We start from the raw sequence: 56610 nt of genomic DNA on the forward strand, positions 1-56610 counted from the left end.
GTTGTGGGCCGGCGGGGCCTTGGTGTCCAACATCGGCACCTGGATGCAACGGGTGGCCCAGGACTGGCTGGTGCTGACGGTGTTGACCGACCACTCCGGTACCGCCGTCGGCATCACGACGGGACTACAGTTCCTTCCGATGCTTCTCCTTGGACCGTACGCGGGCGTTCTTGCGGACCGGTACCGCAAACTGGCGATCCTAAAGTGGACGCAGACGGCCATGGGCCTGTGCGGACTGCTGGTGGGGCTCCTGGTCCTAACGGGTTCAGCGCAGTTGTGGCAGGTCTATGTGGCGGCTCTATGCCTTGGGGTGGCCAGCGCTATTGACGGACCAGCGCGCCAGGCCTTTGTCTCCGAACTGGTGGGTCAGGACAACATTTCAAATGCAGTGGCGCTCAACTCCGCTTCCTTTAACACGGCCCGGCTCACCGGGCCCGCCATCGCCGGTGTGCTCATTGCCTGGGTCGGCACGGGACCCGTGTTCCTGCTCAACGCAGCCAGCTTCGCCGCGGTCATCATCTCCCTGTGGCGCATACATGAGTCCGGGCTGTTCCCTACAGTGCCGGCCCGCAACGGCAAACACCCGGTTGCCGAGGGCTTGGCGTACGTAAAACGGCGCCGGGACCTGGTGCTCATCCTTGTCATGGTCGGGATCCTGGGAGCATTCGGCATGAATTTCGCCATTACCAACGCGCTGATGGCCACCGCGGAATTCGGCATGGGGCCGGGGGAGTTCGGGCTTCTGGGCTCCATCATGGCCGTGGGGACTTTGGCCGGTGCGCTGCTGGCCGCCCGCAGGTCCGGTCCGAGGCTGCGCTTCGTGCTCGGCGGTGCCCTGGGCTTGGGATTCTTCACGCTCGTGGGCAGCGTGGCCCCTTCGTTTTGGCTCTACGCAGCCCTCCTGATTCCGGTGGGCCTTGCATCAATGACTTTCCTGAACAGCTGCAATACGAGCATCCAGCTCTCGGTGGAGCCGCAATTCCGGGGGCGGGTGCTGGCGCTGTATCTGGCGGTCCTGCAGGGCGGGACCGCCCTCGGGGCGCCTTTGATGGGTTGGATCGGTACTGAATTCGGCGGGCGCTGGTCGGTAGCCGCCGGGGGCTCCATCGTGCTGCTCACCGGCCTGTGCTCGGCGATCGTGGTCAGCCGGAGCAGCAGCTTGACCCTGCGGGATCAACTTCGGACTGTGGTCGTCAGCAAGCGCTCACGTAACAGGCGGACTCAGGACCGCGAGGCTGCCGGCCAACCTGGAGGCGCCTGACGCCGCCAATTACTGGCACCGGGGACGAACATGTCCAGGCCAGCCTCGGTCGGGCATGTCCATTCTTCGGCGCGGTGGGTGGGCATCAGGGCCATATGTGCACTGGCTGCGGCCACGGGAGGGCATGCCCATTTTTCGAACCTTGGGGGCAGTGCTTCCGCCGGCAACTTGATTGGGACATGTCCACTCTTCGGCGCGGGGAGTGGGCATCAGGGCCATATGTGCACTGGATGCGGCCACAGGAGGGCATGTCCAATGGCCAACCCGGCGCGGTAGCCAGCGGGGGTACGTGGCGGCCACTCTGGCCACCCGAGGGCGCGGCGCTAGTCCTCGGGGTCCTCAGGCTCGCCCAGTCCACGGGCGGCGAGGGCTTCACCGGTCTGCCGGGCGAAGGCCACCGTGCTGATGAACACGGGCAGCACAAGAGCCCGCGGGTTGCGCTCGAGCCCGCGGGCCCGAGCAGAGTCGCGCACGTCCATATACGCCCCGGCCACAAACGGGATGCTGCGGAGCATGATGGCAATGGTCAGGGCGAAGCGTTCGGGATCCGCACCGAAGCGCCGGAACGGCCGGGCCAAAGACACCACGCCGTCGAGCAGGACCTGCACCGGGGTGGTGGCGGTCAGGATTGAGGCCGCCACAACGCAGACCAAGACGTTCAGCACGATCCTGGCGGCCGTGGGTGGCCCCAGCTGCCACCACTGGAAGACACCGATCGCCGAGAGGACCGGCAGGACCGGGCGCACGGCGCGAAACAGCCGGGCCGGACCTGCCCCGCTGAGCAGGAACAGCGCGCAGAGCAGTGCCAATACGGCAGCCGACACGGCCCAATCGGCGATCAGGAACGACGCCATTCCGCAGCCAACGACCAGCAGGAACTTCAGCCACAGCGGCACCCGGTGGATCAGGGACGAGCCCGGCACATACGCTGCCAGGAGGAAGCCGTGGCTGCTCATGACTGCTCCTGGCGGGTCCGCTCAGGTCCGCCGCCATCGAGCCCGCCGCCGGCCAGCCCGCCAGGCCCGTCCAGCCCGCCGCCGGCCAGCCCGCCAGGCCCGTCCAGCCCGCCGCCGGCCAAGCCGCCACCAGCTGCAGGCGGACCGGCAGCGCTGAGGGCGCGGTAGTGCGCGACGGCGGCCGCCGGTCCGCCGTCGAACACCACCTTCCCGTCGTCCACCACCAGGACGCGGTCCATATCCAGGGCAAGGTCGAGGTCGTGGGTGGACAGGATGACCTGCTGGCGGAGTCCGGCCAGCGTGCGCCGAAGGAGTTCGCGGTTGCGGAGGTCCAGCAGGGTGGAGGGCTCGTCGAGAACCAGCACATCCGGATCGACGGCCAGGACCGCGGCCAGCGCCAGGAGTTGCCGCTCACCGCCGGAGAGCTCGTAGATGCTCTGGTCCGCCAGCGGCAGGAGGCCGAAGCGTTCCAGGACTGATTCGGCGCGGGCCCGGCGCTCTGTACCGTTGCGGATGGAGCGCCGCAAGGACAGTTCCACATCCTCGCGGCCGGTGGGCATGACGAGCTGGGAGAGCGGATCCGTGAAGACAAACCCCACGCGCCGGCGGACCTCCCGGACCGAGCGGACGGTATCGGCGCCGTCGACCCGCACCGTGCCGTCGCTGGGTGCCACGAGCCCGTTGAGGAGCCGCAAGAGGGTGGACTTCCCCGAGCCGTTGGCCCCGATGACACCGATCCGCCGCTCCGTGAGGTCCAACGACAGCTCGTGGAGCAGCGTCTTGGGTGCGGGCCGGCCGTCAACCGGCACCCGCACCGTCACGCGGTCCAGAACGATGCCGCTCACGGGCGGGTGTCAGCCGTCCGGACGCGACGGAGCAGCAGATCCGGGAAGGCCTTGTGCAGGGCCAGGGCGATGCTGACGGCCAGGATGTTCTTGATGATGTCGCCTGGGTAGAACGCGAGATCGGCAAGGAAGGCCTTGGAGAAGTCCAGCTTTGCGTTGACCATCATGCCCAGGATGCCTAGGCCGTGGATGAAGACGATGCTGCTCACCATGGCGGCGGCGAAGAGGAGGATGGGGCGCAGTTTGCCGGTGCGCTTGGCGGTGCGGGCCAGCACGACGGCGGCCAGCCAGCCCACGGCTGTGGCGGCAAACAGGAATCCGATGATGTAGCCGGCGGAGGGGCCGGCGAGGACGCCCAGCCCGCTGCGGCCGCCGCTGAAGATCGGCAGGCCCGCGAAGCCCAGGAGCAGGTAGAGGCCGACGGCGGCGAAGGCCCGGGCCGGGCCGAGGGCCAGCCCCGTGAGCATGACGGCAAGGGTCTGCAGCGTGATGGGCACGCCGAGCCCGCCGACCGGAATGGCGGCGATCAGCGCGGATGCGGCCACCAGGGCGGCGAAGACGGCGATGAGCCCAAGGTCGGTGGCATTCCAGCGGCTCCGGCGGCGCGGGGTCCTGGCGGTGGCGGGATGGTCGGTTTGCGTCATGGTGTTCCTGTCGGGTGCTGCTGCGGATATCGGACTAGTGATTCGACTGTACGGCCGCGGCCGGTCGGGTTTTTTGTAGGCGCCCCACTAACCGGCGGCCCGGAAGCTGGAGGGCGCCGCCAATGACGACCGGCCAGGGGATCGCGCCGGCCGCCGGCTGCTGCCATCTGGGCCCATGTCAGGGAGAAGGGGCGGTGCCGGTAGACTTGTAAAGGCCGTGCTCTCGCACCGCCCTGCCCGGCCCCGCCCAGACTCCACCCGTTGCGCCGCGGCATTCCCTGTTGTGAAAGGCCTTAGCTGCATTGATTACCGTCCAGGATCTCGAACTGCGCGCCGGCGCCCGCCTCCTCATGGACCAGGTGAGCTTCCGGATCGACAAGGGAGACAAGATCGGTCTGGTCGGCCGTAACGGTGCAGGCAAGACAACGCTGACCCGCGTGCTCGCGGGCGAGGGCATGCCTGCCGCGGGCAAGGTAACCCGCACCGGCGAAATCGGCTACCTGCCGCAGGATCCGCGCACCCCGGACATGGAGCAGCTCGCGCGGGACCGGATCCTGTCCGTTCGCGGCCTGGACATCGCCGTCGGCAAGCTCCGCGTGGCCCACGAAGAGATGGCCAGCGAGGACGCCGCGGTCCAGCGTAAGGCGATGAACCGCTATGACCGGCTGGAATCCGAGTTCCTGGCCGCCGGCGGCTATGCGGCCGAAGCCGAGGCGGCAGCGATCTGCTCGAACCTCGCCCTGCCGGACCGCCTGCTGAACCAGCCGCTCAAGACGCTGTCCGGTGGGCAGCGGCGCCGCGTGGAGCTCGCGCGCATCCTGTACTCGGATGCCGAAACCATGCTCCTTGACGAGCCGACTAACCACCTCGACGCCGACTCCATCTCTTGGCTCCGTGAGTTCCTCAAGAACCACCAGGGCGGGCTGATCGTGATCAGCCACGACACCGAACTGCTGGAAGCGACTGTCAACAAGGTCTTCCTCCTCGATCCCAACCGCGCCCAGATCGACTTCTACAACATGGACTGGAAGCGCTACCTCACCCAGCGCGAAACGGACGAGCGTGCCCGCAAGCGTGAGCGCGCCAACGCGGAGAAGAAGGCCCAGGTCCTCTTCGACCAGGCCAACAAGATGCGTGCCAAGGCCACCAAGGCCGTCGCCGCGCAGAACATGGCCAAGCGTGCCGAGCGTCTGCTGGGCGGCCTCGAAGCCGTGCGCGCAACCGACCGCGTGGCAGCCCTCCGCTTCCCGGATCCGTCACCCTGTGGCAAGACCCCGCTCACCGCGGACGGCCTCAGCAAGTCCTACGGCTCGCTGGAGATCTTTACCGACGTCGACCTCGCGATCGACCGCGGCTCCAAGGTGGTCATCCTGGGTCTCAACGGTGCCGGCAAGACCACCCTGCTGCGCATGCTCGCCGGCGTCGACAAGCCAGACACCGGCGAAGTCGTGGCGGGACACGGCCTGAAAGTGGGCTACTACGCCCAGGAGCACGAGACGCTTGACGTGGACCGCACGGTCTTGCAGAACATGCGCTCGTCCGCCCCGGACATGAACGACGCCGAGGTACGCAACATTCTGGGGTCGTTCCTGTTCTCCGGCGACGACGTCGACAAGCCCGCCGGTGTGCTCTCCGGCGGCGAGAAGACCCGACTGGCGCTGGCCACCATCGTGGCCTCGAGCGCGAACGTGCTGCTCCTCGATGAGCCGACGAACAACCTCGACCCTGCCAGCCGGGCCGAAATCCTCGGGGCCCTGGCCAACTACACCGGCGCCGTCGTCCTCGTGAGCCACGATGAGGGCGCCGTCGAGGCGCTCAACCCGGAGCGCGTCGTCCTGCTGCCCGACGGCATCGAGGACCACTGGAACGAAGACTACCTGGACCTGATCACGCTGGCGTAAGGCCGCCCAGTTGCGTTAACGGACCGGCATCTCTTCCGCGCCCGTGATCCTGTGCAGGTCCTCGTAGCTGATGGAGAACATCGAGTTGTGATCGCCTGCCCCTGCCCACAGGACACGGTGGGCTGCCAGGGACTCGTCCAACAGGGTCCGGATCTTCTCCGGGTGGCCGACGGGGGCCACGCCGCCTACTTCCTGGCCGGTGTGTTCCAGGACGAACTCGGGGGAGGCACGGCGGATTCTGCCCGTGCCCAGCTGCTCGGCGACCTTGTGGACGTCGACTTTAGCTCCGCCGCTGGCGAGTATCAGCAGGGGAGTGCCCTCAAGGTCGAACACCAGGCTGTTGGTGATCGCGGCGACGTCGCAGCCCAGCGTGGCGGCTGCGGCCGCCGCCGTCGGGACTTTTGAATCGAATACGGTCACCGTGTCCTTCGCGCCCAGGGCGGTCAGGGCGCGCTTGACGTTCGCCACCGGTCCGGGAACGGCATCAGGGCTCATCGCTTAGAACCCTTGGGCATCGAGGATGGCGTCTTCCTCTTCTTCCGCCGTCGCGTTCTTGCGCTTACGCGGAGCGGGACGGCGCCGCACGGCCGGGCCGCTGGAGTGCAGGAACACGCCCTCGGCTGCCTCGGCCTCGGCGTCCTCCGCGTCAATCGCGGCGTTGCGGGCCTGCTGCCGGGCCGCGTAGCCGAACCCGACGAACATCAGCACGCCGAACGCGAACCACTGCAGGGAGTAGGAAAGGTGCGTGCCTTCATCGGTGGACGGCTTGGGGAACGGGAACGGCATGTCCTGCACCGCGGGCGACTCCGATGCCAGCTGCCCGTAGGCGCCCGTGAGCAGCGGATAGCCCAGCTGCGCGGAATAGGCGGCCAGGTCGATCGAGGCCAGCTGGCCGTCCGGGGCGCCGCGCTGCAGCGCGGGCTCGGCCGGCTTGAGTCGGGCAACCACTGTTGCCGGACCCTGGGGCGGCGCTGGCACTGAGTCGGGCCGGCCCGGGGTGTTGTTGCCGATGGGCAGCCAGCCACGGTCAATCACCACGGTTTCGCCGGACTGGAGCTTGAACGGCACCACGACCTCGTAGCCGGGCTGGCCGTTGAGCGGGCGGTTGCGGACGATGCGCTGGCCGGCGACGTCGTAGCTGCCCTTGAGTTCCACCTGGGTCCACTCCCGCTCCGGGTTCAGCCGGCTGAACTGGTCCCTGACATCAGCGAACGGCACGGGGTCGGCTGAGTAGTTGGAGACCACCCGGTTGATTTCCGCCAGGGTTTCGGCGCGACGGTCCATCTGCCACCGGCCCAGTCCGACGCAGCCCGCAGCGAAGATCGCGGCCAGCAACAAGTACCCCAGCCATTTACTGGAGAAGAGAAAGCGGTACATTCAGCCCATCCTGCCTGACGGGTCGAGGGGCGCGGTCTCTGCGGAGAGATCGATGGGCTCGGCGCCGAGGGTCACAGTCTCTTTCCACAGTCCGCGCGTCTGGAGGTAGTCCTCAAGCCAGGCGCGGTGTTCACCGCACGCCAGCCAGATCTTGCGCCGCTCCGGGGCATGGATTTTGGGATTGTTCCACAGCAGCTGGCACTCCGCTGCCGTGCGGCAGGCCTTCCGGGAGCAGACGGTGCCGGGGGACGCGGCGGGGTCGCCGCCAGTCCCGGCCAGGTCAAAGAGGTTCATGAAGCTGCCCGTCCGTGGTCGTCGTCGTCGTTCTCATTATCGATCAGCTCGCCCTGCAGCAGCGTCCCGGAGCCGTCATCGCCGTCGCCGCCGTCCGCCGGGTACTGCCCGGCCGGGTCCGCGGGTGCGGCGTCCAGCTCTGCGAGCGGAGCATAGTCCAGGAGGGAGTCGCTATGGATTTCCGCCTTGTCGCTGCCGTTGGCGATCACCACCGCAACCCAGGGCAGGAAAACGGCGCCAAGCACCGGGATGAGCTTGAACCAGCCATCCACGACAAAGATCAGGATCAGGCAAACCATGCGGATGCCCATGGCGACGGCGTATTTGATCATCCGTTCGCGTATCTCGTCTGAGTGCGCGGCGGCGGCGTCTGTGATGCTGTGCACCTCGGTACCACCGGACTCGGCGTCCGGCTTCCCGGGCACATGCGCACCGGGTCGGTTTTTGAGTGTCACGGCTGTCAGATCACGCTCCCAAGGCTTACTTCGATTCTCTCACCATCGGCGGAGCCGCCCAAACGGATGCGAACCGGGCGCTAAGATCGGAGGCAGGAAAAATCCAGCCCCCAGCGCGGCCCTCCCTGCCGCAGAACCCGGAGCCCCATATGTCTGACACACCCACCACCGGCCGCAGCGTTCTCATCACCGGCGGAAACCGGGGGATCGGCCTGGCCATCGCCGAGTCGTTCCTGGCCAACGGCGACAAGGTGGCGGTGACCTTCCGCAGCGAATCGTCGCTGCCCGAGGGCATCCTCGGCGTCAAGGCGGACGTCACCGACGAAGCTTCGGTCGACGCTGCGTTCGCGGAAGTCGAGGCCGCCCACGGTCCCGTGGAAGTACTCGTAGCCAACGCCGGCATCACCAAGGACACCCTGCTGATGCGCATGAGCGAGGATGACTTCACCTCGGTGATCGACACGAACCTCACAGGCGCCTTCCGGGTAATCAAACGCGCGTCCAAGGGCATGATCCGGGCGCGCAAGGGCCGCGTGGTGCTCATTTCCTCCGTCTCTGGCCTGTACGGCGCGCCAGGCCAGATCAACTACTCTGCCTCGAAGGCGGGCCTGGTGGGCATCGCCCGGTCGCTCACCCGCGAGCTCGGCGCGCGCGGGATCACTGCGAACGTAGTCGCACCCGGCTTCATCAACACGGACATGACGGCCGAGCTGCCCGAGGCAACGCAGAAGGACTACCTGACCAAGGTCCCCGCCGGCCGCTTCGCCGAGGCCTCCGAGGTCGCCAACGTTGTCCGCTGGATCGCCAGCGACGAGGCGTCTTACATTTCGGGTGCGGTCATTCCGGTCGACGGCGGACTCGGAATGGGCCACTAGTCCCGCGCGACCCCGCGCGACGCCTGACGCAGACGCGGCGGACGACGGCGGTGTCCGCCGTCGTCCGCAGTCCGCTTGCGGCGGGCCTTTTTGCCCTTGGCACTCGGGCGCCGAAAGCGTGTAATGAGCTCACAGCCCCCGACCATGCCACGGCAGGGGCGTGGACCCAGGAGGAAAATCATGAGTGATCTCAGCAAGTGGACGCCCTCGGACATGCTGGAACCGGTCCGCCGCTTCCTAGATGGTGATCTGTCCATAGCGCCAGGGATCAAGATCGAACAGTTCCAAGAGGGCAGCACCCTGGTGGTTCGGGCGGAAGTGCCCGGGATCGACCCCGACCAAGATGTCGACGTCTCGGTCAGCGAGGGGATGCTCCATATCGCGGTGGAGCGGCAGGAAACGTCCGAGCACAAGAGCAAAGCCGGATACCGCTCGGAGTTTCGCTATGGCCGGTCCGCCCGCAGCATTGCCCTGCCCGCGGGGGCGAAGGAAGAAGATATCACCGCCACGTACAAGGACGGCGTCCTGGAAGTCCGCGCACCGGCTCCCGAGGTAGTGACGGGGGAAACGTCGAAGAAGATCCGCATTGACCGCAGCTGACCCGGCCGCGGGCGGGTTCCGGGTGTGACCCGTCGGAACTACGCCGCCGGGGCTTCTTTGTGGATGCTGAACAACTGTAAAGGCACGATCCGCTGGCATGATGGATTGCAGACCCACAGTATTTGGACGTTTGGAACAAAGGAGCTCGTATGGGACTGCTGGACAAGAAGACTGCGATTGTGACCGGTTCGTCGCGCGGAATCGGCGCCGACATCGCCAAGATCCTCGCCAGCGAAGGCGCGGCCGTCGTCGTGAACTACCGCCAGAAGGCGCCGCGCGCCAACAAGGTCGTCGCGGAGATCGAAGCCGACGGCGGCCGTGCGGCTGCCGTCGGGGCGGACCTGACCACCCAGGAAGGCGTCCAGGCCCTCGCCAGCGCCGCCATGGAGAACTTCGGCTCGCTCGACCTTCTGATCCTCAACGCCTCCGGCGGCATGGAGACCGGGATGGAAGAGGGCTACGCGCTGAAGCTGAACCGTGACGCCCAGGTGAACATGCTCAACGCCGCCGTGGCGCTCATGCCCGAAGGCTCGCGCGTGGTCTTCGTGACCAGCCACCAGGCCCACTTCATCGACACGGTGCCCACCATGCCCGACTATGAGCCCGTGGCCCGCAGCAAGCGTGCCGGCGAGGACGCACTCCGCGCACTCGTCCCGGCCCTGGCTGACAAGGGGATCTCGCTCGTGGTTGTCTCCGGCGACATGATCGAGGGCACCGTCACGGCCACCCTGCTTGACCGGTCCAACCCCGGCGCCATCGAGGCCCGCCGTGCCGAAGCGGGCAAGCTGTACTCGGTCAAGGAGTTTGCCGCGGAGGTCGCCAAGATGGCCACGGCCGACGTCGAGACCGGCCACACCGAATACGTCGGCGGCGCCGACTACTTCTCCAAGACTGCCGACAAGAGCTCCAGCTAGGAGCTCTCGCCACCGGAAACGCCGAGAAGGCACGTCGCAGCAATGTTTTGACTCAACATTGCCACGACGTGCCTTCTCGCGGTTAACGCATCAGACCCCCGCGATGTACCGCACGGCGTCGAGATAGGGAAGGTTGACGGCGGCGTCCGCGGCAGCACGGACGGCCGGCTTGGCATTGAAGGCGATGCCGATCCCGGCGGCGCCCAGCATGTCGAGGTCGTTGGCGCCGTCTCCCACGGCGATGGTGTGCTCCATGGGGATGCCCTCGGCTGCGGCCCACTCGCGCAGGTACTTCTCCTTGGCGGCCCTGTCGATGACGTCGCCGAGGACTTTGCCGGTCAGTGCGCCGTCGACGATTTCCAGTTCATTGGCGATCCAGTAGTGCAGCCCCAGGTCTTCGGCGATCGGCTGGAGGATCTGGTTGAACCCGCCGGACACCACGGCCACAGCATGGCCGGCAGCCTGGAATGCCGCCACGAGTTCGGCGGCGCCCTCGGTCAGCCTGACCTCGGCCCGGACCCGCTCAACCACGTCCGCCGGCAACCCGGCGAGCACCGCCACCCGGGCGTGCAGGCTCTGGGCGAAGTCCAGCTCGCCACGCATGGCGGCCTCGGTCACCGCTGTCACTTCCTCGCGCTTGCCGGCGTAGGCGGCCAGGAGTTCGATCACTTCCTGCTGGATGAGCGTGGAGTCCACGTCCATGATCAGGAACTTTCGCGGCGCGCCGCGCAGCGCCGCGGGAACCAGTGCCGTGTCCACGCCCTCGACGCCGGCGGCCGCCAGCGCGCGGCGCAGCCCGTCCAGCCGGGCACCTGTCACGGCGTCGGGCCCGCCGCCTTCCGGGGCCTCCAGCGCGCAGTCCGCCGCATACACCTCGAAGCGCCCGTCGCCGGCGCGGGTTTCGGCACCGACGCTGAGCCCAGCGGCCGTCAGGAGCGAACGCAGCCGCTGGATCTCGGGAAGGGACAATTTCAGGCCGTAGCTCACTGCGGTCACGTTCGAACTCATGGCCTCAATCCTAGCGAGCAGGCCTTGGACGGCCCGAATTCGTTGCGCCTGGGCCGGCGCCGCGTGACGCAGCACGGCAGCCCGCGGCGCCGGTTATCAGTCGTCCGCTTTTTTGTCCTAGTGTCTACTCCTATGAGTGATGTTCTTGAAATGGCCGGCGTCAGCGTTGTACGTGGGGCTAAAACCCTCCTGGACAAGGTGGACTGGCAGGTCAAGGAGGGCGAACGCTGGGTGATCCTGGGACCCAACGGTGCCGGCAAGACCACACTCCTCCAGCTGGCCGCGGCCCGGATCCACCCGACGTCCGGTATGGCGGGCATCCTCGAGGAAGTCCTCGGCGCCGTCGACGTCTTCGAGCTCCGGCCCCGGATCGGCCTGTCCTCGGCTGCCCTGGCCAGCCAGATCCCTGAACACGAGAAGGTCCTCAACGTGGTGGTCACCGCCGCCTACGGCGTGACCGGCCGCTGGCGCGAAGGCTACGAGAAGAACGACGAGCGGCGCGCCTTTGGGCTGCTGAACGAGTGGGGGATGGGCCCGCTGCTCAACCGCCCCTTCGCCTCGCTCTCCGAAGGGGAGCGCAAGCGCGTCCAGATCGCCCGCGCCCTCATGACCGATCCCGAACTCCTGCTCCTGGACGAACCGGCCGCCGGGCTCGACCTCGGCGGGCGCGAGGACCTGGTCCAGCGCCTGAGCGAACTCGCCCGCGACGACACCGCCCCGGCGATCGTCCTGGTCACCCACCACCTCGAAGAAGTGCCGCCGGGCTTCACGCACGCGATGCTCATGCGCGACGGCGGCGTGGTGGCCTCCGGTCCGCTGCCTGAGGTCCTTACCGCCGGAAACCTGAGCGAAACGTTCGGCCTGCCGCTGGACGTCACCGTCAACGCCGGCCGGTACACCGCGACCGCCAGCCACTGACGGGTCCGCTGACCCCGCGTGGAGTTCCTCAATAGCGCCTTCATTTTCTTCGCCGGACTGTGGGCGGGCACCATCAACAGCGTCGTCGGGTCCGGCACCCTGGTCACGTTCCCGGTGCTGATCGCCCTGGGCTACGCCCCGGTCACGGCCTCCATCAGCAACGCCATGGGGCTCGTGGCCGGCAACGCCACCGGCGCCTGGGGCTACCGGAAGGAACTCGAAGGCCGCGGCAAGCAGCTGCTCCGGCTCCTTCCGGCCTCGCTGCTGGGCGCCGTCACCGGCGCGTACCTGCTACTCCACCTGCCCGAACAGGTCTTCTACTACGCCGCCCCCGTCCTGATCGTGCTGGCCCTGCTGATGGTGGTCTTCCAGCCGCGGCTCCAGCGGTGGGTGAAGAACCGCGAGGAAAACCCTGAGCACGCCATCCGGGACCGGCGGCACGGTGTCCTGCTGATGGTGCTTGTCTACCTGGCCGGCGTCTATGGCGGCTACTTCGTCGCGGCCCAGGGCATCCTGTTAGTCGGCATCCTGGGCGTATTCATGACCGGGACCATCCAGAACGCCAACGCGATGAAGAACTTCCTGGTGCTGGGCGTGAACGTGGTCGCGGCCTGCTCCTACCTCCTGTTCGCCTTCGACCGGATCGACTGGGGCGTGGTCGGACTGATCGCCGTGAGCTCCCTGATCGGCGGCGTGATCGGCTCCAAGGTGGGCCGCCGGCTCTCCCCGGCGGTCCTGCGCGGGGTCATCTTCGTCCTGGGCCTGGTGGCACTGGGATTCATGATCGCCAACCTGTTCAAATAACCACGTTGATTCAAAAATCCCCGCTGAAATGAACCAGCTGAAATGACCTGCCCGTGACCTTTCACTATCTCGAATCCGCCGACGACCCGCGGGTCTCCGACTACACGCAGCTCACCGACGTGCACCTGCGCAAAGTCCGGGAACCCGCCGAGGGCCTGTACATCGCCGAATCCTCCCGGGTCCTGCGCCGGGCGCTGGCCGCGGGCCACCGGCCCCGGTCCTTCTTCCTTGCCGAGAAGTGGGCCGAGGACCTGGCGGATGTCTTTGAGCAGTACCCGAACGTCCCGGCGTATATTGGCTCCGCGGCGCTGCTGGAGGAAATTACCGGCTTTCACCTGCACCGCGGCGCCATGGCCGCCATGCACCGGCCCGGCCCCGTGCCGCTGGCGAAACTGCTCGCCGGGGCCCGTCGGGTTGCCGTACTCGAGGACATCGTGGACCACACGAACGTCGGTGCCATCTTCCGCTCGGCCGCGGCCCTGGGCATGGACGCCGTTCTGGTCTCGCCGCGCTGCGGGGATCCGCTCTACCGCCGGAGCGTCCGGGTCAGCATGGGGACCGTGTTCCAGGTGCCGTGGGCCCGGTTGGAGGACTGGGCCGGTGGCCTGGCTGCGCTTCAGGAACAGGGCTTCACCGTGGCTGCCATGGAGCTGACGGAAGACGCTGTGGACCTCGACGTGCTCGCGGCCCGGCGCCCGGAGCGGCTGGCCCTGGTGCTGGGCACGGAAGGCGCGGGCATGAGCGCCGGGACCCTGGCCGCCGTCGACCTCGCCGTGAAGATCCCGATGCGCCCGGGCGTGGACTCGCTTAACGTCGCCGCGGCGTCGGCGGTGGCGTTCTGGGAGCTCCGTCCAAAGGACTAGGGCGAACAAGAGCTTCGCCGCGCTGACGTGCGCCAATGGTGTTCGTCAGTGGTCCGGCTATCGGCTATGATTGATAGCTGGCCGTCCGGTGATATCCGCCGGCCATCCCATTCATACCTGGCAACTGGCAAAATCCAGTTGTGCGAACAAAGGTCCAATTATGAAGTCTAATACTCACCCGAAGTACGAAGCTGTTGTTTTCAACGACCTGGCTTCCGGCGTCAAGTTCCTGACCAAGTCCACCGTGTCTTCCAAGAAGACCATCGAGTGGGAAGACGGAAACACCTACCCGGTCATCGACGTCGAAATCTCCTCTGAGTCGCACCCGTTCTACACGGGCAAGCAGCGCATCATGGACTCCGCAGGCCGCGTCGAGCGCTTCAACGCTCGCTTCAAGGGCTTCGGCGGCAAGAAGTAACTTTCTTCCCCAAGGTCTGATGGAGAGCCCGCACCGGCAACGGTGCGGGCTTTTTGCGTCTCTGCTGGCGTTCCGGATTACCGGGGTGCCGGTTTCATATGGGGTTGCCGGTTTCGCGGGTTCCCGGATGCATGCGGCAGGATGGATGTCATGACATCCCATCCCGTGGCCACCGCCCCCAGCACTGACGACGACGGCGGCCGTCACCACGGCGAGTACAAGGTTCCGGGCGGCAAACTCGTGGTCGCCGATTTCGACGTCGTGGACGGCTTACTGGCCAACGTCTCGCTGAGCGGGGACTTCTTCCTGGAACCGGACGAGGCGCTGCCGGAGATCAACCGGGCCCTCACGGGGCTGCCCGTCGACACCAGCGCCGCCGACATCGCGGACGCGGTGACAGCGGCCCTGCCCGAAGGCACCGTGCTGTTCGGCTTTTCCGCTGACGCCGTCGCGGTCACCGTCCGCCGCGCCTTCGCGAAGGCGACCGGCTGGGCGGACCACCACTGGAACATCATCGCCCCATCGGTCCTGCCCACCCACGTCAACGTCGCCCTGGATGAGGTCCTGACCGAGGAAGTCGGCGCCGGCCGGCGCAACCCCACCCTGCGGTTCTGGGACTGGGAGGAACCGTCCGTGGTAATCGGCAGCTTCCAGTCCTTCCGCAACGAACTCCACCCCGAGGGCGTGGCCCGGCACGGCATCAGCGTGGTCCGGCGGATCAGCGGCGGGGGAGCGATGTTCATGGAGGCCGGAAACTGCATCACCTACTCGCTCTACCTGCCGCAGACCCTCGTGGACGGCATCAGCTTCGCGGACTCCTACCGCTTCCTGGACGCCTGGGTGATGGCGGCCTTGGAAAAGGTCGGCATCAGCGCCTTCTACGTGCCGCTCAATGACATCGCCACGGAGCACGGAAAGATCGGCGGGGCGGCCCAGAAGCGGCTCGCCAACGGAGGAATGCTCCACCACGTCACCATGAGCTACGACATCGACGCCGAGAAAATGGTCGAGGTGCTGCGCATCGGCAAGGAGAAGCTGTCCGACAAGGGCACCATGAGCGCCAAGAAACGCGTGGATCCGCTCCGCCGCCAGACCGGCATGGCCCGGGCCGAGATCGTCGCAGCCATGATGGACGTCTTCGCCGAACGCTACGACGCGACACCGTCCGTCCTCACCGATGCCGAGCTGGAGGCCGCCCGGCGCCGGGTGGAGACCAAGTTCGGCACCACGGAGTGGCTGCACCGGGTTCCTTAACTGCCCAAGTTCCTTTACAACCCGTGTCCTTTACAACCCGGCCCAGGCGGCCGGCGCCGCGTTCCCGGCATCGAGCGCCCAGGCCCCTTATGCGCCGAGGGCCGGCGCCGTCAGCGCCTGCGCCTTCAGGGATCGGTGCAGGTGGCTGCGCTGCTCAATGATGATCCGGCGCAGCGCGCGGGGCGCGTCGGGGTGGTCGGCCAGCCAGTGGTCCGTGCGGACAATCACGGCGTGGGTCTCGGGGGTACCGCCGTGGCCGTCCAGGTCTTGGCCCGCGGGATAGAAGCCGCGGACAATCCGGCTGGCGATCTCGATGCTCCGGTCCGCCCAGACCTGCTCGAGGGATTCGAAGTACGGGTCGATGAATCCGGCCAATAGCGAGGCCGCACCAGTGTTGAACCCGGCGATGGTGGCGCTCAGGAGCTGGTTGGACAGCCCCGTGCCGTGGACGGCTGCCTCCCACGCTGCGGCCTTGACGGATGCCTCCGGGCGGGCGGCCAGGGCCGTGGCATGCCCGGATTTGCCGGCCGCCGTGTTGTCCCGGGCGAGCTCCTGGACCATCTGCTCCGGTGTGGCCTGGCCGTTGGCTGCCAGGCCGTGCCAGAGATTCCAGCGCAGTTCGGCGTCCACCGCCAGGCCCTCGATCACGGTGCTGCCGTCCAGGATGCCCCGGAGCAGGTCCAGGCGGCCGGCGTCATAGCGGCTGGTGGCGGCCAGTGTTCGGGCCCAGGCCAGCTGCTGGTCGGAGCCCGGCGCGGCGGCCTGCAGCTGTTCGGCGGCCGTGGTCAGGAAGCCGCGGCGCACGGCGTCCCGCTGGCCCCGGGGGACATAGCGTTCGACCGCCGTCGAGGCGTTGCCCAGCACGTTGAGCAGGACGCCGATTCCCGTTTCCGCGGGGCCGAAACGCTGGACGGCGTCGACATAGCGGGAAGCCGGGGTGACGGCGTCGCGGGCCGAATCCCATAGTGCAGTCCAGCACAGCGCCCGCGCCATGGGATCGTTCAGCTTGTCCAGGGATCCGCGCACTGTGGCCTCGGAGTGCGGGTCGAGCCGGACCTTGGCGTAGCTGAGGTCGTCGTCGTTGACCAGCAGCAGGGCGGGCCGTGGTTTGCCGGCCAGGCCGGTCACGTCGGTTCGGGCGCCGCTGACATCGGTCTCGACGCTGTCTGTGCGGACCAGTGCGCCGGCGTCGTCAAAGTCGTAGAGGCCTATCCGGAGCCGGTGCGGCCGGGGCTCCTGCCTGCCGGTGGTGGGATCCACGGCGTCCTGCAGGACAGCGACGGCGCCGAGCGCGTCCCCGTGCCCGGTGATCTCACAGGAGAGGGTAGAGATGCCGGAGGTCTGGAGCCATTGGCGGGCCCATTCGCCGAGGTCGCGGCCGGATGCCGCGCTGAGTGCCGCCAAGAGCTCGGCGAGCGTGGTGTTGCCGTAGGCGTGGTCCCGGAAGTACCGGCGGGAACCGGCAATGAAGGCCTCGAACCCGACGTAGGCCACCAGCTGCTTGAGCACCGAGGCGCCCTTGGCGTAGGTGATGCCGTCAAAGTTCTGCTTCGCGGCTTCCAGGTCCGGGATGTCGGCAACGATGGGGTGCGTGGTGGGCAGCTGGTCCTGGACGTAGGCCCATGCCTTGCGGTTGTTGGCGAAGTTCACCCAAGCCGTGTCCCAGTCCGTGGTCCGGTCCACGCCGAGGGTGCCCATGTAGTCGGCGAAGGATTCCTTGAGCCACAAATCATCCCACCACTTCATGGTGACGAGATCGCCAAACCACATGTGCGCCATCTCGTGCAGGAGCGTGTTGGCCCGGGCCTGGTACTGCGAATCGGCGGCCCGGGAGGTGAAGACGTAGCTTTCGGTGAAGGTCACCAAGCCAGGGTTTTCCATGGCGCCGAGGTTGTACTCAGGCACGAAGGCCTGTTCGTATTTGCCCCACGGGTAGGGGTAATCGAAGAGCTCGTTGAAGTAGGCCAGCCCGTTCTTGGTGAGGCTGAACAGCGCTTCGGCGTCGAAGGACGCGGCCATGGAGGCGCGGCAGTAGAGTGCCAGCGGCACGTCCAGGACCGTGCCGTCGACCAGTGTGCCGCTCCAGGCGTCCTCGGCCTTGAAGTACGGTCCGGCCAGGACCGTGGTGATGTAGGTGGACATTGCCTTGGTGGGGGCGAAGTCCCAGCGGCTCGTGGCGGGATCGGACGTCAGCTGGGTGCGCAGCACCTCGACGCCGTTGGAGGACACCTGCCAGTCGGAGGGGGCCAAGACGTGGAACGTGAACTCGGCCTTCAGATCGGGTTGCTCAAAGTTCGCGAACACCCGGCGGGCGTCGGCGGGTTCGTACTGCGTGTAAAGGTAGCACTGCCCGTCCGCGGGATCGACGAAACGGTGCATGCCCTCACCGGATGTGCTGTACAGCGCTGTGCCGGTGATGGTGACCTGGTTCTCCGGCTGCAGGTTCTCGAGCCGGATCCGGGAACCGTCCACGACGTCGGCTACCGGGAGGCCCTTGCCGTTGAGGAAGACGCTGTGCACGCTGTCCGCGATGAAATCCACGAAGGTCGATGCCCCGGGTTCGCTGGCCGAGAAGGAGATGACGCTGCGGCTTGTGTAGCCTGCGATGTTCGGGTCGGCGGCCTGCCGGACGTCGAGGGAGACGTCGTAGCTGTGTGTGGTGATGAGGGCGGCACGGGCCGCGGCCTCGTCGCGGCGCAGATTTTGGTTTGACACCCAGCTATCTAATCACGGGAGCGTGTGCGCCGGATCACGCGGGCGGAAACATCAGGCAGGCGGCCGCCAGGCCCAACAGGGCGATCAGCAGCCAGGACGCCAGCGCGGCCAGCAGCGCGCGAGCACCGGTGTGCAGCAGCTGCCCCACGCGGACGGCGGAACCCAGGCCGAACAACGCCATGCCCAGCAGCGCGTCCTGGAGGGCGGCGGCCGCGTCCAGGATTGTGGGGGAGAGCCACCCGGTGGTGCGCAGGGCCGCCAGCGCCACGAATCCGATGACGAACAGCGGGATCACCGGCGGGCGTTTGGCGCCGTCGGCAGGGGTCCCCATCCGGTGGTGGAACCCTGCGACGGCGACCATTGGCGCCAGCAGGATCACCCGGGTGAGTTTGACGACGACGGCGATGGCCAGGGCCGCGGGGCCCGCGGTCTGGGCGGTGGCGACCACCTGCCCGACGTCGTGCACCGAGGCCCCGGTCCACGCCCCGAAGAGCTCCGGGCCCAGGCCCAGCGGCCGCGCGAGCAGGGGCAGTACCCCGATCGCCAGCGTTCCGCACAGGGTCACGAGCGCCACCGGCAGCACGGTTTCCTCCTGCCGGATTCTGCGCACGGCGGCCATCGCCCCGATCGCGGAGGCGCCGCAGATGGCGAACCCGGTGGCCACCAGCAGCGCCACGCGGGGAGGAAGCCGGAAGAGCCTGCTGATGCCGTACGTGCCGGCGAAGGCGGCCAGCACCACGGCCGTCACGAGCAGCAGCGCCACCCAGCCCAGGCCCAGCACATCGCCGAGGCTGACCTTTAGGCCCAGCACCACGATCCCGGCCCGCATGAGGTGCTTGCCGGCGAAATCGAGCCCGGGACGCGCCGGCCCCGCGGTCCACCCCGCCACTCCGGGCAGGTTTGCGGCGAGGAGCCCGAGGAGCACGGCCAGGGTCATCGCCGGCAGCGCAGGGAGCAACAGATGGACAGCGACGGCGAGGGCAACGGCAACTGCGGCGCCGATCAGGCCGGGTGCGGCCGCGGCCGCGGAATTCTTGGGGGGCACGCCCCTACATTGCCGTACCCGGCCGGAAAACCTTAACCCCGGCCATCCCGGCAGTCGGCCCCGGGCTACACGCCCCTCCCTGTGCGCAGTGCCGCGGGCTGTCGAAATGATTTCGTAACGAAAAGGTGGTTGGCTAGTGACCATGTCTGACCTATTCCAGGATTACTCCGAGGCCGCCGGCCGAAGCGGCGCCTACGACGAGATGTTTGCCCCCGGCCAGCAGGCCCGGAAGTCCTACGGGCAGGTGGCCTTGGCCCTGCGTGAACTCTCGTTGGCTGACGTCAGTGCCCGCGCCGATTCCATGGCGCGGACCTTCCTGGACCGCGGCGTGACGTTCGACTTCGCCGGCGAGGAGCGGCCCTTCCCCCTCGACATCGTTCCCCGGGTGATCCCCGCCGATGAGTGGAGCGTTCTGGAACGCGGTGTGGCCCAGCGCGTCCGTGCCCTGGAAGCCTTCCTCAACGACGTCTACGACAAGATGACGGTGGTGTCCGACGGCGTCATCCCGCGCCAGCTCGTCACGACCAGCGCGCACTTCCACCGCCAGGTGCACGGTTTTGAGCCGGCCGGCGGGGTCCGCGTCCACATATCCGGAATCGACGTCGTCCGCGACGCCGCGGGCACGTTCCGCGTCCTGGAGGACAACGTCCGCGTGCCCTCCGGCGTCAGCTACGTCCTCGAAAACCGCCGGGCTATGGCTAAGGGCCTGCCCGAGGCCTTCGGGCAGCAGCTCATCCGCCCGGTCGAGGAGTACCCCCGCCGGCTCTTGTCAGCCTTGCGGAAGACGGCGCCGTCCGGCGTCGACGATCCCACCGTGGTGGTTCTGACTCCCGGCGTGTTCAACAGCGCCTACTTCGAGCACACGCTGCTCGCCGGCCTGATGGGTGTCGAACTCGTGGAGGGCCGCGACCTCATCTGCCGCGGCAACCGGGTTTACATGCGCACCACGGCCGGTGAACAGCGCGTGGATGTCATCTACAAACGCATTGACGATGAATTCCTGGACCCGCTGCAGTTCCGCGCCGACTCCATGCTTGGCTGCCCCGGCCTGGTCAACGCTGCCCGCGCCGGCGGCGTCACGATCGCAAACGCCGTGGGCAACGGCGTCGCCGATGACAAGCTGGTCTACAGCTACGTGCCCGACCTCATCCGGTACTACCTGAACGAAGAGCCCATGATCGCCAACGTGGACACGTTCCGGCTCGAAGAGAAGGAAGCCCGGGAATACGTCCTGGACAACCTGGCCGAGCTCGTGGTCAAGCCCGTTGACGGTTCCGGCGGCAAGGGCCTGGTGATCGGCCCGGACGCATCCAGGGACGAACTTGAGGCGCTGCGCAAGCGCGTCGTCGCCGACCCCCGCGGCTGGATCGCGCAGCCGGTCCTGCAGCTGTCCACCGTGCCCACACTCAGCGGCGACAAGTTCGGCCCCCGGCACGTGGACCTGCGCCCGTTCGCCGTCAACGACGGTGAGGACGTCTGGGTTCTCCCCGGTGGACTGACTCGCGTGGCGCTCAAAGAGGGCTCGCTGATCGTCAATTCCAGCCAGGGTGGCGGCTCGAAGGACACTTGGGTCCTGGCCGATTCCCCGCAGGTTCCCGTCGAAGTGATCCCGCGGCCCACCATCGCAGTCCGTGAGCGGGTTTCGGTCTGGCCGGTGGAGAGCAACTGGCGCGACAGCCAAAAAGAGCAGCAGCAACAGCAGATTTCTGACGCGCAGGAGGTAACCGCGAATGCTTAGCCGTATTGCCGAGTCACTGTTTTGGATCGGCCGCTACGTGGAACGGGCCGACGGCACCGCCCGGATCCTCGACGTCCACCTCGAGCGGCTCAACCATCTGCCCATGGAGGAACAGCGCAGCGTCGCGCAGGAACTCCTCGCCGTCATGGGTGCCCGTGCGCAGAATGAGGATTTCGGCCTGCCCGAACTGCTCAACGCCCTCGCTTACGACAAGCAGAGCGCCACGTCCATTGCCGGTTCCCTCGGCGCGGCCCGGGAAAACGCCCGCCGCGCCCGCGAGACCGTCTCCTCCGGACTCTGGGAGAGCCTGAACACGACCTACTACGGGCTGAACCAGCACCGCAAGGACGTGGTGGGCACCTACCGGTTCTGCAACTGGGTCCTGGAACGCACCGCCATGGTCAGCGGCCTGGCCGACACCACCGTCAGCCATGATGAGAGCTGGCAGTTCCTGGTCCTGGGCCGGTCCCTGGAGCGGGCCGACATGACCGCGCGCATGCTCTCCACCCGCGATGTCCTCTCGGCCGGCATGTCCTGGGTGAACATGCTCCGCTGCGCCGGCGCGTACGAATCCTTCCTCCGGACCCGGCGGGCGGCGTTCGGGGACCAGCACGCGGCCGAATTCCTGCTCCTGGACCGGCTGTTCCCGCGGTCCATCGTCTACGCCCTGCGCGACGCCGACGAGTGCCTGGCAAAGCTGGACCCCTCGGCCCAGCGCGTCGGCTTCATCAACGACGCCCGCAGGATTGTCGGCCAGGCCCGCACCTTCCTGGAGTTCCACCGCACCGATGACCTCATGTCGGAGCTGCCGGAGCACATGGAGCGTGTGCAAAAGGCGGTATCGCAGGCCTCGGATGCCATTTCCCGTAAGTACTTCAATCAGGCAGACGAGCTGGCCTGGGTGGGAGAAGTTTCATGACCCGGCTAAATATCGTCCACAAGACGGCCTACAAGTACAACAAACGCGTCACCCTGTCCTACAACGAGGCCCGGATGACCCCGCTGACCGACCCGCAGCAGGTGGTCCTGGAGTCCTCCATGAAGGTCTCGCCCTCGCAGGCGGCCATGAGCAGCTACCGCGACTACTGGGGCACCCGCGTAACGGCCTTCGACATGCAGATGCCGCACGAGCACCTCGAAGTCCTGTCCACCACCACCGTTGAGGTGCACCGGGTCGAGAAAATCGCCGCCGAAGCCGACATCGTCGGGTGGGACGTACTGGCGGCCCCGGAGACCCTCAACCAGTTCAGTGACTGGATCCCGCAGTCCCAGCTGACCGGGCCGGGCTCCGAGGTGCTCGCCATCGTTCCCGGGGTAGTGGAGGGAAAAACGCCGCACGAGGCGGCCATGGCAGTGTTTGCCTGGATGCGGGGCGAAATGACCTACATGAGGGGCTCCACTGGCGTCACCACCAACGCCGAGCAAGCCTGGAACCAGCGCCAAGGCGTCTGCCAGGACCTGGCACACCTCGCCATCGGCTCGCTGCGCAGCTGCGGCATCCCGGCCCGCTACGTTTCCGGCTACCTGCACCCCCGTTCGACGGCGGATCTCGGCGAGACAGTTGCCGGCCAATCCCATGCGTGGCTGGAGTGGTGGGACGGCGATTGGCGGAGCTGGGACCCGACCAACCACAAACCGGCGGGGGATTTCCACGTCACTGTGGCCCGGGGCCGCGACTACCGCGACGTGCCGCCGCTCAAGGGCATCCTGTCCGGCGGCGGGGGATCGGCCCTCAGCGTCAGCGTGGAGATCACCCGCCTGGCCTAAACCGCGCCGCGCTCCCAGTTGCCCCGTCAGACCAGTTGCCCTGTCAGATCGGGCTGCCCTGAGCAGCCCGATCTGGTAGCGCAAGCTGTGTTGTGGGGGTTTGTCTATTCGAGGCCGGAGCGGGTGGAGTCGTCCAGCGGAGTCCACCACGTCTGCGGCGGCACCACTTTGAAACGGCGCCCGGTGACGGTGTCCGGCGTGATCCGGACGAAGTGTTCCTTTTGTCCGGCCTGCCACGGGAACAGCAATAGGCCCACCGTGTCCATGACTTCCTGCGGGTTCTGCACCGGCGCGGCCTGGCCCTTGACCACGACACTCCAGGCGACTCCAGTGCCTGCGTCCACGCCATCGGCCTCCAACGCCACCGGCGTGTCGCCAGTGGCCGCCTGCAGCTTGGTGCCCTGGGCGGTCCGGAAGACCAGCGTGCCGTGGTCCACTTTGTAGTTGAGGGGGAAGATGTCGGGGTGATCGTCCACCCAGACCGCCAGCCGGCCGACCGAGACGCTACGCAATAACTGCCAGCATTCGTGGTGGTCCAGGTTTTCCACCGTGTGGGCCTGGTCCCTGGACTCGTGACTGCCCGGGCTCGAATCAGTACTCATGACGGCGAGGGTACGCCGCCGGGGCTGAGGGCGGCTAGGGCAAATGGTCCCAGCCGCCGGTTTAAAACCCTGAAGCCTAAGGCTTTCCTGAGTGGTTCGCTGTATTCTGGCATAGGACGGTCAGCGTCGACACGGGCCGGAGCGAGTGGGGGCAATGACATGCATTCAACGGGTGAAGGTTCAGGCCATGCCGTATCCGAGCCAAACCCCGTGGTTGAGGAACTGCTGAAGGGGTTCGGCGCCCGGGCAGAAGAGCTGCTCCAATCCAAGGAACGCATGGCGGGCCTGTTGGAAGCGGTCGTGGCCCTGACCGAGGACCTGAGCTTGGATGCCGTCTTGGAACGCGTGGTGGAATCTGCCTGCCGGTTGTTGCGTGCACGGTTTGGTGCCCTGGGTGTCATCGGTGATGACCACGCGCTGAGCCACTTCATCACTGTCGGGATCGACGGCGAACTGGCGCGGAAGATTGGTCCGCTGCCGACAGGCCACGGCGTCCTCGGCCTCCTGATTACAGATCCCCGGCCGCTTCGGCTGCATGATCTGAGCAAGCACGCTGAAGCCTACGGGTTCCCCGCACACCACCCTCCCATGCAGTCCTTCCTGGGGGTCCCGGTCCGGGTCCGGGAGGTGGCGTTCGGGAACCTCTACCTCACGGAAAAAGAAGGCGGGGAAGACTTCACCGCCGAGGACGAGGCCTTGGCCGTCGCGTTGGCGGCCGCCGCCGGTGTTGCCATTGAAAATGCCCGGCTTTATGACGATGCCCGCCGCAGGGCCCGCTGGCTGGAAGCTTGCATGGACGTCTCCGGGCTGATGCTGAGCACGGACCGCGACTACACCTCGGGCGGCCTGGACCCGATTGCCGGCCGGGCGCTCCAGGAGTCCGCGTCCGATCTCGCCCTGCTGGTGGCTCCCGCCGCCAACGGCGTTGCGCACGTCGTTATCGGAGTTGCCGGGGAGCGGGGCACGGCGTTTTCCGGAAGGTCATTGCACCTGGAATCAGGACTCCTTGATAGTGTCCTCGAAGGCGGTGAGCCGGTGCTTTTCGACGATGCGTCGGAAGTGGTCGGGGAGGTCGACGCCGGCGTCACCGGGCCTCTCTTGGCAGTGGCACTGAGCACCCAGGGCGCCCACCACGGCCTCCTGCTGCTGGCACGGAGAAAGGATTCGGTCCGCTACACCCGGACCGACATGGAGATGGGGGCCGTCTTCGGCTCCCACGTGGCCCTCGCCTTGGAACTATCCAGGGTGCACCGCCTCCGCGAGGAGCTCCTGGTCTTCACGGACCGCGACAGGATCGCCCGGGACCTGCACGACCTCGTCATCCAGCGGCTGTTCGCCGCCGGGCTGAGCGTGCAGAGCCTCACCCGGTTCACGAAGGACGACTTGGCGTGGGAGCGCATCCACCTCATCACAGGTGAACTCGACGAGGCGATCCGCAGCCTGCGCGACACCATTTACTCACTGAAGAGCAATATCGCCGATACAGAATTGCTCAGCGGACGGATCCGTCGGGTCACGCGAAGTTCGGCGAAATCCATGCCATTCGCGCCGCGCCTGACCATCACGGGACCCGTGGATGCTGTGACGCCGGACAAGGCCGACAACGTCGTGGCTGTGGTTTCTGAGGGGCTCAGCAACGCCATCCGGCACTCCGGGGCGGATACCATCTCGGTTTCGGTCGCCGTGGTCAAGGGCCGGGTGACGGTGGTGATCAGGGACAACGGCGCCGGATTCGCCCAACCCGGAAAACGCAATGGGCTGAGCAATCTCGAGGACCGGGCACGCATGCTCGACGGCGAATGCATCATCACGAGCGCGCCCGACGCCGGTACCAGCCTGGAATGGTCCGTGCCCATCTAGCCGTGCCCCTCCGGCCGACGCCGTCGGAGGCTATTTGGGCGCGGACGCTACCGGACGCTATGCGGCCGGGTCCCGTCGCCGGCTGTGGCGCCGGAGGCCACGGGAAACGCCGGGCTGGCGATGAAGACAGCAGCCTGGGTGCGTCGTTCGAATCCGAGCTTGGCCAGCAGCGAGGACACATAGTTCTTGACGGTCTTTTCCGCCAGGAACATTTCGGCGGCAATTTGCCGATTGGTCAGTCCGCCGCCCACCAGCTCCAAGACCTTGCGTTCCTGGGGCGTGAGGGATGAGGTGCGCGGGTCAACTTCCTCGGCCTCCACCAGGCTGTCCACGACGCCGGCGGCGACGCCTTCTTCAAAGAGGGTCTCGCCCGCTGCTGCCCGCCGCAGAGCGCCGATCAGGTCCGTGCCGCCGATTTCCTTGAGCACATATCCCCGCGCACCGGCCAGGACAGCGCCGCGCAGGGCCTGCTCGTCGTCGAAGCTCGTCAGGATGATGCAGTTCAAGGACGGGTCCACCGACCGCACGTCCCGGCAGACCTCAATGCCAGTTCCGTCCGGTAGGCGGGCATCCAGCACACAGACATCGGGGTGCAGTGCGGGAATCCGGCGGGTCGCCTCCACCGCGGATCCGGAACTGCCGACCACCACGAAGCCCTCGCCCTCGAGGAGTTCCTGCAGCCCCCGTCTGACAAGTTCGTGGTCATCAAGGATAAAGACGCGGATCACCGCCTGCACGCCATCGGCGGCAGTGAGACCTGCGTCTGCCCAGGCAATCATGGTTCTCCCGTCCGGCCGCTTTTCAGGACCGCTCGAAACTGTGTTCTCTGAATTCTGTGGTTCATTGAACTCTGTGCTTCATTGAATTCTGTGGTTCATTGACTTACCCCAGCCTCTGCCATTCTTGTGCACTGCGGCGCCACGGACAAGGGTCATTATGCCCAGCGGGCCGCCTCCGGCCGCTGCGCTGGGACTTATCGGAACGCGGGCTGGTGTGCTTGCATGACTTTTGGCCCCATGCCGGGCCCGACGGCGGCCCGCTTCAGCCAGGGGTGAGGACGCAGAACTCGTTGCCCTCCGGGTCGGCGAGGCAGACCCACGGAACATCGCCCTGGCCGACGTCGGCGTCAGTGGCGCCCAGAGCCCGCAGCCGGGCAACCTCTGCCGCTTGATCATCACCGGGGTACGGCATCAGGTCGAGATGGACACGACCACATACGGTCTTCAGGGCGGGCATGCGAAGGAACTCCAGATACGGCCCGACGCCCTTGGCCGAACGCAGCCTGGCATGATCGTCGTTCACCTCGTGTAGGGTCCAGTCCGTCGCCTCGGCCCAGAACCGGGCCATGGCCCGCGGATCCTCACAGTTGACCACCACGGCGCCGATCGGCCCAGTGTCCCGGTAGATCGTCCTCGGCTCCAGCACCCGGAACAGGTTGCCCTCCGGGTCGGCCAGAGCCGTCCATGGCACATCACCTTGGCCCACGTCGGCGGGCGTCGCACCGAGCTTCAACAGGTGCGCCACCAGCTCCGCCTGATGGGCCGCAGAATTACTGGCGAGGTCGAGATGCGCGCGGTACCTCACCGTTTCGGGGTCCGGGACAGTGACGACATCGACGCAGACGGCGACGGGGTCCGGCCACGCGAAGACCACGGGCTCAACATTGGTCACGCCGGGTCCCTCGCTGGAAACACCCCAGCCGAGCGCGTCCGCCCAGAACCGGCCGAGCGCTATGTCATCCCGGGCCTTGAAATTCACCTGAACAAGTCGCAGCGCCATACCGCCTGACCCTACCCCAGGTAACACCCGCTATGGGGCAAGCCCTATTATTCAAACGAGGCGCGGCGCTGGTCCGAGGGGCGGGTGGTCCACACATCGGGCCGGTTGACCTTGAAGCGTCGTCCGGTCAGCGCCTTGGGAGCTACACGCACGTAATACGGTTTGTCTCCGGGCTGCCATGGTTCCAAGAGCAGGGCGTCCGCCGCGTCCTTGTCCGCCTGGTTCTCGATCAGTTCGGCTTCGCCGCGCGCCATCACGCTCCAGGCCGACTCGTCGGGGGCGTCGTAGCCGTCGATCTCGAATGCCACCGGCTTGCCCGTGATGGCGCCCCACAGTTTCGTGCCGCCGGCTGTGCGGAAGACAATCGTCCGCCGCTCCAGCACGAAGTTCACCGGGAAGATCTCCGGATGGCTGTCCACGATCAGCGCCACGCGTCCCACGATTTGGGCATCGAGCAGCTCCCAGCATTGGTCGATGGTCAGCGAGTGGTCCGGCGGGGGAGTGATGGTGTCCATGGGGAGCAGGTTACACCTGTCACCACGGACTGGGCTTGTAGTCCTTCAGGAAGACGCCGTACTGGTCCTCGCCGGACTCGCCCGTCACGATGGGGTCATACACGCGGGCAGCGCCGTCAACCAGGTCCAAGGGCGCGTGGAATCCCTCTTCCATAAGCCGGACTTTGGTGTAGTGCGGCCGCTCGTCCGTGATCCAGCCAGTGTCCACGGCCGTCATGAGGATGCCGTCGGCGTCGAGCATTTCCTGGGCGCTGGTCCGGGTCATCATGTTCAGCGCGGCCTTGGCCATGTTCGTGTGCGGGTGCCCCGGGCCCTTGTAGGCGCGGGAGAACTGGCCTTCCATGGCGCTGACATTGACGATGTACTTCCGCCGCGCGGTGGAGCGCTTCATGGCGCCGCGCAGCCGGCTGACCAGCAGGAACGGAGCCGTCACGTTGCACAGCTGCACTTCGAGCATTTCCAGCGGATCCACTTCGTCCAGCACCTGGGTCCAGCTGTTGATCGTAGCGAGGTCCGGGACCAGACCGCCGGCGTCGATTGCGGTGCCGGAGGCAATGCGTTCCAGCGACGCGGAACCCGTGGACAAGGCCAGGGACGTGATTGCGTCCCCGGCCAGTACGGGATGGTCCAGCACGCTGCTGGCGAGGGCAAGCGGGTGCTTGTCGTGGGCGTGGCCGAACGTGACGAGCTCCGGGCCGCCGTTGGCAGCCTGGAGGGCGGCCGGCAGCGGCTCGTCCTCGGCGTCGACGAGGGGCTTGTAGGCGTTGCCGGAGCGCCGCACAGTCTGGGCCGCGTTGTTGATGATGATGTCCAGCGGCCCCGCGGCGTCGAGGGAATCCGTCAGGGCCATCACCTGGGACGGGTCGCGGAGGTCGATGCCCACGATCCGGAGCCGGTGCAGCCAGTCGGCGCTGTCCTCCATGGCGGCGAAGCGGCGGGCGGCGTCCTTGGGGAACCGGGTGGTGATGGTGGTGTGGGCGCCGTCCCGGAGGAGCCGGAGCGCGATGTACATGCCGATCTTGGCCCGGCCGCCGGTCAGCAGGGCCCTGCGGCCGGTCAGGTCGGTGCGGGCGTCGCGTTTGCTGTGGCTGAACATGGCGCACTCGGGGCACAGCTGGTGATAGAAGGCGTCAACCTGGGTGTAGTGCTGCTTGCAGATGTAGCACGGCCGGGACCTGAGGAGGTGGCCGGCGATCTCCCCGGTCGCGGACGTGGCGAGCTTGTTGCCTCGCGTCTCGTCGTCGATCCTGTCGGGGGCCGCTGTCGCCGTCTGGGCGATCACGGCGCGGTCCGCTTCGGCGATCTCATCGCGTTTGCTGACCCGCCGGTGGCGCTTGACGGCTTTGAACATTTTCCCGGTGGCGCGGCGCACTGAAACGTAGTCCGGGTGCTCCTCGTCATAGGCGTGGATCGTGTTCAGGACCTTCAGGCAGGCCTGGATTTCCTCCGGGGTCAGATCGGCAGGGCCGGCCCCGGCGAGACCAGACTCGGCAGGGGGAAGATCGGAGGACAGATCGGGGGAGCTCATTGCCCTAATTTTACAGGGTGCGGGGAGCCCGGCCTGACGCGGTGCCGGGCCCCCGCGTGCCTATGCCGTGGGCGATTGCTTGGCCGGTGCGTCCGCGCCGACTGCGGCGGCCTGCACGTCCGCGACCTTGTCCACGGACTCCCGCAGTTCGGGCCAGCTTTCCGTGGCAGTGCGGACGGCATCGGGGACCAGGCGCAGGTTGGCCGCGGAGAGCGCCCGTTCCGCATCGCTGGGATCCGGGACAAGCTGCCCCTTGGACAGAACTGTGATCCCGGAATCGGTGACCTTGAACCCGCGGGCGCGGTCCAGTTCGGGGTCGAGCCCGATCGCGGCCCCGGCCGGAACCTTGACGTTCTTGTCGATGATGGCGCGTTTGATGACTGCGCCTTCGCCGACATTGACCTTGTCCATCAGGACCGAGTCCAGGACCCGGCTCGAGGTGCTGACATAGACGTCGTTGGAGAGCACGGACCCCTCCACGATGCCGCCGGAGACGACGACGCCGCTGGCCACGATGGAATCCAGTGCCGTGCCCACGGTGTTGGACTTCCCGCGGACAAACTTGGCCGGCGGGGAGATGGTCTGGCGGGTGTAGATCGGCCACTCGGAGTTGTAGAGGTTGAAGACCGGAACGGGGGAGATCAGGTCCATGTGGGCATCATAGAACGAATCGATGGTGCCGACGTCGCGCCAGTAAGTGCGGTCCCGCTCGGTGGATCCGGGGATGTCGTTGAGGGTGAAGTCGTAGACGCCGGCCTCGCCCTGGTTCACGAAATAGGGAATGATGTCCCCGCCCATGTCGTGCTTGGTGTCGAGCCGCTCGGCGTCAACGTGGAGGGCTTCGATCAGGGCGTCAGCGTCGAACACGTAGTTGCCCATCGATGCCAGGAACTGGCTGGGGTCCGCCGCGAGGCCGGGCGTCGACGACGGCTTCTCGACAAACGCGGCAATCTTCTCCGGATTGTCCGCATCCGTTTCGATCACGCCGAACTGGTCCGCCATGTGCAGCGGCTGGCGGACGGCGGCGACAGTGGCTTTGGCCCCGCTGGCGACGTGCTGCGCCACCATCTGGGAGAAGTCCATCCGGTAGACGTGGTCTGCGCCGACCACGACGACGATGTCGGGATTGGCGTCATGAATGAGGTTCAGGGACTGATAGATGGCGTTGGCGCTGCCGAGGAACCAGCTCTTGCCCACGCGCTGCTGGGCCGGGACCGAGGCCACATAGTTCCCCAGTTGGGTGGACATGCGCCACGTTTCTGAAATGTGCCGGTCAAGGCTGTGGGACTTATATTGCGTCAACACCACAATTTGCAGATAGCGGGAATTGACAAGATTTGAAAGGGCAAAGTCTATAAGCCGGTAGCTTCCGGCAAACGGGACACCAGGCTTGGCCCGGTCCGCCGTCAACGGCATGAGCCGGTTTCCCTCGCCACCTGCGAGGACAATTGCCAAAACTCTCTTTTGATGCGGCATGGTGATCGCTCCTGAACGCCTTCGTTACTCCCCAATACAGTCCGGTATGCCCGAACGTCTTCACACTAGATCAGTTCCACCGTAACGACTACCTTGGTGCATGTGCGAATAGATATTGTGACCAAAGAATTCCCGCCGGAAATCTACGGCGGCGCCGGGGTCCACGTGGCCGAGCTCAGCAGGGTGCTGGCCCAACGCGTGGACCTTCAGGTGCGTGCCTTCGGCGCGCCCCGCGAGCCCGGGTATCACGGAGCGACCGTCACGTCGTATTCCGTGCCCGAAGACCTGGGCTCAGCAAACGCCGCTATCCAGACCCTCGGGGTGGACCTGAGAATCGTTCCGGATATAGCCGGCGCGGACCTGGTCCACTCCCACACCTGGTATGCCAACATGGCCGGACATATCGCGTCGCTGCTCCACGGCATCCCGCATGTCCTCAGCGCCCACAGCCTGGAGCCGCTGCGCCCGTGGAAGGCCGAGCAGCTCGGTGGCGGATACGCGGTGTCCTCGTGGGTGGAAAAGTCCGCCTACGAGGCCGCTGCCGCCATCATCGCCGTCTCGGAAGGGATGCGCCAGGACATCCTGCGCAGCTATCCGGACGTTGACCCGGCCAAGGTCAAGGTGGTCCACAACGGCATCGACGTCAGCCAGTGGAACCGGGACGAATCTGATGACATCATCCGTCCGCTCGGGATCGATCCGGAGCGCCCCAGCGTTGTTTTTGTCGGCCGGAACACCAGGCAGAAGGGCGTACCGTACCTGCTGCGGGCCGCCGCCAAGCTCCCGGCCGACGTCCAGCTGGTGCTGTGCCTCGGTGCCGCGGACACTCCGGAGCTGGCGGCCGAGACGGCACGCCTGATCGAGGAACTCCAGAGCCAGCGCAGCGGCGTGATCCTGATCGAGCGGATGCTGCCCCGCAACGAGGTCATCCAGGTGCTCAGCCACGCGACCGCGTTCGCGTGCCCGTCCATCTACGAACCGCTGGGCATCGTCAACCTGGAGGCGATGGCGTGCGGCGCTGCCGTGGTGGCCAGCGCCACCGGCGGTATTCCGGAGGTCGTCGAGCACGGCAAGACCGGACTGCTTGTTCCGATCGAGCAGGTCACGGACGGCACCGGCATCCCCTTGGACCCGGAGAAGTTCGTCACCGACTTCGCCGAGGCCCTCATCGAAGTGGTGTCCGATCCCGCCCGGGCGCGCGCCATGGGCGAAGCCGGCCGGCGCCGGGCCGAGGAGCACTTCTCGTGGGAATCCATCACGGAGACTACGCTCGAGGTTTACCGCTCGGTGCTCAACAAGGACTCCTGACCCGCGTCCAAACGGCAGTACGACGACCGCGCCGCGCCGGCTGAGGGGGCGGCGCCGTCGTCGTATTCGGCTGGGTCAGACGCTGCGGGTATTAGTGCTGCGGGCATTAATGCCAGTGGCTTTTGTGGCGTGGGCCTTTGCGGCCTGGGCCGCGCGGGCGAGAAGGATCTTTTCGTCCAGGGGTGCCTGGCCGCTGGCCCGCTGCTTCCGGAAGTAGTCCCGGGCCTCGTCCTGGCGGACCTTCTCCGCGCCGGTGGAGATCTCAGCGCGGAGGTGCTCCGGCCCGTATCCGAAGGCATCCACGAGGTCGAGGGCATGCGGGCGGATCTTCACGAGCAGGCGGTTGATGTATTCGCCCACGGTGCGTCCGCGCTGCATCGAGAGCCTGCCGTTCATGAGGTACCAGGACAGGTTCTTCTCGATGAGGGACAGGCCGAACAGATCACGCAGCCACGTCAGGACCTTGTGCGTGCCCGGGTCTGTCACTTTCCCGAGCGCCTCCGTAAAGGCTTCCCACTGCAGCAGCTCCGCATGAGCCTGGGCGGCTTCGATGAGTTCGTGCTGATGCGCGTTGAACAAGGCGGCGCCCTGCTGCTGAGGGAGCCTGTTCGCGCCCTTGAGGGCTGCGGCCACCTCCGCGACCATGGTCTGGACGCGGTCCGTCAGCAGAGTCCGCTGGCTCGCTTCGTCTTTGATCGCCAGGGCCGCCTTCTGCACTGATCCGGTGTCCGCCACGAACTGTGCGACGCCGCGCAGTCCGGTGCGGTGGATCGCGACACCGGTGGCCTGGCCCACGACGTAGCGGGCCAGTACGCCGAAGTTCACGGTGCGGAATTCCTTGGCGTAGTCGGCCAGCAGGCGCTTCGCGACCAGCTGCAACAGGACGGTGTTGTCGCCTTCGAAGGTGGCGTACACGTCGAGGTCGGCGCGAAGCGACGCGAAACGGTTCTCGATCAGGAATCCGGCGCCTCCGCAGGCCTCGCGGCATTCCTGCAAGGTGTCCAATGCGTGCCAGGTGCTGAGTGGCTTGAGTGCCGCGGCCAGGGTCTCGAGGTCCTGGCGGTCCTGGTCTGTGTCGTGGCGGCCGGAGAAGACGTCGTCGAACTTCTGCAGGAGCTGCTCGCTGGCGAAGCTCGCGGCGTACGTCGTGGCCAGGCGGGTGAAGAGCCGGCGCTGGTGCCGCTGGTAGTCCAGCAGGACTTCCTCGTCGGTCTGGGACGAGGCATTGAACTGGCGGCGTTCGGTGGCGTACTGGATGGCAGTTTTCAGCGCGAGTTTCGACGCCGTCACGGCGGCGCCGTCGAGGGAGACCCGGCCCTGGACCAACGTGCCGAGCATGGTGAAGAAGCGGCGGCCCGGGCTGGCGATGGGGGAGGTGTAGTTGCCTTCAGGGTCCACGTCGCCGTAGCGGTTCAAGAGGTTGGTGCGGGGGATCCGGACGTTCGTGAAGTGGAGCCGGCCGTTGTCGATGCCGTTCAGTCCGCCCTTTACGCCGTCGTCCTCGCCGCCGATGCCCGGCAGGAATTCCTTGGTCGCGGGGTCCCGGAGGTCCATGTAGAACGCGTGCACGCCGTGGTTGACGCCCTTTGTCACCAGCTGGGCGAATACGACGGCGGCCAGGCCGTCGGTGGCGGCGTTGCCGATGTAGTCTTTCCACGCGGCCCGGAACGGCGTGTGGACCACGAATTCCCCGGTGGCGGGGTCGTAGGTGGCGGTGGTGGCAATGCTGGCCACGTCGGAACCGTGGCCGGTCTCGGTCATGGCGAAGCAGCCCGGGATGTCCAGGCTCATGATGCCGGGCAGCCACTTCTCGTGGTGTCCGGCGGTGCCGAGGTGGTTCACTGCGGAGCCGAACAGGCCCCACTGGACTCCGGCTTTGATCTGCAGCGAAGGGTCGGCGATGACCAGCTCCTGGAAACCGGCCACGTTCCCGCCGTGATCATCCGCGCCTCCTACCGACGTGGGGAATGCGCGGTGCACGGCGCCGTTGTCCACCAGGATCCTGAGCTGTTCGAACGCGCGTTGGCGATGCTCGGTGTGGGTCAGGCCCTCGATCTTGTGCAGTTCCGGGAGCCCGGCGAGGGCCCTGGACTTCAGCCGGATGTCCGCCCACTTGCCGAGCAGTTGTTCGCCAAGGGCCGGGACGTCGACGGCGGGCGCCTCGGGGGAACCGGGTTGGGCGCCGGAACGGCCGGCTGTTGTCCTCGCTGCCGGCGTCGTGGTGGGGCGAGCCACGTTGCCCGTCCTGCGGTCGGCTGGTTCAGTGCGGTCGGCTAGTTCAGTCATGTCGTTTCCTTCTGTGGTTCTGACAATCTGTAGTGCTGATAATTCAAAGTGCTGACGATTTAGTTCGTAGGCGGGCCGGAGCCGCCGCTACAGCGTGCCCCGGCCTGCCGTGCCCTGGCCTGCCGTGTCCGCCGGCGACTGGTCCGCCGGTGACTGCAGCTCGGGGGCGATGCCGAAACAGAGCCAGTCCGTGATCTGCCGCGCCATGGCTTCCTGGTCCGGCCTCTTGGGCCCCGGCGGGCTGGCGAGCCATTGCTCTCCGGCGTTCCGAACCAGGCCGATCGCGGCATTGGGCCAGTAGCCGATCACGGCTTCTTTGTCCTGGCCGCCGCCCAGATGGCTGCGCATGGGCCGGGCAATCATGTCGCTGATGGCAGCGAAGAAGTGGCTCAATGCGCCGGCTGTGGAAGTGGACGGATCGGCGGTATCCGCTTCGCCGGGGGCGTGGCGCGTGACGAAGGTGTAGACATTCGGGCTGGTCTCGGCCATCTGCAGGTAGGCGGACACCATGGCGAACAGGCCTTCGCGGGGCGTCTCGGCGCCCTGGGCCGCCTCCTGGATGCGCCGCTGCATCTGGCTCAGGACCACTTCGCCCACGGCCTGCTGGAGTCCGGCTTTGTCGCCGAAATACCGGTAGAAAACGGACTTTGAGGTTCCCGCCGCCGCGGCAATGTCCTCCATCGACGCGTCACTGCCAAGGGCGTGCACCGCCCTCCGGGCCGACTTGATGAGCTCCCGCCGCCGCTCCTCGCGGTGGGACTGCCAGCGGGAAGCGCGGCCGTCGACGGCGGCCTGCCCGGCGCGCGGAGTGTCGTTGAGGATGTTCACGATACCAAGCGTATCAGGTACGCTAGGTATCGGTAATCGCTTTGATCGAAGGAGACAGCCCATGTCCGTCAACGGACCGTCAGTGCCACGCCCCCAACCAGCCGCAGCTCCAGCGGCCGGAACCTCCGCCGCGACTTCCGCCGTGGAGGCGGCCACGCAGGCCGCAGCAGGGAAGGAGCAGCGCGGCGGCGCGGCTTCGGCGCAGCTCCGCAGGGCCGTGGTGGTGGGCGGCAACCGCATCCCGTTTGCCCGGACCGGCGGCGCGTACACCAAGTCCTCGAACCAGGACATGCTCACCGCCGCTTTGGACGGACTGATCGCCCGCTTCGGACTTCAGGATGAACGGATCGGGGAAGTCGCGGCCGGCGCCGTGCTCAAGCACTCCCGCGACTTCAATCTCACCCGGGAGGCCGTGCTCGGCTCGGCCCTCTCCGCCGAGACCCCGGCATACGACCTCCAGCAGGCCTGCGCGACCGGCCTGGAAACGGTGCTCGGCCTGGCGAACAAGATCAAGCTGGGTCAGATCGATTCGGCGATCGCCGGCGGTGTCGACTCCGCCTCTGATGCCCCCATTGCCGTCAGCGAGGGACTCCGCGAGGTGCTCCTTGACCTCAACCGTGCCAAGACCGTGTCCCGGAAGCTGCAGGTCCTCAGCCGGCTCCGGCCCAAGGACCTGGCTCCCGATGCCCCGAACACGGGGGAGCCGCGAACCGGCCTGTCGATGGGAGAGCACCAGGCGCTGACCACCGCACAGTGGCAGATCACCCGCGAGGCCCAGGATGAGCTCGCCTTCAACAGCCACCGCAATCTTGCCGCGGCCTACGACGCCGGCTTCTTCGATGACCTCCTGACCCCCTACCGGGGACTGAGCCGGGACTCCAACCTGCGCGCCGATACCAGCCTGGAGAAACTGGCCACCCTCAAGCCCGTGTTCGGCAAGAACCTGGGCGCCGCAGCGACAATGACGGCCGGGAACTCCACGCCGCTGACCGATGGCGCCTCCACCGTGCTGCTTGCCTCCGAGGAATGGGCCGACGCCCACGACCTCCCCAAGCTGGCCGCGGTTGTCGACGGCGAGGCGGCGGCGGTCGACTTTGTCCACGGCAAGGATGGGCTGCTCATGGCGCCGGCGTTCGCGGTGCCCCGGCTGCTCGCACGCCACAATCTCACGCTCGCGGACATCGACTTCTTCGAGATCCATGAGGCTTTCGCCGGCACGGTGCTGAGCACTCTTGCCGCTTGGGAGGACGAGGAATTCGGCCGCACCCGTCTTGGCCTGGACGGCGCCTTCGGCAGCATCGACCGGACCAAGCTGAACGTCAACGGCTCGTCGCTGGCCGCCGGACATCCGTTTGCCGCCACCGGCGGCCGGATCGTTGCGTCGCTGGCCAAAATGCTGCACGCCCAAGGCCAGGTCAACGGGCGCCCGGCCCGCGGGCTGGTGTCCATTTGCGCAGCCGGCGGCCAGGGCGTCGTCGCAATCCTCGAAGCACTCTAAGGAGAACCGGATGAGCGACAAGTACACCCGGTTCGTCAGCCACGGACTCGGCAAGGACATCGCCCAGCGACTCGGCCTCCCGCAGCCGGTAGCCCTCCGGCGGCACGAGCCCGGGCGCCCCCTCATCGAAGGGCCAGTCCTGGTCCAGGGGTCAACCGGCAGCGCCGACGAGCTCGCCGCCACGCTCCTGGCCTGGAACCTCGACGTCCGCCGCCACGCGATACCCAAGGAGAACCTCGGCGCCATCATCTTGGTGCTGGACGAACTGGCCCATCCCAGCGACCTCGAGAAACCGGTGCTCACTGCCGCCACCTCGCTGCGTGATCTCGCACCGAACGCCCGCGTCATCACGGTGTCCCGCACCGCAGACTCCGCGGAGCCGGCAGCGGCAGCCGCCCGGCAGGGCGTGGACGGCCTCCTGCGGTCTTTGGCGAAGGAACTGCGGGCCGGCGCCACCGGCAACGGCATCCTGCTCGCGGACGCCGCACGGACCACCAGTCCCGCAACGCTCGGGGCGTTGAGGTTCTTCCTGTCGGGCCGCTCGGCGTTTGTGGACGGGCAGTTCCTGACGGTCAGCTCCGGCGCCGGGCAGTTGCCCGACGACGTCGATAAGCCGCTGGCCGGCAAGGTGGCCGTGGTGACTGGCGCCGCCCGGGGAATCGGGGCCGCGATCGCCCGCACGCTGTACCGCGACGGCGCCACCCTCATCCTCGTCGACATCCCGGCAGCCGGGGACCACCTGGCCGAGGTGGCCAACGAGGTCCACGGTACGGCCCTGCAGCTGGACATCAGCCGCAACGACGCCGGCCAACGGATCATCGACCACGCCGCGGCACGGCACGGCCGGCTGGACATCATGATCCACAATGCCGGCATCACCCGGGACAAGCTCCTGGCCAACATGAACGCGGGCCGCTGGAATTCCGTGATCGCCGTCAACGTCGCCGCGCAACTGCGGATCAACGAGGCCCTCCTGGCTTCGGAGCACCTCGGCGACGCGCCCCGGATCGTGTCCGTGGCCTCCACGAGCGGGATCGCCGGAAACCGCGGCCAGACCAACTATGCCGCGTCCAAAGCCGGCGTGATCGGCATGGTGCGCGCCACAGCGGCGCTGATCGGCGAGCGCGGCGGCTCCATCAACGCCGTCGCTCCCGGCTTCATCGAAACGGAGATGACCGCCAGGATCCCCTTCGCCACCCGCGAAGTGGCGCGCCGGCTCAATTCCCTTCAGCAGGGCGGCCAGCCGGGCGACGTCGCCGAGGCCATCGCGTTCCTCGCCAGCGACGCCGCGGGTGGGATTTCCGGCGAGGTGCTGCGCGTCTGCGGGCAGAACCTGGTGGGCGCATGACCGGATCCCAGACCGTCATCCTGGGCGAGATGCCGTCGCTGTCCAAGCTCTACCTCAATGCGGCGGCCGCGGCGGCACGGCGCAGGGTCCTGGGGACGCACGGCGGCACCGAACTGCCGGACTACACCCACGAGGTCCGTGGTGTGAAGGCCGGCGTCGCCAACCTGACGGCCTACCAGCACCTGATCGGTGAGAGCGCGAGCGACGTCCTCCCGGCCGGCTTTATCCATGCCCTCGCGTTTCCGCTGGCCATGAGCGTGATGAACCGGGACGATTTTCCGCTGCCCCTGCTGGGAATGATCCACCTGAGCAACAACGTGGTGCAGTCCGCGCCGGTCCTGTTCACCGAGCCCCTGGATATCCGGGCCCGGGTGGAGAACCTGCGCGGCCACCGGGCCGGCACCCAGTTCGATGCCGTGGCGGAGGTCCGCGCCGCAGGGCAGGACGCTGCCGGGCCGGACGTTGGCGGGCAGAGAGAAGTCCGCTGGCGCGGGGTCTCGACCTACCTGGCCAAGGGCGTGTTCCTGCCCGGGATCGACAAGCCCTCGGTGCCCGTGACGCCTGCGCCGTTCTCAGTTCCGGACCCCACGGCCCTGTGGCAACTTGGCGTCGACACCGGGCGGGCCTACGCCGCGGTGTCCGGCGACTTCAACCCCATCCACCTGAGCGTCCTGACTGCCAAGGCCTTAGGTCTGCGCCGCTCCCTTGCCCACGGCATGTACCTGGCATCGCGGGCTCTGGCCGACGTCGGCGCCGTCAGGGGGGACTCGTTCCGCTGGGACGTTGACTTCGAGGCTCCCGTGTTCCTGCCGGCCCGCGTGGCACTGGACATCAGCACGGCGCAGGCCGACAGCGGCGCCTGGCAGTGTTCCGACTACGTGGCGTGGAACCCGCTGTCCGGGCGCCGGCATTTCAGCGGGTCCGTCGCAGCACTGCCGTAGCCAGGCTCTCCGAGTCCGGTCACTTCGGCGGGAGCCGCCGTCGTCCGTTCCGCAGCGTTGCCTAGCTTGAGGGGGCGGTCGCCGGTTCAGCCTCTGGCCGGCCGGGTGTGGCCACCCGCACCATGCGGTGGAGGCTGAGGAGGATGGACTCCACCGCGCTCGGGGCGTCCTTGCTGTGCTGTTCGGAGGCAATCCGGGCGGTCAGTTCGTTGATTGTCGCGTCGGCGGAGCGGGCCAGCTCGGCCTGGCGTTCGGGCTTTTCCTCCTCCAGCGCACGCAGCACGTCGCCGACGGAGGCCATAGCGTCCCCCAGGGGCGCCGCCAAGTCGTCGGGGACCACGAACGGGGTGTCCTCGGCCCAGATGACATCCGAGAGCACCTGGGTCACGTCCTGGACGTGGAAGGTCAGCCGCTCGAGGTCCCGCAGGTTGCGGTAGTCGAGCTCTATGTCGCGCGGATGCAGGCGGCGGCGGGGATTGGCCTGGCGGCTCGCATCGGCCTTTTCGACGGCGAGGCGCACTGCACGGGCGTGCGCTGCGAGCTCCTCCGAACGGCGGGACCAATCCTGATGTTCCGGCGGCCAGCTTTCCTTGAGTGCCTTGCCCATGTCCCAGAGCTGTTGGGCGAGTGCCTGGCGGAGCTCCGCGATACTCAGGGCCGCAGCCCGGAAGTGCAGTGGCGGGAAGACCAGCAGGTTCACCACGATGCCGACCGTGACGCCGACGGCCATCTGGAAGAGGTACCCGAAGGAGAACGTGTCCGGATTATGGCCGCCGACCAACAGCACCAGGAGCGCCGCCGTCGGGATCCAGTCCCGGCCCGAGCCGATCCGCGGCAGCCCGGCCAGGACTACGCCCAGGCCCATAACCACCGCGACCGTCAGCGGAGTCGGCTGTCCCAGGCTGAACAGCATGAACGCCAGACCGACGCCGATCGCCAGGCCGACGAGGGTCTGCAGGCCCTGGCGCATGGATCCGGCCACGTTCTCGTACATGGCGACGAGGGCGCCAAGCGGGGCGTAGTACGGATACTCGGCGGCGGAGCCCGGCATGTACGGGGCGATCGCGAAGGCGATGCCGGCGGCCAGCGCCGCTTTCAGGGCCAGCTGGAGCCGGGGCCACAGCAGCGTCGCGGAAACAGCCCGGGACACATTCCGGGCCCACGTGCGCGGCAGGGAGGGCGGGCTGTCGGCTGTCTTTTCTGGAGTGAGCATCCCGGCTCACCCTAGGGCCGGGAGGTTGCTGCGACAAGTGGACAAAACCGGCCGCGGCGCCGCACGGCCCGTTCGACGCCGGTCAGGACGCGGCGCGGGCGGCCCGCCGCACCGCCGCGGACAGCCGCTGGGCCCGGCCCCCTGTCCTGCCCTCTTCGCTGCGGCGGGGCACATACCCGAACCCGAGGCCGTAGCCGGGATCCGCAAAGCCAAGGGCCGCGTTGGCGCCCTCGTGTCCGAACGCCAGATGACTGCCGAAGTTCCGTCCCGGCTGGGGTTTCATGAAGACCACGGCGAAGGCATTGTCCGAGCCGGAGCACCGGTCCAGTCCCCAGACCTGTTCCGCGGCCATGAGATCGATGGTGGCCGGGCTCAGGAACGCGGGACGGCCGTCCACCCCCGTTGTGGCGGCGGCATAGAGCCTGGCCAGCCCTTCGGCTGACCCCACGCCACCGGCGCTGCTCATTCCCGAGGCCCGCACAATGCGATGGTTGGGCAGCTCCATGATGGTGCTGACCGGCGCGTTACTGCCCAGGCCGTCGAGGCTGAGCGGATCCACCCACGGCTGGGCCGGGGCCGGATCGTAGAGCACCTCCCGGTATCGCGGTTCCTGGTCCTCGGGCAGGCCCAGGAAGAAGTCGATGCCCCACGGGTGGCGGATCCGCTGGTCGTAGAGTCCCTGGAGCGGCACCCCTGAGGTGCGCCGGCAAAGCTCCTCCATCAGGATCCCCATGGTCAGGGCGTGGTAGCCGAAGGCAGTGCCCGGGCGCCACAGCGGCGCCGAGGCCGCCAGCCGCCGAGCCGCGGCAGCCGTGGTGAACTCCGCCAGGGGAAAACCGCCGGCGACGCCGGGCAGCCCCGTCTGATGCGACAGGGCCTGCCGCACGGTGAGCCGGTCCTTGCCCTGGACGCCGAACTCCGGCCAATAGGACGCGACGGTCCGGTCCAGGTCGAGCCGGCCGTCCTGGACGAGGAGGGCGATGACAAACGCGGCGACTCCCTTGGAACAGGAATAGGTGCCCGTGATGTCGCCTGGCACCAAACCCGGGCCGCCGCACAGGTCCACCACCTTGGTGCCGCGGCAGTAGACGGACAGTTGCGCGCTGTAGCCCGGGTCATCGGACAGGAAAGAGTCGAAAAGCTCACGCACTTCAGCGAATTCGGGAGTGGCAAGACCAGCCGAGACGGACGGTGCTGAGGTGCCCACGGCTCCGGTGTCCGCGGAGCCGGTTGCCGTTCCCCACCCCGGCGCCGCGCCGGCCGCCGCCGGCATCAGGCTGCGCCGTGTCCCACGGCAACCTCTTCGCCGGCGCGGACCGGTCCGGGAGGCGTGCCGTCGCCGAACGGCCTGCCGCCCAACGCTTCGCGGCCGTGTTCCGAGAGCCAATTGCCCAGTTCAGGTCCGCGCGGGACCACGCCGGTGGGATTGATGTCCTCATGAACGATGTAGTAGTGCTCCTTGATCTGCACAAAGTCGGTGGTGTCACCGAACCCGGGCGTCTGGAACAAGTCGCGCGCGTAAGCCCACAGGACGGGCATCTCACTGAGTTTTTGCCGGTTGCACTTGAAGTGGCCGTGGTAGACGGCGTCGAAGCGGGCCAGCGTGGTGAACAGCCGGACGTCGGCCTCCGTGATGGTGTCGCCCACCAGGTAGCGTTGCCCGGCCAAGCGGTCTTCCAGCCAGTCCAGCGCCGTCCAGAGCCGATCATAGGCGGCGTTGTAGGCCTTCTGTGAACCGGCGAAGCCGCACCGGTAGACGCCGTTGTTCACCTCAGTGAAGACGCGCTTGTTGACGGCGTCGATCTCTTCCCGCAGGTGCTCCGGGTACAGCTCCGGTGCGCCGGCCCGATGATACTGCGCCCACTCGGTGGAAAAGTCGAGCGTGATTTGGGCGAAGTCGTTGGTGACTACCTGCCCGCTCGGGACGTCAACAATCGCCGGGACGGTAATCCCGCGGGGGTAGCCGGGGAAACGGCGGAAGTAGGCGTCCTGGATGCGCTCAATCCCGAGGATGGGGTCCCTGCCGTCGGGGTCGAGGTCGAAGGTCCAGGACCGGGCGTCGTGGGTGGGACCGGGCTGGCCGAGGGAGATGACCTCTTCCAGGCCGAGCAGCCGGCGCACGATCGCCGTGCGGTTGGCCCACGGGCAGGCACGCGCCGCGATGAGGCGGTAACGGCCAGGTTCCACCGGCCAGCCGGTCTCGCCGTTGCTGCCGGGGCCGCCTCCGCGGGTGATCCGGTCCTCAATGTAGTTGGTGTCACGGGAAAATTCCTCGCCGCCGGTCACGTAGGCGCCCTTGGTGCTGAATCCCGGATCGTCGGTGTGGGTACTCTGGCTCATGCTCCCAGCCTAAGGCCGGGCAGTGAACGATCCCAGCAAGGCCGTGAACACCGGCGCCATGGGCTGCCAGGCAAACCACCAGGCACCGGCAACCACCGCGGCGAACAGCACAATCCACACCGCGGCCGGGACGGAGGTGGCCCGGGCCAGCAGGTAGGCGTCCGACGTCGGGAGCCTGTCGTGGTGCCGCAGATGGACGTTGCCCAGTTTGCCGAGGTCCCTGACGGCCGCGACCAGGAGCGCCAGGCCCAGAACGATCATCACGTGCCCGTTGAATACCGGCGGGACAAAGAGCACCAAGAGCGCCGAGGCCAGCACGGCGGCGGCGGTGATGAGGAGGCCGACGCCGTTGCGGAGGAACAGGAATGACGCCAGCAGGATCAGCGTGCCCACCGACATTGCGGCCGGGCCCCAGCCGTTGAAGCCGCACCAGACCATCGCTGCCCCAACGACGGCGGGCACGGGGTAACCCCAGAAGGTCGACCAGGCGGCGGAGAGCCGGCTCCTGCTGTAGGTCGTGGTGGTGCCGGAGTGGTCCAGGCCCAGCCGGATGCCGCCGAGCCGTTGGCCGGTGGTGAGGGCGGCAAAGGCGTGGCCGAGTTCGTGGGTCACGGTGGCGAGCAGACCAAAGTAGCGCCAAGTCAGGCGCGGCAGGGACACCGCGACTGCCAGCAGGATCACCGCAACGAGCTCGGTGCTGGTTACGTGCGGGCTGGGGGCGTGGGTGAATCCGGCAAGGATCCGCTCCCACCAGGTCACGGCGAGGTTCGGATCCACCTGCAGGCCGGGCCGGGTCATGCCCGGCCCGAGGCATGGTCGATGCAGTACGCGGTCCAGGGCCTGGCCTCCAGCCGGCCCTCGGGGATCGCGGCGCCGCACACGGCGCAGATCCCATAGGTCCCCTCTTCCATCCGGGCAAGGGCCGCATCGATTTGCACCAGGGAAGCCCTGCTCTGTTCCAGGAGCGCGGATGCCTGGGAGAGTTCGAAGGCGATCGTGCTGCCCTCGGGGTCGTGTTCATCGTCGACATTGGAGTCCCGGCGGGCGGCATTGACCGAGGTGATGTCTTCGCGGAGGGCGGGGAGGAGGGCAAGCTTCTGGCGACGTTCCTCGTGCAGCAGGATCCGGAACCGTTCGACGTCAACCATAGAGTGCAAGGCTAGCGCGGACGCTGTGGAGGCGCCTAAACGGGCCGAAAGAGCCGTCCGCCCCGGAAACACGCCCGCGTTCCTTTTGGGGGGCCCGGACCTGTCGCGTGCGGCCGCCGTGGAGGGACTCAAAGAACCAGTAGGTGCATCCCACATCCAAGGATGGGCGCCGGCGCGGAGGCAGCGTCTAGAGTGGGCGCATGGCGGACCAGACGCACCTCGAGAACACTGCAAACCCCGCACACCCCGAAAATCCTGAGAACCCTGGAAACATAGGGACACCTGGAAGTCCCGGGCACGCCGGGGACACCGACACCGACGCACTGTTGCGCGAACTCGCAGCGGCCCATGGCGTCGACACGAGCTACTGGGGCTGGGACGGGGTGGAGCGCTCCGTGGCCGCCGGAACACTCCGGGATGTGCTGGCGGCCCTCGGTGTCCCCGCCGACGGGCCAGAGGAGCAGCGACGCTCCCTGGCGGAGACACGCCTGGCACCGTGGCGGCGCATCCTGCCCCCGGTTCTTGTGGTGAGGGAGGGGCGGGAAACCAATGTGGATGTCCACGTTCCGCACGGAAGCAGCGTCCGCGTCTGGATCGACGCTGAGGACGGCAGCAGGCACGAGGTCACGCAGCGGGAGAACTGGGACGCGCCGGTTGGCGTCGACGGCGTCCTCACCGGGCGTGCGACGTTCACCGTTCCCGGCGACCTCGGCCTCGGCTGGCATACCCTGACCGCCGACGCCGAAGGCACCCTGGCGCAGTGTCCGCTGGTCGTAACGCCCGGTCAGCTCCGGGCCCCTGCCGCGCTCGCGGAACGCCGCACCTGGGGGCTGACCGCCCAGCTGTACTCCGTGCGGTCCTCCCGGTCGTGGGGGATTGGCGACTTTGCAGATCTCAGTGACCTCGCCGCGGTTGCCGGTGAGCAGGGGGCCGGCTTTGTGTTGGTCAATCCGCTGCATGCCGCCGAACCAGCGCCGCCGGTTGAAGACTCCCCGTACCTGCCGGCCACGCGGCGTTTTTTCCACCCGCTCTACCTGCGGGTGGAGGAAATCCCGGAATACGGCTATCTGGACGCTGCCGGCCGGACCGAGGTGGCACGCCTGGCTGAAGGCCTGCAGGCAGCCAACCGGTCCCGTGACCTCTTGGACCGCAACGCCAGCTACGCGGCAAAGCTCACGGCCTTGGAACTGGTGTTTGCCGTCCGCCGCGGTCCTGCCCGCACCCGGCAGTTCGCGGACTTCTGCGCCGAGCAGGGGCGGGGACTCCAGGACTTTGCGCTGTGGTGTGCGCTCGCCGAACAGCTCCCGCCGTCGGCGCCGGAATGGACCGGGGCGGCGGCATCCCCGGCGTCGCCGTACTGTGACGAGCAGCGTCCCAGGCTCGCAGCCAGAATCGAATTCCACTGCTGGCTCCAGTGGCTCTGCGACCAGCAGCTTGAGGCGGCCCAGCGCTCAGCGAGCGAGGCGGGTATGGGGATCGGGGTGGTCCATGACCTCGCCGTTGGCGTGAAACCTGGCGGTGCCGACGCCTGGACACTGTCCGGTGTTCTTGCCCGGGGCGTTTCGGTGGGTGCGCCTCCGGACATGTTCAACCAGCTGGGCCAGAACTGGTCCCAGCCGCCGTGGCATCCCGGCCGGCTCGCCGAAACGGGTTATGCCGCCTACCGCGACATGCTCCGGACCGTCCTGCGGCACGCCGGCGGGATTCGCGTGGACCATATCCTCGGCCTGTTCCGGTTGTGGTGGATCCCCGAGGGCGCCGGCCCGGAGAGCGGGACATACGTGCACTACGACTACGAGGCGCTCATCGGCATCCTGGCCCTCGAGGCGCAACGGGCCGGGGCGATCGTGATCGGCGAAGACCTGGGCGTGTTCGAGCCGTGGGTCCGCGGCTACCTGACGGAGCGGGGGATTTTCGGGACGTCCATCCTCTGGTTCGAGCACGACGCCGACGGCCCGATCCCGCCGGAACACTACCGCCAGCAGTGCCTGACCAGCGTCAACACCCACGATCTGCCCCCTACGGCGGGCTACCTTGCCGGTGAACACGTCACTTTGCGGGAGTCGCTCGGGCTGTTGCGGCGGCCCGTTGATGAGGAACGCGCCGAGGCCGCGGCCGAGCAGGATGCTGTGCTGGCCCAAGTCCGGGCTCGCGGCCTGCTGACGGAGACCGCCACTGATGTCCGGACTACGGTGGAGGCGCTGTACGCCTACACAGCACTTGCCCCCTCTGCGCTGCTGGGTGTGGCGCTCGTCGACGCCGTGGGGGAGACCCGGACCCAGAACCAGCCGGGCACCAGCACCCAATACCCAAACTGGCGCATCCCGCTGGCCGCTCCCGAGGGCGTGGTGCTGATCGATGACCTGCCGGGTCACGAACGGTTCCTGTCTCTGCTGGGCACCGTACGGTCGGCGCTCCATCCCGGGTCCTGAATGGGAGCCTGAGCTGGGGCCCAAAAACAGACCTGAGCCGGACCTGAGGCGGGGACCCGCGGACAGCGTTGGTCGTGCCGCCACTGGCCGCTAGCATGGTCCGATGACGCGGATCTGCCGGGGCTCGCTGGCCGGCGTTTGGGCGCTGGCGATGTTGTTGGTGGGGTGCACTCCGGTGCAACCCTTTCAGGCCGGCCCGCCCGCGGCCTCCCGATCCGCCCCTGCCGAGTCGGCTCCCGCCGAATCCACGCCACGGCCCTCCAGCAAGGACACGCCTCCCGCCGCGACCCCGCCGCCGTCGCCGTATTTCGCACAGCCGGCGCCGCACCCGGCCCCGGGGCAGCAAGGCAACGGCGGAATCCAGCACATTGTGGTCATGGTCCTGGAAAACAAGGCGGCCTCGGAGATCATGGGCGCCAGCGAAGCGGGCTACTTCAACAGACTGGCGGCGGAATTCTCAACGGCCGCCAACTACCGGGCGATCATGCACCCGAGCCTGCCGAACTACATTGCCCTGACGAGCGGAACAAACGCCGGGATTACCAGCGACTGCAAACCGAAGTCCTGCACGGCGGATGTGCGGTCCATCGCCGATGAAATCACACAGTCCGGGCGGACCTGGAAAATGTACGCCGAGGGCATGCCCGCGCCCTGTGCTTCGCGGGATTCCGGGGACTACGCGGTGAAGCACAATCCGTTCCTGTACTACCCAACGATTACCAACGACAAGGGCTCGTGCGCGGACCATGTTGTGCCGTACGACCGGCTGGACCAGGATCTGCAGTCGGCGTCGGCCCTGCCGGACTTCTCCTTCATCAGCCCGGACATGTGCAACGACACCCACGACTGTCCCATCAGCACCGGAGACCACTGGCTCTCCCGCGAGGTGCCCAGGATCCTCGGGTCGCCGGCCTTCACGACGCAGAACTCCCTGCTGGTGCTCACGTGGGATGAGGGCAGCGAAGAAGACAACCGGGTGGCGACGGTATTTGCCGGCCCGGCCGCGCGCAAAGGCTTCACGTCCCATGCCGCCTACTCGCACTACTCCTTGCTGCACACCATCGAGGACGTGTGGGGGCTGGCACCCCTGACCGACCACGTCCGCAATGCGCCCCTCATGAGCGAATTGCTCAACCACTAACGGCTGGCGGCGTTTCCCGGCCAATACACAGGAAGCACTGGCCATAATGGTCCCGAAGCTCCGGTCAACCGCTATTTGACCGGAGCTTCGCCACGTGCGCCCTGGCCAGCGCAGGCGCCGTGAAGGGGTTCCATTTGATAGGGGGCTTTGGGCACGGGCGGGCAGGCGTGCCGATTCCTAGAATGGAGTATGGCCGGCTCCGAAGTCATTGAGGTGGAACACAAGTACAGCCCTTCGGAAACCGACGCCCTCCCGCGACTGGGATCAATCCACGGGGTGGATCGCGTCGGGCAGCCCGGAAACGAACAGCTGGACGCCGTCTACTTTGACACCGAGGCACTGGCGCTGGCCGCGCAGCGGATCACACTGCGCCGCCGGTCCGGCGGTCCGGACGCGGGCTGGCACCTCAAACTCCCCGTCACCGCGGGGGAGCGGCGAGAAATAGGGGAGCCACTGGGCGGCGACAAGGACGCCGTGCCGGAGCTTTTGCGCCAGCTAGTGCTCGTTCACACCCGCAGCCACATGCTGGTGCCTGTGGCACGCATCAAGACCAACCGAACGTCCACCCCCTTGTACGCCGCCGACGGCGCGGTCCTGGCCCAGTTCAGCGACGACCACGTCGAGGCGCAATCCCTGCGAACCCTGGCGGAACCGTCGCGGTGGCGGGAGTGGGAAATTGAACTCGCCGACGGTCCCCGACAGCTGCTCCAGGACGCCGACACATTTCTCGCAGCAGGGGGAGTGCCCCTATCCTCCCTGCCGTCCAAGCTGGCCAAGGCGCTCGGATCCAGCTATCCGGGTGACCCCGTTTCGGCTCCAACGCCGAGCCGGGACGGACCGGCCTCCGACGTCGCGCTGTCCTACATCTTCCAACAGGTACGCGCCCTGAAAATGCATGACCCTGGAGTCAGGGTCGACGCCCCGGACGCCGTGCATCAACTCCGGGTGGCCGCGCGCCGGTTACGGTCAGCGTTGGCGACCTTCCGGAAGCTCACAGACACGACGTCGGCCAAGGCGCTGCGCGCTGAACTGCAGTGGCTCGCCGGCGCCGTGGGACAGGCCCGGGACACTGAAGTCATCCGCGCCCGGCTGAAGGACATGATCAACGACGAACCGACGGAACTGTTGCTCGGTCCAGTTGCGCAGGAAATCGATGAGCACCTCGGGACCGTCCAGCAAAAGGGCCGTGCCGCAGGCTTGGCGGCGCTGGACAGCGACCGATACTTCGGCCTCCTCGATTCCCTCGACGCGTTCCTTGCGGCACCCCCGCTCAGCGCATCAGCACAAGAAGAAGCGCCGCAGACGGTTGGCCGGCTCGTCGCGGCCGAGCGAAAGCGCCTAAAGAACGCAGTCCGCGCCGTCGATAGTGCCACCGGACGGGGACCGCAGGATGTCGCACTTCATGAAGTTCGAAAGAACGCCAAGCGGCTGCGCTATGCCGCCGAGGCGGCGTCCCCGATTTTCGGTAAACAAGCAACTGCCCTGGCCCGGGCGGCCGAAACCATCCAGGAAGTACTTGGTGACTTCCAGGACAGCGTGGTCACCCGGGAAACACTGCTCGCACTCGCGGCGCAGTCTGCCGCCGGCGAAGGCAACGGATTCAGCTACGGACGCCTGCATGCGTTGGAGCAGCTGCGCGGCGATCAGGCCCGCGCGCGGTTCTACGCTGTGTGGCGAAAGTCCAGGCCGAAACCCCTGAACTGGCAATAGCGGCGACATCCCAGCGCGGCGAAGGAGAGAACCGCCCATGACGGAGCCCCGCACCAGCATTGCGGCCATATGGTCGGACGGACTCGGCCGCGCCAGCATCCGTTCCGTGCAGGCCCTCACGGTGGGCGCCCTCGCCTGGGCGATCATCTGGGCAGCGACCCGGATTCCGTTCGTCATCATCCCCGTCTTAATTGCCGTGATCCTGGCCGCCGCAATCTCCCCGCTGGTCCGCTGGCTCACAGGGCGCGCGTGGCCGCGTGCCCTCGCCGTCGTTGCCTCCTTTGTGGCCATCCTCGCCGTGGTCGGCGGAGTCATCACCGGCATCGTGATCCTTGTCTCCCGCCAGTGGGCCGAGCTCTCAGCGCGTGCCGCAGCCGGGGTTGACCAGCTGCACTCCTTCCTCAACACCGGACCTTTTCCCGTCAGCGACCAACAGATCACCGCAGCCATCGGCTCGGTGCGGGAGTTCTTCACCTCAAGCACTTTCGGTGCAGAAGCCCTCACGGGCGCACGCACCCTGGGGGAAATCTTCGCCGGCGCGGTGTTGATGGCTGTGACGCTCTTCTTCTTCCTCAAGGACGGGCCTGAGATCCGGACCTTTCTTATCGACTTCCTGCCCGGTGACCAACGCGCTAAGGCACGCCTTGCCGCGGACCGCAGCACCGTCGTCCTGGGCGGCTACGTCCGCGGCACCGCCATCGTCGCCGCGATCGACGGTCTCGTCGTCGGGCTCACCCTGGCCATCATGGGGGTACCTTTGGCCCTCCCGCTGGGCGTGTTCATCTTCATGGGTGGATTCATCCCGATCGTCGGCGCAACCGTCGCAGGCACCCTCGCCATCGCCGTCGCCCTAATCTCCAACGGCCCCATCCAGGCGCTGATCGTCCTCGCCGTCGTCATCGGCGTGAACCAGCTGGAACACCACTTCCTCCAGCCGGTCCTCATGGGCAAAGTGCTCAGCATCCACGGGCTGGCCATCTTGCTGGTCCTGGCCGCCGGCACCGTGCTGGCAGGCATCGTCGGAGCGCTGTTGGCCGTGCCGATCACCGCCGTGTCATGGACCATCCTCAAGACCTGGTCCGGCCGCGATCCGCTGGCCGAACCCGAAGAGCCGGCGGGGGAAGGGCAGCAATAGCGGGTGCCGGCCGTTGGTCCAGACTTCCAGGGCGGGCGCCGGTGCCCGGGGAGCCTGGACCAATGGACCGTCAGCCGTGGGCGAGGACCGTGTTGATCAGCTTGGTCAGTTCGGCTGACGCTTGCTGGGTGACTGCTGGCCCTGTTTTTACCGCAGTCGCGGCAAGGTTGCCTTTGATGCCGGTAACGGTCAGAGCAGTTTGGGCCTGGCCTGTGACCAGGTGCTGCTTGGTGAGTGCCGCAAACGAGACATCCCCGTTGGTCTCGGCAGCAACAGGCATGGTTTCTGTGGTGATTTTCTGGCCGGCCGCTTCGATCGTGAAAGTCTTGCACTTCGCTGCCGAGGCTTGGGATGCGTTCAGTTGTTCGGTCATGGTTTGGGCGTCCTTGAGGGCAATGACCGTAACCACGGTTGCCGTTTTATCGGTTGCCGAGATCGAAGTGGCGCCCGCGTAGGTGCTGCCTTCCGGAATCTGGGCGTTGCTGTCAGCGAAGGACTTGCAGGCCACTGGAGTGAATACGGCTGTCTTGAGCACTTCCTTGGCTTTGAGGATGCCCTGGTCGATTTGTGCTGACGGGACCACGGTCAGCGGCTTGCCCTGGGCATCCCTCAGCGTCGTCAGCAGACCGCTCAGGTCCGCATTGCTGAACGTCTTCATCGGAGTCGGAGTCGCCGTGGGAGTGGCCGTCTGAGCTGCCGCCGCCGTCACGGCGGACGTTGCCGTCGTGGTGCCAGTGCCGGAGCCGGCCCCGCAGCCGGTAAGGGCAAGGAATGCGACCAGGATGACGGCCGGCGGTGTGATTCTTCGCTGCATGGGTGTCCACCTTCTCGGTTTACCGGTCCGCCTCCCGGTCTTGGGCGGCGCGCTCCGGTACCGACCAGCCAGGGTGCCCCTGTAAGGACCCGGCCGATGCGGCCTGTAGCTACTCGCCGGATAGGGGCGCGAGGGGTGGTGTCTGTCGGCAGCCCGTGGTGACGGCACGCCGGTGCAACGTTCCCCCTCGCGCACCGCTCCCAGACGCGATGGGGTCAGGCTACAGCCCGGGTCGGCCGCACAACAGAGAGTAAGCTACCTGTTTTCTTGATACCGCAGCGGGACTGTTTCCGGGCATAAGAGACCGCGCCGGCATTCACGGACCCGGTTCTGCGTGCACTGGCGACGCTACCGGGGGCGCCGAGTCTGGGGCGTCGGCGGCAACTTCTCATTCCTGGCCGTTTCACCCTCCGCGTGGGTGAAGCCGGAACGAGGTTGGGTGAGGACAGAAAAAAACCCCTGGAATCCTTGGATTCCAGGGGTTTTCCCTTGTGCGCGGAGGGGGACTTGAACCCCCACCCCCTTTCGAGGACTAGCACCTCAAGCTAGCGCGTCTGCCATTCCGCCACCCGCGCAGGTGGTAATTCCGGGAACTTTTCGCCTCTCAGCGTTTTGCTTTTCTCGGAAGCAGCGAGAAAGACTCTAGCACGACTTTTCCGGAAACAAATAATCGGGGCTTTGCCGGGGGGTGTGGGTAGGCTGAAGCCAGCAATTGAGCCACCCGCCAAGAGGAGCCGCAATGACTGACAACCGGACCGAACCCAGGCCCGAGGACGAAGTCGTCAGGATCTGCCAAGAGCTGATCCGCATCGACACATCCAACTACGGTGACGGCTCCGGCCCCGGTGAACGCGCGGCCGCCGAATACACCGCCGGGCTCATGGCGGAAGTCGGGCTGGAGGCCGAAATCTTTGAGGCCGCCCCCGGCCGCGCCAGCGTGGTGACCCGGCTGGCAGGGGAGGACCCCTCGGCCAGCGCCCTGGTGGTCCACGGCCACTTGGACGTCGTCCCGGCCCTCCGCGAGCAGTGGTCGGTCGACCCCTTCGGCGCCGAGCTGAAAGACGGCCTGATCTGGGGACGGGGCGCCGTGGACATGAAGGACATGGACGCCATGATCCTGTCCGTGCTGCGCAACTTCGCCCGCACGGGACGCAAACCCAAGCGGGACCTCATCTTCGCGTTCTTCGCCGACGAGGAAGCCGGCGGCACTTACGGCGCCCGCTACGCCGTCGACAAGCGGCCCGAACTCTTTGAGGGAGCCACCGAAGCGATCTCCGAGGTCGGCGGCTTTTCCGCCACGATCGGCGGGCAGCGCACCTATCTGCTCCAAACCGCCGAAAAGGGCCTCTCCTGGCTCCGCCTTGTCGCCCACGGCCGCGCGGGCCACGGCTCCCAGATCAACACCGACAACGCGGTGACCAGGCTTGCCGGTGCGGTCTCCCGGATTGGCGCCTACAACTGGCCGATTGAGCTCACGCCGACCACCCGGCAGTTCCTCGACGGTGTCACCGAACTGACCGGGGTCGAATTCGATCCCGACGATCCGGACAAGATCCTGAAGGAACTCGGCACCGTGGCCCGCTTTGTCGGCGCCACACTGCAGAACACCACCAACCCCACCCTGCTCAAGGGCGGCTACAAGCACAACGTCATTCCGGAATCGGCCGAGGCACTCATCGACTGCCGGACCCTGCCGGGGCAGGAGGAGCAGGTCCTGGAGATCGTCCGGGAGCTCGCGGGCACCGGGGTGGACATCAGCTACGTGCACAATGATGTCTCCCTGGAGGTGCCCTTCGCCGGCAACCTCGTCGATTCGATGATCGATGCCCTGCATTCCGAGGACCCGGGCGCCAAGGTGTTGCCGTACACGCTGTCCGGTGGGACCGACAACAAGTCCCTCAGCCGGCTGGGCATCACCGGCTATGGCTTCGCCCCATTGATGCTTCCGGACGAACTCGACTTCACCGGCATGTTCCACGGCGTCGACGAACGCGTCCCGGCGGATTCCCTGAAATTCGGCGCGCGGGTGCTGGACACCCTGCTCACCAACTACTGAGCGGACACCCGGCCATGACGCCCGAAGACATTCTCACCGGGCCGCTGCTGGAACGGATCCGGGGCCGCGCCGCCGGGTACGACCGCGACAACTCCTTCTTCCATGAGGACCTTGCGGACCTTCAGGCGGCCGGCTACCTGAAGATCTTTGTCCCCGCGGTCGACGGCGGCCTCGGACTCGGGCTGACGGAGGCGGCACAGCTGCAGACCCTGCTGGCAACGGCGGCGCCAGCCACCGCACTGGCGGTCAACATGCACCTGGTGTGGACCGGCGTCGCGCACGTGCTGGCCGCCCGGGGTGACTCCTCTCTCGATTTCATCCTCCAGGAAGCCGCCCGGGGAGAGGTCTTTGCCTTCGGCAATTCGGAAGCCGGCAACGACTCCGTGCTGTTCGACTCACGCACTGAGGCCGTCCCGCTGCCCGACGGCAGCTACAGCTTCACCGGGCGCAAGATCTTCACAAGCCTGTCACCGGCATGGACCCGGCTGGGGATCTTCGGGAAGGACTCCTCGGCCCATGACGGCGCCGGGGAACTGGTCCACGGATTCATCACCCGGGCAACGCCCGGGTACACGATCCTGCCGGACTGGGACACGCTCGGCATGCGGGCCAGCCAGTCCAACACGACCCTCCTGGACGGCGCCGTCGTGCCGGCGGAACGGATCTTCCGGAAACTGCCGGTGGGCCCGAACGCCGACCCCCTGATCTTCGCGATCTTCGCCTGCTTCGAAACCCTGTTAGCCGCCGTGTATACGGGCATCGGCGAACGGGCCCTCGTGCTCGGGGTGGAGGCGGTGAAGCGCCGGACATCGTTCAAGAACGGCGGCCGCAGCTACGCCCAGGACCCTGACACCCGCTGGAAGGTGGCAGAGGCGGCGATGGCCATGGATGCGCTCTACCCGCAGCTGTCCCGCCTGGCGGCCGACGTCGACGAGCTCGTGGACCACGGCAGCCAATGGTTCCCCCGGCTCGTGGGCCTCAAGGTCCGGGCTACGGAAACGGCGCGCGCCGTGGTGGATCTCGCGATCCGGGTATCCGGAGGATCCAGCTACTTCCGTGGCTCTGAGCTGGAGCGGTTGTACCGGGATGTGCTGGCCGGCATATTTCACCCGTCAGATGACGAGTCGGCGCACAATACCGTGGCGAACGCCTGGCTGGGCCCGCTGGACACGCCCTAGCCGGCACCGGACGCGGCGGCGTACGGTGCCCCTTCCGGCCGATGCCCATGGCAACGTTTGCGGGGGAGTCCTAGACGGTGCGCTGGACCTGGATGACTTTCCGGCGCAACCAGAAGCGCCGCCCGCCGCCCACGTAGAGGCGGCTGCGTTCCAGTTCCCACTTGCCGTACTCGGAATGCTCCACGAGCCGGCGGCGGGCCTCGGGCAGGGAATCCTCAGGGCCGACCGTCAGAACGAGGTACTCGTACTGCTTGACATAGTCCCGTTCCCGCCGGACCGAGCTGCTCAGAAAATGTTCTTTCATTGCTCTCCATTTTCGTCTTTTTCCGACTAACGTGAAGTCATGAGCATCGATCCGCGTGTCGCGCTTCAGTCACTGACCTCTGCGTTGGAAGAACACCTGGCGGCGGCCTCCGCCCGCAGAAGTGACGGGGATCCCGCGGTCGAAGCGGCGTTCTTCGCCGTTGCTGACGCCTTTGAAGTCTACGACGACGCCCTGTACGAGGCGTATGGGGAAGTGACGCCGCTCCAAGTCATCGATGAGGACGACGACGACGACGATGACGATATCGACGACGAAGAGGACCTTGAAATCCTGCAGAACTCAGAGAGCTGACCACGGCTCTGGGAACTGACTGATCCCGGAAGTCCGGGGGCTCCGCAACCCGCCTTGCCCGGCCCCAGGCCGGCTATGGCCCCCTGCAGACCGACGCGTGACCTTACGTTGCGTTGCCCCTTCCTGCGCGGATATTTGAAGGCCTCCGGCAGACCGACTTCACCGGAACTCCCCAGCTTTCGGGAGTATTCTGTCGGCGTTGGTCCCCGGGGACGCCGAACGATCCCGGTCGGCTTCGGAGCGGTTGACAGTCGATCCATGTCCCGGGTTTGTCCGATGTCGGAGGTTTGTCGTTGCCTGCACCATGGCGCACTGTGAACCTGCCCGGGACCCGTGTTAGCGACGTCCCCTCGGTAAACCTCGCCGTTGCCTTGGTCCCCACGGACGGATCCTCTGCGGCCGGGAACCGTGTCCGGCGGAGACGGCCTGTCCGGTTCTTGGGGCGGCTGGCGCGGAGCATCATCAGGATCCCGCTGGCTCTGTCCCTTGCCGTCGTGATGTGGACGGTTGGAGTCGTTACCGGCTCCGTGATTTCAGGACCTCCTCCCGGGCTCGGGTCAGCCCTGTCCGTAAGCCCAGATCTGCTGTTGCGCGGCCAGTGGGGGCCGCTGTTGACCTCCTTCTTATTCCCCGGACCGCTCGCCTCGTACGTCCTGGCAACCGCCGTGATCCTGGGGTGCGTCGGCCTGGCGGAAGTCACCATGGGATGGGGCCGGACCGCCGTCGCGTTCGTGGGCGGGCACTTCGGCGCACTGCTCCTGTATTTTGCAGTGGTCTGGACCGGTGCGGCCATGGGCAGCGAATGGCTGGCCACGCTGCGTCACCCGGCGCCGCTGGGGCCCTACGCTGCGTCTCTGGCCGCTGTCATGGCAGCAAGCCCGCGGATCAGCGCTCTCTGGCGCCGGAGGATCCGGTCCGTGAGCATCTCCGTGACGGTGATGCTGCTGTTGTATATCGGGCATCCGCAGAACCTTGACAGCCTGCTCGGAGTCGCGTGCGGACTCGGCATCGGCGCCGTGATGGGCGGCCGGCACGGAGGCCGCCACTTTGTCCATTCCACAAGCCGGGAAGTCAGGGCGCTCCTGTCAATGGTGGTGGCGGTTTTTGCCGCAGGCCCGGTCCTGGCCAGCCTGGCGAAGGTGCCCACCGGGCCGCTGGCGGTCCTCAGGAACTTGGTTGTCAACCCCATCCCCACGATCAACGATTTGCAGGCGAACTGCTCAGCAGCCGTCGACCTTTCCTGCCTTCAGATCATTCAGAGCCCGGGATTACGCGGGCCTGGCGGCGAAGCCCTCTCGCTGGTTCCCCTGGTCCTGCTGCTGGTCTGCGCGGAAGGGCTCCGCCGGGGAAACCGGGCTGCCCTGTGGGTGGCCATGTCGGTCCAGTTGGTGATCGGTGTTCTCTCCGCCATTTACTTGCAGCTCTTCGCCCAGTTCGGAACCTCTCTGCGGAGTGGGTCACGGGTACTCTCCGTGGACTCGGGCATCGCGGAAGTTCTTCCGGTGGTTTTGGTGCCCCTGCTCATCGCGGCTGCCCTGTTTGGGGCCCGCAGACACTTCAACGTCGACGCCGATCCGGTTCTGGGCCGCCGCTCACTGCTCCTGCTGGCCAGTGTCTTCGCGGTGTTTGTCACTGGGTACGTGGTGGCGTGGTTCGCCGAGGACAACTACTACCACCGGGCCGGCCTGCTTGCCCTCTTGGCCACCCTGCCGAAGATGTTCCTGCCGTACCCGTTTTCCTTCCGGTACTCGGTGTCGGTATACCCGCATGGCGTGTGGTCGCCCCTGATCTTCAGCTACGGTGGCGCCGCGTTCTGGCTGATCTGCCTCATCAGCATCCTCGCCATGTTCGTCAGCCGCCACCTTCGGGACCTCCGGGCAGACAGCGGCATCTCCCTGGCCCGACGGCTGGTACGGCAGGGCGGCGGCTCGCTGTCCTGGATGGCCCTTTGGCCCAACAACCGGTACTGGTTCAACAGCGCGGAGACCGTGGGCATCGGCTACCAGATCCACTACAACGTGGCCCTGACGGTTGGCGGACCCTTCGGCGAACCCGAAGATTTCGAGAAGGCCATTGAGGAGTTCACCGCCTTCTGCGCCGAGCAGTCGCTCTCCCCGTGCTGGTACTCCGTCACCGATGAGCACTGGACCCTGTTGCGGGACCTTGGATTTAACCGCGTGAGGGTGGCCGAGGAGACCCTGCTGCC

51 protein-coding genes and 1 tRNA gene (2 of these 52 running past the window's edge) are annotated in these 56610 nt (G+C 67.2%); 26 read left to right on the forward strand and 26 right to left on the reverse strand.

Going from position 1 to position 56610, the window contains the following annotated elements; all coding sequences use genetic code 11:
• A protein-coding gene (locus AC1DEM_RS04520) for an MFS transporter (RefSeq protein WP_476883322.1) crosses the window boundary here: on the forward strand, positions 1 to 1261 show its 3' portion. It extends 41 nt beyond the left edge of the window; only the last 1261 of its 1302 coding nucleotides appear in the window; the start codon falls outside the window, past its left edge; the stop codon is at positions 1259 to 1261.
• Positions 1262 to 1584: 323 nt separating this feature from the next.
• Here AC1DEM_RS04520 and AC1DEM_RS04525 read toward each other — a convergent pair whose 3' ends face one another.
• Genes AC1DEM_RS04525 through AC1DEM_RS04535 form a run of 3 tightly spaced genes read right to left on the reverse strand, consistent with a single transcriptional unit; the run spans position 1585 to position 3706 of the window.
• Positions 1585 to 2217: an energy-coupling factor transporter transmembrane component T family protein gene (locus AC1DEM_RS04525; RefSeq protein WP_476883323.1), complete on the reverse strand. Its 633-nt coding sequence runs from the start codon at positions 2215 to 2217 to the stop codon at positions 1585 to 1587.
• The gene (locus tag AC1DEM_RS04530) at positions 2214 to 3062 is read right to left on the reverse strand and encodes an energy-coupling factor ABC transporter ATP-binding protein (RefSeq protein WP_476883324.1); all 849 of its coding nucleotides are present in this window, start codon (positions 3060 to 3062) and stop codon (positions 2214 to 2216) included. Before AC1DEM_RS04530 ends, AC1DEM_RS04525 begins: the two co-directional genes overlap by 4 nt.
• The gene (locus AC1DEM_RS04535) at positions 3059 to 3706 is read right to left on the reverse strand and encodes a biotin transporter BioY (RefSeq protein WP_476883325.1); all 648 of its coding nucleotides are present in this window, start codon (positions 3704 to 3706) and stop codon (positions 3059 to 3061) included. Before AC1DEM_RS04535 ends, AC1DEM_RS04530 begins: the two co-directional genes overlap by 4 nt.
• Before the next feature lie 302 nt (positions 3707 to 4008).
• Between AC1DEM_RS04535 and AC1DEM_RS04540 the strand changes: the two genes are divergently transcribed.
• The gene (locus AC1DEM_RS04540) at positions 4009 to 5607 is read left to right on the forward strand and encodes an ABC-F family ATP-binding cassette domain-containing protein (RefSeq protein WP_476883326.1); all 1599 of its coding nucleotides are present in this window, start codon (positions 4009 to 4011) and stop codon (positions 5605 to 5607) included.
• A 15-nt stretch (positions 5608 to 5622) separates the two neighbouring features.
• Here AC1DEM_RS04540 and AC1DEM_RS04545 read toward each other — a convergent pair whose 3' ends face one another.
• Genes AC1DEM_RS04545 through AC1DEM_RS04560 form a run of 4 tightly spaced genes read right to left on the reverse strand, consistent with a single transcriptional unit; the run spans position 5623 to position 7733 of the window.
• Entirely contained in the window at positions 5623 to 6102 is a 480-nt protein-coding gene (locus AC1DEM_RS04545) for a YbaK/EbsC family protein (protein ID WP_476883327.1), read from the reverse strand.
• 3 nt (positions 6103 to 6105) lie between these two features.
• Complete coding sequence (locus AC1DEM_RS04550) at positions 6106 to 6984, reverse strand: SURF1 family cytochrome oxidase biogenesis protein (RefSeq protein WP_377986279.1); 879 nt, start codon at positions 6982 to 6984, stop codon at positions 6106 to 6108.
• Positions 6985 to 7278: a hypothetical protein gene (locus tag AC1DEM_RS04555; protein ID WP_476883328.1), complete on the reverse strand. Its 294-nt coding sequence runs from the start codon at positions 7276 to 7278 to the stop codon at positions 6985 to 6987.
• Complete coding sequence (locus AC1DEM_RS04560) at positions 7275 to 7733, reverse strand: DUF3099 domain-containing protein (RefSeq protein ID WP_476883329.1); 459 nt, start codon at positions 7731 to 7733, stop codon at positions 7275 to 7277. Before AC1DEM_RS04560 ends, AC1DEM_RS04555 begins: the two co-directional genes overlap by 4 nt.
• Before the next feature lie 149 nt (positions 7734 to 7882).
• On the opposite strand from AC1DEM_RS04560, the gene AC1DEM_RS04565 reads away from it, so the two are divergent.
• The 3 genes from AC1DEM_RS04565 to AC1DEM_RS04575 all read left to right on the forward strand — a co-directional run bounded on the left by AC1DEM_RS04565 (position 7883) and on the right by AC1DEM_RS04575 (position 10122).
• Positions 7883 to 8608, forward strand: coding sequence for a beta-ketoacyl-ACP reductase (locus AC1DEM_RS04565; RefSeq protein ID WP_277523649.1), 726 nt, complete (start codon positions 7883 to 7885; stop codon positions 8606 to 8608).
• A gap of 180 nt (positions 8609 to 8788) precedes the next feature.
• The gene (locus AC1DEM_RS04570; RefSeq protein WP_476883330.1) at positions 8789 to 9208 is read left to right on the forward strand and encodes an Hsp20/alpha crystallin family protein; all 420 of its coding nucleotides are present in this window, start codon (positions 8789 to 8791) and stop codon (positions 9206 to 9208) included.
• Between the two features lie 149 nt (positions 9209 to 9357).
• Positions 9358 to 10122, forward strand: a complete 765-nt coding sequence (locus tag AC1DEM_RS04575) for an SDR family oxidoreductase (RefSeq protein WP_476883331.1) — start codon at positions 9358 to 9360, stop codon at positions 10120 to 10122.
• A 90-nt stretch (positions 10123 to 10212) separates the two neighbouring features.
• Here the strand turns inward: AC1DEM_RS04575 and serB are convergent, their stop codons facing one another.
• Entirely contained in the window at positions 10213 to 11130 is a 918-nt protein-coding gene (gene serB, locus AC1DEM_RS04580; protein WP_476883332.1) for a phosphoserine phosphatase SerB, read from the reverse strand.
• Between the two features lie 132 nt (positions 11131 to 11262).
• Here serB and AC1DEM_RS04585 point away from each other — a divergent pair, with 132 nt between their 5' ends.
• From AC1DEM_RS04585 to AC1DEM_RS04605, 5 genes are all read left to right on the forward strand, one after another.
• Complete coding sequence (locus tag AC1DEM_RS04585; protein WP_476883333.1) at positions 11263 to 12048, forward strand: ABC transporter ATP-binding protein; 786 nt, start codon at positions 11263 to 11265, stop codon at positions 12046 to 12048.
• 18 nt (positions 12049 to 12066) lie between these two features.
• Positions 12067 to 12852 carry a sulfite exporter TauE/SafE family protein gene (locus tag AC1DEM_RS04590; RefSeq protein ID WP_476883334.1) on the forward strand — a complete coding sequence of 262 codons (786 nt, stop codon included), beginning with the start codon at positions 12067 to 12069 and terminating at the stop codon, positions 12850 to 12852.
• 53 nt (positions 12853 to 12905) lie between these two features.
• Positions 12906 to 13715, forward strand: a complete 810-nt coding sequence (locus AC1DEM_RS04595; protein ID WP_476883335.1) for a TrmH family RNA methyltransferase — start codon at positions 12906 to 12908, stop codon at positions 13713 to 13715.
• 160 nt (positions 13716 to 13875) lie between these two features.
• Entirely contained in the window at positions 13876 to 14133 is a 258-nt protein-coding gene (locus tag AC1DEM_RS04600; RefSeq protein WP_011691973.1) for a type B 50S ribosomal protein L31, read from the forward strand.
• Positions 14134 to 14283: 150 nt separating this feature from the next.
• Positions 14284 to 15387, forward strand: coding sequence for a lipoate--protein ligase family protein (locus tag AC1DEM_RS04605; RefSeq protein WP_476883336.1), 1104 nt, complete (start codon positions 14284 to 14286; stop codon positions 15385 to 15387).
• Positions 15388 to 15474: 87 nt separating this feature from the next.
• Here the strand turns inward: AC1DEM_RS04605 and pepN are convergent, their stop codons facing one another.
• Complete coding sequence (gene pepN / locus AC1DEM_RS04610; protein WP_476883337.1) at positions 15475 to 18102, reverse strand: aminopeptidase N; 2628 nt, start codon at positions 18100 to 18102, stop codon at positions 15475 to 15477.
• 34 nt (positions 18103 to 18136) lie between these two features.
• The gene (locus tag AC1DEM_RS04615; RefSeq protein WP_476883338.1) at positions 18137 to 19147 is read right to left on the reverse strand and encodes a YeiH family protein; all 1011 of its coding nucleotides are present in this window, start codon (positions 19145 to 19147) and stop codon (positions 18137 to 18139) included.
• 142 nt (positions 19148 to 19289) lie between these two features.
• On the opposite strand from AC1DEM_RS04615, the gene AC1DEM_RS04620 reads away from it, so the two are divergent.
• Genes AC1DEM_RS04620 through AC1DEM_RS04630 form a run of 3 tightly spaced genes read left to right on the forward strand, consistent with a single transcriptional unit; the run spans position 19290 to position 22652 of the window.
• Positions 19290 to 20885 (forward strand): circularly permuted type 2 ATP-grasp protein, encoded by a 1596-nt coding sequence (locus AC1DEM_RS04620; RefSeq protein ID WP_476883339.1) that lies wholly within the window; start codon positions 19290 to 19292, stop codon positions 20883 to 20885.
• A complete protein-coding gene (locus AC1DEM_RS04625; protein WP_090577845.1) occupies positions 20878 to 21804 on the forward strand; it encodes an alpha-E domain-containing protein in 927 nt (308 codons plus the stop codon). The genes AC1DEM_RS04620 and AC1DEM_RS04625 overlap by 8 nt, the downstream gene beginning before the upstream one ends.
• On the forward strand, positions 21801 to 22652 hold the full coding sequence (locus AC1DEM_RS04630) for a transglutaminase family protein (RefSeq protein ID WP_476883340.1): 852 nt from the start codon (positions 21801 to 21803) through the stop codon (positions 22650 to 22652). Before AC1DEM_RS04625 ends, AC1DEM_RS04630 begins: the two co-directional genes overlap by 4 nt.
• Before the next feature lie 104 nt (positions 22653 to 22756).
• On the opposite strand, the gene AC1DEM_RS04635 is transcribed toward AC1DEM_RS04630, so the two are convergent.
• The gene (locus AC1DEM_RS04635; RefSeq protein ID WP_476883341.1) at positions 22757 to 23254 is read right to left on the reverse strand and encodes a pyridoxamine 5'-phosphate oxidase family protein; all 498 of its coding nucleotides are present in this window, start codon (positions 23252 to 23254) and stop codon (positions 22757 to 22759) included.
• Between the two features lie 159 nt (positions 23255 to 23413).
• Here AC1DEM_RS04635 and AC1DEM_RS04640 point away from each other — a divergent pair, with 159 nt between their 5' ends.
• Entirely contained in the window at positions 23414 to 25114 is a 1701-nt protein-coding gene (locus tag AC1DEM_RS04640) for a GAF domain-containing sensor histidine kinase (protein WP_476883342.1), read from the forward strand.
• A gap of 47 nt (positions 25115 to 25161) precedes the next feature.
• Here the strand turns inward: AC1DEM_RS04640 and AC1DEM_RS04645 are convergent, their stop codons facing one another.
• The 5 genes from AC1DEM_RS04645 to glgC form a co-directional block, all read right to left on the reverse strand.
• Positions 25162 to 25893: a response regulator gene (locus AC1DEM_RS04645; protein WP_476883343.1), complete on the reverse strand. Its 732-nt coding sequence runs from the start codon at positions 25891 to 25893 to the stop codon at positions 25162 to 25164.
• Between the two features lie 262 nt (positions 25894 to 26155).
• Positions 26156 to 26893: a VOC family protein gene (locus AC1DEM_RS04650; RefSeq protein WP_476883344.1), complete on the reverse strand. Its 738-nt coding sequence runs from the start codon at positions 26891 to 26893 to the stop codon at positions 26156 to 26158.
• Between the two features lie 47 nt (positions 26894 to 26940).
• A complete protein-coding gene (locus AC1DEM_RS04655) occupies positions 26941 to 27408 on the reverse strand; it encodes a pyridoxamine 5'-phosphate oxidase family protein (RefSeq protein WP_476883345.1) in 468 nt (155 codons plus the stop codon).
• A gap of 19 nt (positions 27409 to 27427) precedes the next feature.
• Positions 27428 to 28936, reverse strand: coding sequence for an SDR family NAD(P)-dependent oxidoreductase (locus AC1DEM_RS04660; protein ID WP_476883346.1), 1509 nt, complete (start codon positions 28934 to 28936; stop codon positions 27428 to 27430).
• A 60-nt stretch (positions 28937 to 28996) separates the two neighbouring features.
• On the reverse strand, positions 28997 to 30412 hold the full coding sequence (glgC, locus tag AC1DEM_RS04665) for a glucose-1-phosphate adenylyltransferase (RefSeq protein WP_476883347.1): 1416 nt from the start codon (positions 30410 to 30412) through the stop codon (positions 28997 to 28999).
• Between the two features lie 102 nt (positions 30413 to 30514).
• Here glgC and glgA point away from each other — a divergent pair, with 102 nt between their 5' ends.
• A complete protein-coding gene (glgA, locus tag AC1DEM_RS04670; RefSeq protein ID WP_476883348.1) occupies positions 30515 to 31720 on the forward strand; it encodes a glycogen synthase in 1206 nt (401 codons plus the stop codon).
• A 75-nt stretch (positions 31721 to 31795) separates the two neighbouring features.
• Here glgA and AC1DEM_RS04675 read toward each other — a convergent pair whose 3' ends face one another.
• A complete protein-coding gene (locus AC1DEM_RS04675; RefSeq protein WP_476883349.1) occupies positions 31796 to 34006 on the reverse strand; it encodes an acyl-CoA dehydrogenase family protein in 2211 nt (736 codons plus the stop codon).
• A gap of 87 nt (positions 34007 to 34093) precedes the next feature.
• On the reverse strand, positions 34094 to 34834 hold the full coding sequence (locus AC1DEM_RS04680; RefSeq protein ID WP_476883350.1) for a TetR family transcriptional regulator: 741 nt from the start codon (positions 34832 to 34834) through the stop codon (positions 34094 to 34096).
• 61 nt (positions 34835 to 34895) lie between these two features.
• On the opposite strand from AC1DEM_RS04680, the gene AC1DEM_RS04685 reads away from it, so the two are divergent.
• From AC1DEM_RS04685 to AC1DEM_RS04695, 3 genes are read left to right on the forward strand one after another with little or no spacing between them, the layout of a single operon-like run.
• Complete coding sequence (locus AC1DEM_RS04685) at positions 34896 to 36332, forward strand: acetyl-CoA C-acetyltransferase (RefSeq protein ID WP_476883351.1); 1437 nt, start codon at positions 34896 to 34898, stop codon at positions 36330 to 36332.
• 10 nt (positions 36333 to 36342) lie between these two features.
• Positions 36343 to 37680, forward strand: a complete 1338-nt coding sequence (locus AC1DEM_RS04690; RefSeq protein WP_476883352.1) for a 3-oxoacyl-ACP reductase — start codon at positions 36343 to 36345, stop codon at positions 37678 to 37680.
• Complete coding sequence (locus AC1DEM_RS04695; RefSeq protein ID WP_476883353.1) at positions 37677 to 38621, forward strand: MaoC family dehydratase; 945 nt, start codon at positions 37677 to 37679, stop codon at positions 38619 to 38621. Before AC1DEM_RS04690 ends, AC1DEM_RS04695 begins: the two co-directional genes overlap by 4 nt.
• Before the next feature lie 61 nt (positions 38622 to 38682).
• Here the strand turns inward: AC1DEM_RS04695 and AC1DEM_RS04700 are convergent, their stop codons facing one another.
• The 5 genes from AC1DEM_RS04700 to AC1DEM_RS04720 form a co-directional block, all read right to left on the reverse strand.
• The gene (locus AC1DEM_RS04700) at positions 38683 to 39834 is read right to left on the reverse strand and encodes an FUSC family protein (RefSeq protein WP_476883354.1); all 1152 of its coding nucleotides are present in this window, start codon (positions 39832 to 39834) and stop codon (positions 38683 to 38685) included.
• Positions 39835 to 39916: 82 nt separating this feature from the next.
• Positions 39917 to 41041 carry a serine hydrolase domain-containing protein gene (locus AC1DEM_RS04705; RefSeq protein ID WP_476883355.1) on the reverse strand — a complete coding sequence of 375 codons (1125 nt, stop codon included), beginning with the start codon at positions 41039 to 41041 and terminating at the stop codon, positions 39917 to 39919.
• A gap of 65 nt (positions 41042 to 41106) precedes the next feature.
• Complete coding sequence (locus AC1DEM_RS04710) at positions 41107 to 42174, reverse strand: glutathione S-transferase family protein (RefSeq protein ID WP_476883356.1); 1068 nt, start codon at positions 42172 to 42174, stop codon at positions 41107 to 41109.
• Positions 42175 to 42183: 9 nt separating this feature from the next.
• Positions 42184 to 42972 carry a M50 family metallopeptidase gene (locus AC1DEM_RS04715; protein WP_476883357.1) on the reverse strand — a complete coding sequence of 263 codons (789 nt, stop codon included), beginning with the start codon at positions 42970 to 42972 and terminating at the stop codon, positions 42184 to 42186.
• Complete coding sequence (locus tag AC1DEM_RS04720) at positions 42969 to 43322, reverse strand: TraR/DksA family transcriptional regulator (protein WP_476883358.1); 354 nt, start codon at positions 43320 to 43322, stop codon at positions 42969 to 42971. The genes AC1DEM_RS04715 and AC1DEM_RS04720 overlap by 4 nt, the downstream gene beginning before the upstream one ends.
• Positions 43323 to 43522: 200 nt before the next feature.
• Between AC1DEM_RS04720 and malQ the strand changes: the two genes are divergently transcribed.
• The 4 genes from malQ (at position 43523) to AC1DEM_RS04740 (ending at position 49740) form a co-directional block, all read left to right on the forward strand.
• Entirely contained in the window at positions 43523 to 45754 is a 2232-nt protein-coding gene (malQ, locus tag AC1DEM_RS04725; protein ID WP_476883359.1) for a 4-alpha-glucanotransferase, read from the forward strand.
• Positions 45755 to 45857: 103 nt separating this feature from the next.
• A complete protein-coding gene (locus tag AC1DEM_RS04730; protein WP_476883360.1) occupies positions 45858 to 46895 on the forward strand; it encodes an alkaline phosphatase family protein in 1038 nt (345 codons plus the stop codon).
• Between the two features lie 189 nt (positions 46896 to 47084).
• Entirely contained in the window at positions 47085 to 48605 is a 1521-nt protein-coding gene (locus tag AC1DEM_RS04735; protein ID WP_476883361.1) for a CYTH and CHAD domain-containing protein, read from the forward strand.
• Between the two features lie 37 nt (positions 48606 to 48642).
• Positions 48643 to 49740, forward strand: coding sequence for an AI-2E family transporter (locus AC1DEM_RS04740; RefSeq protein WP_476883362.1), 1098 nt, complete (start codon positions 48643 to 48645; stop codon positions 49738 to 49740).
• Positions 49741 to 49810: 70 nt separating this feature from the next.
• Here the strand turns inward: AC1DEM_RS04740 and AC1DEM_RS04745 are convergent, their stop codons facing one another.
• Together AC1DEM_RS04745 and AC1DEM_RS04750 are read right to left on the reverse strand one after the other, a co-directional pair.
• On the reverse strand, positions 49811 to 50554 hold the full coding sequence (locus tag AC1DEM_RS04745; protein WP_476883363.1) for a hypothetical protein: 744 nt from the start codon (positions 50552 to 50554) through the stop codon (positions 49811 to 49813).
• Positions 50555 to 51046: 492 nt separating this feature from the next.
• Positions 51047 to 51129, reverse strand: a tRNA-Leu gene (locus AC1DEM_RS04750).
• A gap of 164 nt (positions 51130 to 51293) precedes the next feature.
• Between AC1DEM_RS04750 and AC1DEM_RS04755 the strand changes: the two genes are divergently transcribed.
• A complete protein-coding gene (locus tag AC1DEM_RS04755; RefSeq protein ID WP_441408647.1) occupies positions 51294 to 52610 on the forward strand; it encodes a M20/M25/M40 family metallo-hydrolase in 1317 nt (438 codons plus the stop codon).
• Between the two features lie 14 nt (positions 52611 to 52624).
• Entirely contained in the window at positions 52625 to 53788 is a 1164-nt protein-coding gene (locus AC1DEM_RS04760; protein ID WP_476883364.1) for an acyl-CoA dehydrogenase family protein, read from the forward strand.
• A gap of 70 nt (positions 53789 to 53858) precedes the next feature.
• Here the strand turns inward: AC1DEM_RS04760 and AC1DEM_RS04765 are convergent, their stop codons facing one another.
• Positions 53859 to 54092 (reverse strand): DUF5703 family protein, encoded by a 234-nt coding sequence (locus tag AC1DEM_RS04765; RefSeq protein ID WP_018772920.1) that lies wholly within the window; start codon positions 54090 to 54092, stop codon positions 53859 to 53861.
• A 39-nt stretch (positions 54093 to 54131) separates the two neighbouring features.
• Here AC1DEM_RS04765 and AC1DEM_RS04770 point away from each other — a divergent pair, with 39 nt between their 5' ends.
• Together AC1DEM_RS04770 and AC1DEM_RS04775 are read left to right on the forward strand one after the other, a co-directional pair.
• On the forward strand, positions 54132 to 54404 hold the full coding sequence (locus tag AC1DEM_RS04770) for a hypothetical protein (protein ID WP_476883365.1): 273 nt from the start codon (positions 54132 to 54134) through the stop codon (positions 54402 to 54404).
• Between the two features lie 611 nt (positions 54405 to 55015).
• Positions 55016 to 56610 carry the 5' portion of a bifunctional lysylphosphatidylglycerol flippase/synthetase MprF gene (locus AC1DEM_RS04775; RefSeq protein WP_476883366.1) on the forward strand. Its footprint extends 715 nt past the window's final position, so only the first 1595 of its 2310 coding nucleotides appear in the window; its start codon is at positions 55016 to 55018; its stop codon lies off the right edge, out of view.

It is taken from the genome of Arthrobacter sp. 05T420 (assembly GCF_056396305.1).

Excerpts from the sequence above, each read along its gene's own strand:
- AC1DEM_RS04525 (WP_476883323.1), bottom strand. The coding sequence starts at position 2,217 with ATGAGCAGCCACGGCTTCCTCCTGGCAGCGTATGTGCCGGGCTCGTCC.
- AC1DEM_RS04535 (WP_476883325.1), bottom strand. The coding sequence starts at position 3,706 with ATGACGCAAACCGACCATCCCGCCACCGCCAGGACCCCGCGCCGCCGG.
- AC1DEM_RS04545 (WP_476883327.1), bottom strand. The coding sequence starts at position 6,102 with ATGAGCCCTGATGCCGTTCCCGGACCGGTGGCGAACGTCAAGCGCGCC.
- AC1DEM_RS04550 (WP_377986279.1), bottom strand. The coding sequence starts at position 6,984 with ATGTACCGCTTTCTCTTCTCCAGTAAATGGCTGGGGTACTTGTTGCTG.
- AC1DEM_RS04555 (WP_476883328.1), bottom strand. The coding sequence starts at position 7,278 with ATGAACCTCTTTGACCTGGCCGGGACTGGCGGCGACCCCGCCGCGTCC.
- AC1DEM_RS04565 (WP_277523649.1), top strand. The coding sequence starts at position 7,883 with ATGTCTGACACACCCACCACCGGCCGCAGCGTTCTCATCACCGGCGGA.
- AC1DEM_RS04570 (WP_476883330.1), top strand. The coding sequence starts at position 8,789 with ATGAGTGATCTCAGCAAGTGGACGCCCTCGGACATGCTGGAACCGGTC.
- AC1DEM_RS04575 (WP_476883331.1), top strand. The coding sequence starts at position 9,358 with ATGGGACTGCTGGACAAGAAGACTGCGATTGTGACCGGTTCGTCGCGC.
- serB (WP_476883332.1), bottom strand. The coding sequence starts at position 11,130 with ATGAGTTCGAACGTGACCGCAGTGAGCTACGGCCTGAAATTGTCCCTT.
- AC1DEM_RS04585 (WP_476883333.1), top strand. The coding sequence starts at position 11,263 with ATGAGTGATGTTCTTGAAATGGCCGGCGTCAGCGTTGTACGTGGGGCT.
- AC1DEM_RS04600 (WP_011691973.1), top strand. The coding sequence starts at position 13,876 with ATGAAGTCTAATACTCACCCGAAGTACGAAGCTGTTGTTTTCAACGAC.
- AC1DEM_RS04605 (WP_476883336.1), top strand. The coding sequence starts at position 14,284 with ATGACATCCCATCCCGTGGCCACCGCCCCCAGCACTGACGACGACGGC.
- AC1DEM_RS04620 (WP_476883339.1), top strand. The coding sequence starts at position 19,290 with ATGTCTGACCTATTCCAGGATTACTCCGAGGCCGCCGGCCGAAGCGGC.
- AC1DEM_RS04625 (WP_090577845.1), top strand. The coding sequence starts at position 20,878 with ATGCTTAGCCGTATTGCCGAGTCACTGTTTTGGATCGGCCGCTACGTG.
- AC1DEM_RS04630 (WP_476883340.1), top strand. The coding sequence starts at position 21,801 with ATGACCCGGCTAAATATCGTCCACAAGACGGCCTACAAGTACAACAAA.
- AC1DEM_RS04635 (WP_476883341.1), bottom strand. The coding sequence starts at position 23,254 with ATGAGTACTGATTCGAGCCCGGGCAGTCACGAGTCCAGGGACCAGGCC.
- AC1DEM_RS04640 (WP_476883342.1), top strand. The coding sequence starts at position 23,414 with ATGCATTCAACGGGTGAAGGTTCAGGCCATGCCGTATCCGAGCCAAAC.
- AC1DEM_RS04645 (WP_476883343.1), bottom strand. The coding sequence starts at position 25,893 with ATGATTGCCTGGGCAGACGCAGGTCTCACTGCCGCCGATGGCGTGCAG.
- AC1DEM_RS04650 (WP_476883344.1), bottom strand. The coding sequence starts at position 26,893 with ATGGCGCTGCGACTTGTTCAGGTGAATTTCAAGGCCCGGGATGACATA.
- AC1DEM_RS04655 (WP_476883345.1), bottom strand. The coding sequence starts at position 27,408 with ATGGACACCATCACTCCCCCGCCGGACCACTCGCTGACCATCGACCAA.
- AC1DEM_RS04660 (WP_476883346.1), bottom strand. The coding sequence starts at position 28,936 with ATGAGCTCCCCCGATCTGTCCTCCGATCTTCCCCCTGCCGAGTCTGGT.
- glgC (WP_476883347.1), bottom strand. The coding sequence starts at position 30,412 with ATGCCGCATCAAAAGAGAGTTTTGGCAATTGTCCTCGCAGGTGGCGAG.
- AC1DEM_RS04675 (WP_476883349.1), bottom strand. The coding sequence starts at position 34,006 with ATGACTGAACTAGCCGACCGCACTGAACCAGCCGACCGCAGGACGGGC.
- AC1DEM_RS04685 (WP_476883351.1), top strand. The coding sequence starts at position 34,896 with ATGTCCGTCAACGGACCGTCAGTGCCACGCCCCCAACCAGCCGCAGCT.
- AC1DEM_RS04690 (WP_476883352.1), top strand. The coding sequence starts at position 36,343 with ATGAGCGACAAGTACACCCGGTTCGTCAGCCACGGACTCGGCAAGGAC.
- AC1DEM_RS04695 (WP_476883353.1), top strand. The coding sequence starts at position 37,677 with ATGACCGGATCCCAGACCGTCATCCTGGGCGAGATGCCGTCGCTGTCC.
- AC1DEM_RS04700 (WP_476883354.1), bottom strand. The coding sequence starts at position 39,834 with ATGCTCACTCCAGAAAAGACAGCCGACAGCCCGCCCTCCCTGCCGCGC.
- AC1DEM_RS04710 (WP_476883356.1), bottom strand. The coding sequence starts at position 42,174 with ATGAGCCAGAGTACCCACACCGACGATCCGGGATTCAGCACCAAGGGC.
- AC1DEM_RS04715 (WP_476883357.1), bottom strand. The coding sequence starts at position 42,972 with ATGACCCGGCCCGGCCTGCAGGTGGATCCGAACCTCGCCGTGACCTGG.
- AC1DEM_RS04720 (WP_476883358.1), bottom strand. The coding sequence starts at position 43,322 with ATGGTTGACGTCGAACGGTTCCGGATCCTGCTGCACGAGGAACGTCGC.
- malQ (WP_476883359.1), top strand. The coding sequence starts at position 43,523 with ATGGCGGACCAGACGCACCTCGAGAACACTGCAAACCCCGCACACCCC.
- AC1DEM_RS04730 (WP_476883360.1), top strand. The coding sequence starts at position 45,858 with ATGACGCGGATCTGCCGGGGCTCGCTGGCCGGCGTTTGGGCGCTGGCG.
- AC1DEM_RS04735 (WP_476883361.1), top strand. The coding sequence starts at position 47,085 with ATGGCCGGCTCCGAAGTCATTGAGGTGGAACACAAGTACAGCCCTTCG.
- AC1DEM_RS04740 (WP_476883362.1), top strand. The coding sequence starts at position 48,643 with ATGACGGAGCCCCGCACCAGCATTGCGGCCATATGGTCGGACGGACTC.
- AC1DEM_RS04745 (WP_476883363.1), bottom strand. The coding sequence starts at position 50,554 with ATGCAGCGAAGAATCACACCGCCGGCCGTCATCCTGGTCGCATTCCTT.
- AC1DEM_RS04755 (WP_441408647.1), top strand. The coding sequence starts at position 51,294 with ATGACTGACAACCGGACCGAACCCAGGCCCGAGGACGAAGTCGTCAGG.
- AC1DEM_RS04760 (WP_476883364.1), top strand. The coding sequence starts at position 52,625 with ATGACGCCCGAAGACATTCTCACCGGGCCGCTGCTGGAACGGATCCGG.
- AC1DEM_RS04765 (WP_018772920.1), bottom strand. The coding sequence starts at position 54,092 with ATGAAAGAACATTTTCTGAGCAGCTCGGTCCGGCGGGAACGGGACTAT.
- AC1DEM_RS04770 (WP_476883365.1), top strand. The coding sequence starts at position 54,132 with ATGAGCATCGATCCGCGTGTCGCGCTTCAGTCACTGACCTCTGCGTTG.